This is a genomic window from Variovorax paradoxus EPS, assembly GCF_000184745.1.
Lineage (GTDB): Bacteria > Pseudomonadota > Gammaproteobacteria > Burkholderiales > Burkholderiaceae_C > Variovorax > Variovorax paradoxus_C.
Genome location: NC_014931.1, coordinates 5,130,777 through 5,185,609 on the forward strand (window position 1 = coordinate 5,130,777; position 54,833 = coordinate 5,185,609).

Consider the following 54,833-nt stretch of genomic DNA (forward strand, 5'->3'; position numbering starts at 1 on the left):
TGATCGCCTGGGGCGTCGGCGACGTCGCCAAGACGCTCGGCATTCCGAAGGACAAGGTGCGCCTGGTCTCGCCCTTTGTGGGCGGCGGCTTCGGCGGCAAGCTGTTCGTGCGGGCGGACGCGGTGCTCGCCGCGCTCGGTGCCCGCGCCGCCAAGCGGCCGGTGAAAGTGGCGCTTCAGCGGCCGCTGATGATGAACAACACCACGCACCGGCCGGCGACCATCCAGCGCATCCGCATCGGTGCCACACCGGACGGAAAGATCACGGCCATCGCGCACGAAGGCTGGTCGGGCGATCTGCCCGGCGGCCAGGCCGAGACGGCGGTCAACCAGACGCGGCTGCTCTACGCCGGCCCCAACCGCCTGACGACCACCCGGCTCGCCGTGCTCGACCTGCCCGAAGGCAATGCGATGCGCGCACCCGGCGAGGCCCCGGGACTGATGGCGCTGGAGATCGCCATGGACGAGATGGCGGAGAAGCTCAAGCTCGATCCGGTCGAGTTCCGCGTGCTCAACGACACGCAGGTCGATCCCGAGAAGCCCGAACGCCCGTTCTCCCAACGCAGGCTCAACGAGTGCCTCCGCATGGGCGCCGAGCGCTTCGGCTGGAACAAGCGCAGCGCAACGCCCGCGCAGCAGCGCGACGGACGCTGGCTCGTGGGTTTGGGCGTCGCCGCCGCGTTCCGCAACAACCTGCTGACGAAATCGGCCGCGCGCGTGCGGCTGGACAACCGCGGCATGGTCACGGTGGAGACCGACATGACCGACATCGGCACCGGGTCGTACACCATCATTGCGCAGACCGCCGCCGAAACGATGGGCGTGTCGCTCGACAAGGTGTCGGTGCGCCTGGGCGATTCGGCCTATCCGGTCTCGGCCGGCTCGGGCGGGCAATGGGGCGCCAACAACTCGACCTCGGGCGTTTTTGCGGCCTGCATGAAGCTGCGCGAGGCAGTAGCGGCGAAGCTGGGCATGGCCGCGGCCGAAGCCCAGTTCTCGGACGGCATGGTGCGCGCCGGCGGGCGTTCGGTGCCGCTTGCCGAAGCGGCGGGTGCGGAGGGCCTCGCGGCAGAAGACGGCATCGAGTACGGCGACCTCGACAAGAAGTACCAGCAGTCCACCTTCGGCGCGCATTTCGTCGAGGTCGGCGTCGATGCCGCCACCGGCGAGATCCGCGTGCGGCGCATGCTGGCGGTGTGCGCCGCCGGGCGCATCCTGAATCCCAAGTCCGCGCGCAGCCAGGTGATCGGTGCGATGACGATGGGTGTCGGCGGCGCGCTGATGGAAGAGCTGGCGCTGGACAAGCGGCATGGCTTCTTCGTCAACCACGACCTGGCCGGCTACGAGGTGCCGGTGCATGCCGACATTCCTCATCAGGACGTGATCTTCCTGGACGAGACCGACCCGATTTCTTCGCCGATGAAGGCAAAGGGCGTCGGCGAACTGGGCATGTGCGGCGTCGCGGCCGCGGTGGCCAACGCGGTCTACAACGCGACGGGCGTGCGGGTGCGCGAGTACCCGATCACGCTCGACAAGCTGCTCGCAGGACTGCCGCCGGTGGCGTGAACCGGATTCGAAGCGGTCTCGTCTCGGATCACGGCCGCACCAGCTCGCCGGGAAACCAGCGCGGCAGGTGCGCCGTGGCGTCGTTCAGCGACGCCAGCACGTGGAACGCCTGTTCGACGATCGATGCCGGCGGATGCTTGAGGTCCGGAACGATCACGACGCGGAGCCCCGCCGCCAGCGCGGCCTTGGCGCCGTTCTCGCTGTCTTCGAAAGCGATGCATTGCGCCGGGTCCACGCCCAGGCGCGAAGCTGCGAGCAGGTAGAGCGCCGGATCAGGCTTGGCGCGCACCACCTCGTCGCCGCCCGCGAAGGCCTCGAAGTGATGGAGCACGTCGAGGCTGCCGAGGCAGGCTTGGATCTGGACGCTTGTCGAAGACGAAGCCACCGCGCAGCGCGTGCCGCGCTGGCGCAATGCGGCAAGAAACTCGGCCGCACCGGGCTTGATGGGAAAGAGCGGCGTGCCGTCGGAGCGCTCGAGCTGCAGCAGCTTGCGGACATGCGCGATGGCATGGCGGTAGGCCTCCGGTCCGCCGAGCAGCGAACCGAGGATCACCTCGGACTCCACGGTGGCAAGGCCCACGACCTGCAGGTACTGCGTGTGAGAAAGCTCGATGTCGAGCGTGCGGGCCGCTTCGATCCAGGCGGCCATGACGGGCCGCTCCGAGTCGATGAGGAGCCCGTCCATGTCGAAGATGGCGGCGGAGAACATGGGCGAATCCTAAGCCAGCGTGCCTCGGCGTCGGAAAAGAAAAAGGGGCCGTGAGGCCCCTTCGTCGAGACGCGGCGCTCGCCGCTCAGTCGCGCACGAGTGCCCGGTTCAGGCCCAGCGCCGCCAGCGTGCCGGCCGCGCCGGAGAGCAGGTAGACGCTGACATACGCCAGACCGAAGTTCGCCGACAGCCCCAGCGCCACCAGCGGTGCGAACGCAGCGCCGATCAGCCAGGCCAGGTCGGCCGTGAGGGCCGCGCCGGTGTAGCGGTACTTGGGTTCGAAATTCGAAGTCACCGCGCCCGCGGCCTGGCCATACGAAAGGCCCAGCAGCACGAAGCCCAGCAGGATGAAGACGTCCTGCCCGATGCGGCCGCCGTCGAGCAGCGTGGGGGCAAAGCCACTGAACACCGCGATCAGCGCGGCCAGGCCGCCCAAGGTGAAACGGCGTCCCACGCGGTCGGCGATCAGGCCCGAGGCCACGATGCCGCCGGCGCAGAACACCGCGCCGATCATCTGCACGATCAGGAACTCGGTGATCGACTGGTCCGAGTACAGCGTGATCCAGGACAGCGGGAACACGGTGATGAGGTGGAACAGCGCATAGCTGGCCAGCGCGGCGAACGCGCCGATCAGCAGGTTGGCGCCCTGCGAGCGGGTCAGCTCGACCACGCTGGTGGGCTGCAGTTCGCGCTCTTCGAGCAGGCGCGAATATTCTTCGGTCGCCACGAGACGCAGGCGCGCGAAGAGCGCCACGACGTTGATCGCGAAGGCCACGTAGAAGGTGTAGCGCCAGCCCCAGTCGAGGAATTCCTTGATCGAGAGGCTTGCGTAGAGGTACGCGAACAGCGCGCTGGCAATGAAGAAGCCGATGGGCGCGCCCAGCTGGCCCAGCATGGCGTACCAGCCGCGGCGGTTCGGCGGCGCGTTCAGCGCCAGCAGCGAAGGCAGACCGTCCCACGAGCCGCCGAGCGCGAGGCCCTGGCAGAAGCGGAACACCGACAGCAGCACGATCGCGGTGAACCCGAGGCTTTCGTAGCCCGGCAGGAAGGCGATGCCGGCCGTGGACGTGCCCAGGAGGAACAGCGCGATGGTCAGCTTGGTCTCGCGCCCGAATCGTCGCTGGATCGCCATCGAAATGACAGTTCCGAACGGCCGGGCGATGAATGCGAACGAGAAGACCACGAACGCGTAGAGGATTCCCTCCAGGCGCTGCTCGAACGGGAAGAATACGTACGGAAAGACCAGCACCGAGGCGATGCCGTAGACGAAGAAGTCGAAATACTCGGAAGCGCGGCCGATGACCACGCCGACGGCGATTTCGCCCGGAGCGATGTGCGAGTGATCGGCGCCGCCACTCTGGCTCGGGCCGGCGCCGTTTCCGGACGTGTTCGGCACAGGCTGTGCGCCTTGCGGACTGATGCTGGACGTCGTCGTCATTGCGTTTTGTAATTCGGGTGTCACCGACAGTGACAAAGGTAGGCCATTAACAGGAATGCCCCGAGCGTCTCACCGAAAGCAGTTTCCCGCCATAGGACAAAACGTCCAATAGGCGCCAAGTCCCTTTGGTCGTAGATTGTGGAGTCTTAGCGCAGCCCACGCACTTCTTTCTTTCTCTTCGGCATGCCCACCCTCCACTCCCTTCGCCGATGGCTCGTCTTGCTCCCCCTCGCATTGCTGGCGGGCTGCAACACGGTGCTCATGAACCCCTCCGGGGACATCGCCAACCAGCAGGGCCGACTCATCGTCGTGTCCACGGTGCTGATGCTGATCATCATCATCCCGGTGATCGCGCTGACCATCTTCTTCGCCTGGCGCTATCGCCAGTCGAACAAGGAGGCCACCTACAGCCCCGACTGGGACCACTCCACCCAGCTCGAACTGGCGATCTGGGCCGCGCCGCTCCTGATCATCATCGCGCTGGGCGCGATCACCTGGATCAGCACACACACGCTCGACCCCTACCGCCCGCTCACGCGCCTGGACGCCAAGCGCCAGATCTCGCCCGAGACCAAGCCGCTGGTGGTCGAAGTGGTGGCGCTCGACTGGAAGTGGCTCTTCATCTACCCCGAGCAGGGCATCGCCACGGTCAATGAACTGGCCGCGCCGGTGGACGTGCCGATCAGCTTCAAGATCACCGCCTCCTCGGTGATGAACTCCTTCTTCATCCCCGCGCTGGCCGGCCAGATCTACGCCATGCCGGGCATGGAAACCAAGCTGCACGCGGTGATCAACAAGCCGGGCGAATTCGAAGGCTTCTCGGCCAACTACAGCGGCGCGGGCTTCTCGGGCATGCGCTTCAAGTTCCACGGCCTGAACAAGGACGACTTCGACCAGTGGGTTGCCAAGGTCAAGGCCGGCAAGGAAGGCGAGCTCACCCGCGAGGGCTACACGAAGCTCGAAGTGCCCAGCGAGCGCGAGCCCGTGCGTCACTACGCCAGCGTCGACGCCGACCTGTACAACGCCATCCTCAACCGCTGTGTCGACCGCAACAAGATGTGCATGAGCCAGATGATGGCCATCGACGCCGACGGCGGCCTGGGCAAGCCCGGCGCCTTCAACGTCGCCACCATGCAGAGCTGGCAACCCGACACCCTCAACTCGCCCAAGCGTAAATACGTCACGGCGATGTGCACCACCGAAGAATGACGATGCTTGCGAACCTTGACCTGACGAAGCTCGTCTTCGGCCGCCTCACGTGGGAGGCGATTCCCTACCACGAGCCCATCCTGCTCGCGACCTTCGCGGCCGTGGTGCTGGGCGGCCTGGCCCTCCTGGGCGCGCTCACCTACTTCAAGGTGTGGGGCGTGCTGTGGCGCGACTGGATCACCAGCATCGACCACAAGAAGATCGGCATCATGTACATCATCCTCGGGCTGGTGATGCTGCTGCGCGGCTTTGCCGACGCGATCATGATGCGGGCCCAGCAGGCCTTCGCCTTCGGCGACAACGCGGGCTTCCTGCCGCCGCACCACTACGACCAGATCTTCACCGCCCACGGCGTGATCATGATCTTCTTCGTGGCGATGCCGCTGGTCACGGGCCTCATGAACTTCGTGGTGCCGCTGCAGATCGGCGCGCGCGACGTGGCCTTCCCGTTCCTGAACAACTTCAGCTTCTGGATGACCACCTTCGGCGCCGGCCTCGTGATGGCGTCGCTGTTCGTCGGCGAGTTCGCCAAGACGGGCTGGCTCGCGTATCCGCCGCTGTCGGGCATTCTCTTCAGCCCCGACGTGGGGGTCGACTACTACATATGGTCGTTGCAGATAGCGGGGGTAGGTACCTTGCTATCCGGCGTGAACCTGCTGGCCACCATCGTGAAGATGCGCGCGCCCGGCATGACCATGATGAAGATGCCCGTCTTCACCTGGACCGCCCTGTGCACCAACGTGCTGATCGTGGCTGCCTTCCCGGTGCTGACCGCTGTGCTGGCCCTGCTGTCGCTCGACCGCTACGTCGGCACCAACTTCTTCACGAACGACCTGGGCGGCAACGCCATGATGTACGTGAACCTGATCTGGATCTGGGGCCACCCCGAGGTGTACATCCTGATCCTGCCGGCCTTCGGCATCTTCTCGGAAGTGGTCTCCACCTTCTCGGGCAAGCGCCTCTTCGGCTACGCCTCGATGGTGTATGCCACGGTCGTGATCACGATCCTCTCGTACCTCGTGTGGCTGCATCACTTCTTCACCATGGGCTCCGGCGCCAGCGTGAATTCGTTCTTCGGCATCACGACGATGATCATCTCGATCCCGACGGGCGCGAAGATCTTCAACTGGCTCTTCACCATGTACCGCGGCCGCATCCGCTACGAGCTGCCGATGATGTGGACCATCGGCTTCATGATCACCTTCGTGATCGGCGGCATGACGGGCGTGCTGCTGGCCGTTCCCCCGGCCGACTTCGTCCTGCACAACAGCCTGTTCCTCATTGCCCACTTCCACAACGTGATCATCGGCGGCGTGCTGTTCGGCATGCTGGCGGGCATCACCTACTGGTTCCCGAAGGCCTTCGGCTACAAGCTCGATCCGTTCTGGGGCAAGTGCTCGTTCTGGTTCTGGATCATCGGCTTCTGGTTCGCCTTCATGCCGCTGTACATCCTGGGCCTGATGGGCGTCACCCGCCGCATGAGCCACTTCCAGGACATGTCGCTGCAGATCTGGTTCCAGATCGCCGCCTTCGGCGCCGTGCTGATCGCGCTGGGCATCGCCTCCTTCATCATCCAGCTGGTGGTGAGCTACATCCGCCGCGATTCGCTCCGCGACACCACGGGCGACCCGTGGAACGGCCGCACGCTCGAATGGTCGACCTCCTCGCCGCCGCCGGCCTACAACTTCGCGTTCACGCCGCGCATCCATGACAACGATGCCTGGACCGACATGAAGCGCCGCGGCTACGAGCGTCCGCTCGAGGGCTTCACCCCGATCCACATGCCCAAGAACACCAGCGCCGGCTTCATCATCGCGGCCCTGGCAGCGGTCTGCGGCTTCGCGTTGATCTGGCAGATGTGGCTCGTGGCGGGCATCGGCTTCGTCGCCATGCTGGCCGCCGTGATCATCCATACCTTCAACTACAAGCGCGACTACTACATCCCCGCGGAAGACGTCGTTCGCACCGAGGGCGAACGCACGCGCCTCCTGGGCGTTTCGGGAGTCTCGGGAGCCGCCCATGTCTGATACCACCGCCCTGCATCACCCGGGGTCTTCGCACCCCCACAGCGACCAGACGGGCAAGCCGCCCGTGTTCGAGCTGTTCCACGTCGGCAACGACCATCACCCGGAAAACGGCACGCTGCTCGGCTTCTGGCTCTACCTGATGAGCGACTGCCTCATCTTCGCGTGCCTGTTCGCGGTGTACGGCGTGCTGGGCCGCAGCTACGCGGCCGGCCCCTCGGGCGCTGATTTGTTCGACCTGCCGCTGGTGGCGATCAACACCTCGCTGCTGTTGCTGTCGTCGATCACCTACGGCTTCGCGATGCTCGAGATGCAGAAGAAGCGCATGGGCGGCGTGCTCGTGTGGCTGGCCATCACGGGCCTCCTGGGCGCGGGCTTCATCGGCCTCGAACTCTACGAATTCGCGCACCTGTTGCACGAAGGCGCGGGCCCGCAGCGCAGCGCTTTCCTGTCGTCGTTCTTCGCACTGGTCGGCACCCACGGCCTGCACGTGAGCTTCGGCATCATCTGGCTCATCGTGCTGATGATCCAGCTGCCCAAGCACGGCTTCACCGCCGCGAACCGCCGCCGCCTGATGTGCCTGTCGATGTTCTGGCACTTCCTGGACGTCGTGTGGATCGGCGTCTTCACCTTTGTCTACCTGATGGGATCGATGGCATGAGCGCAGCAATAAGGCTCGCCCCCAGGCTCCGCGCACTTCGTGTCGCTTCTCCTACCCCCTACCGGGGGCAACACCAGTGGCCCGGCAAAGCCGGTTCCACGGTGTTCCTCGACAAGAGCATTGCCGACGTATCACACAGCAAGGTTGTTCAATGAGCGCCCACATCGACACCGCAGCGCACGGTCATGACGCGCACAGCGCCCACGACGACCATCACGACGATGGTCCCGTGAGCCACAGCACCTTCAAGGGCTACATGACCGGCTTCGTGCTGGCCGTGATCCTGACGGCGATTCCGTTCTGGCTCGTGATGGGCAAGGTGTTCGCGAACACCAACACCACGTCGCTCATCATCCTGGGCTTCGCCGCGGTGCAGATCGTGGTGCACATGATCTATTTCCTGCACATGGACGCCAAGTCCGAGAGCGGATGGAACATGCTGGCGCTGATCTTCACGATCGTGCTGGTGGTCATCACGCTGGCCGGATCGCTCTGGGTCATGTACCACATGAACACGAACATGATGCCGATGTCGGTCCACGACATGAAGAACATGCCTTGACGACACAGCCGCCAGACCTCCTTTCCAGCCACGACAAACCGGCAGGCCGCCCGCGCTCCGCGGCCGCCCGGGTGGCACTGGCGGTCTGTGCGGTGCTTGCCTTTGCCGGCTTCTTCGCGCTCGGCACCTGGCAGGTCGAGCGCAGGGCCTGGAAGCTCGATCTCATCGCCCGCGTCGACCAGCGCGTGCATGCCCCGGCCGCCGAGCCCCCCGCGCGCGCCGCCTGGCCGCAAGTGAACGCGGCCAACGACGAATACCGCCATGTGCGCGTCACCGGCACCTTCCTGCACGACAAGGAAACCCTGACCCAGGCCAGCACCCGGCTCGGCGCCGGATTCTGGGTGCTGACGCCATTGCAGACGGCCGATGGCACCGTGGTGCTGGTCAATCGCGGCTTCGTGCCGCCCGAAGCCCGCGAACGTGCGAGCCGAGCGGCCACCGAGGCGAAGGGCGAAGTCACTGTTGCCGGCCTCTTGCGCATCACCGAGCCCAAGGGCGGATTTCTTCGCAAGAACGACCCCGCCGCAGACCGCTGGTTCTCGCGCGATGTGCAGGCCATCGGCGCGGCACGCGGGTTGAATGACGTGGCGCCGTACTTCGTCGATGCGGAGGCCGATCCGTCGCTCTCTGCAGAAACGGCCGATTACCCCGTGCGTGGCTTGACGGTCATCGCCTTCCCCAACAGCCACCTCGTCTACGCCCTCACCTGGTACGGGCTGGCACTGATGGTGCTGGGCGCCGCCTGGTTCGTCTGGCGCGACGGCCGCAAGCGCGCCGGGCGTGCACCCGGCGGCACCGGCGAAAATGCGGCCCATGCCGACCCCAGCCCTCGCTCCGATGCGTACCGCGACTGAAGCGGTCGCGGGCGAGCTGCCCGCCCCCCGCGCCGGCGTCGCGAGCCTGGACAACGCCACCGGTCACAAGAACATGCAGCAGCTGATCCAGCTGCGCTGGTTCGCGGTGGTCGGGCAGGTCGCCACCATCCTGGTGGTGCACTACGGCTTCGGCATCCGGCTGCCGCTGGACAACATGCTGCAGGTGCTCACCTGCCTCGCGCTCTTCAACATGGTGAGCCTGCTGCGCTCGCGCACCCACCGCCGGGTGACCAATGGCGAGCTGTTCCTCGCGCTCCTGGTCGACGTGGCCACGCTCACGGCCCAGCTCTACCTGAGCGGCGGCGCGACCAACCCGTTCGTCTTTCTCTACCTGCTGCAGGTGATCCTGGGCGCGGTGCTGCTGAAGGCCTGGTCGACCTGGACCATCGTGGTCATCACCAGCCTGTGCTTCGCGGGCCTTGCGCTTTTCTCGCGCCCGCTCGCGCTGCCGCTGGACCACGACCGGGGCCTCTGGAGCCCGTACATCCAGGGCATGCTGGTGTGCTTTGCGCTCAATGCGGCGCTGCTCGTCATCTTCATCACCCGCATCAGCCGCAACCTGCGTGCCCGCGATGCACGGCTGGCCGACCTGCGCCAGCGCGCCTCGGAAGAAGAACACATCGTGCGCATGGGCCTGCTCGCCTCGGGCGCCGCCCACGAGCTGGGCACGCCGCTTGCCACGCTGGCGGTGATCCTCGGAGACTGGCGTCGCCTGCCGCACTTCAGCTCCGACCCCGAACTCCTGACCGAGGTGGCGGAAATGGAACTGCAGATCCAGCGCTGCAAGAGCATCGTGAGCGGCATCCTGCTGTCGGCCGGAGAGGCGCGCGGCGAATCGTCGGAAGAAACCACCGTGAGCACCTTCCTGGACAACCTCGTGGAAGAGTGGCGCACCACGCGCCCCGTCGAGGAGTTCGACTACGACAATCGCTTCGGGCAAGACCTGCCCATGGTTTCCGACTCGGCCTTGAAGCAGATGATCTGCAACGTGCTCGACAACGCCCTGGAGGCCTCGCCGCACTGGCTGCGCCTTGAAGCGACGCACGACGCGGACAACCTCACGATCACCGTCACCGACGCCGGCCCCGGCTTCCTGCCGGCGATCCTCAAGGAGTTCGGCAAGCCCTACCAGTCGAGCAAGGGCCGCCCGGGCGGCGGGCTCGGGCTGTTCCTCGTCGCCAACGTGGCGCGCACTTTGGGCGGCCGCGTCGCGGCACGCAACCGGCCCGAGGGCGGCGCCATCGTGACTGTCACGCTGCCGCTCGCGGCCGTCGTGCTGGAAGAGGAAGAAGCCGACGACGAAACGGTCTCGCCGGCCGAGCCCATCGCCAACGCCAAGCCATGACGGAAGAAACCGCCGAAGCCCCACGCCAGTTGCTGATCGTCGAGGACGACGAGGCCTTCGCGCGCACGCTCAGCCGCTCCTTCGAGCGCCGCGGCTATGCGGTGATGCACGCAAGCAATGCCGAAGAGGTCCAGGCGCTGCTGGAGACCCGCTCGCCCGACCAGTCGCCCGGCTACGCGGTGGTCGACCTCAAGCTCAACGGCGAAGCCTCGGGCCTGGCCTGCGTGCAGATGCTCCACCAGCACAACCCCACGATGCTGATCGTGGTGCTCACCGGCTTTGCCAGCATCGCCACGGCGGTGGAAGCCATCAAGCTGGGCGCCTGCCACTACCTGGCCAAGCCCTCGAACACCGACGACATCGAGGCCGCCTTCGGCCGCGCGAACGGCACCACCGAGGTGGAGCTGACCAATCGCTCGACCTCGATCAAGACGCTTGAATGGGAGCGCATCCACGAGATGCTGGCCGAGACCGGCTTCAACATCTCCGAGACCGCGCGGCGGCTCGGCATGCATCGGCGCACATTGGCACGCAAACTCGGCAAACAGCAGGTCAAGTAACATGATCTGCCGGTTTCGCGAATTCGCGCGGAACCAAAACCGATTTTCGAGGTTCTGTTCTTGATGACGAATAGCCCATCCGTGCAGCTGCAGCCCCTTCCCGCCGGTCCGAAGAAGCCGGCGCCCGTTGCTGCCCGCGACCAGACCGGGATGGAAGAACTCTTCAACGCCCTGAGCCACGGCCTCGGCCTGGTGCTGGCGATTGCCTCGCTGCCCATCCTGATCTACAGCGCCGCCCAGAAGGGCCAGGCCGCGAGCGTGGTCGGCGTCTCGCTCTTCGCGGGCACGGCCATCGTGCTGTATCTCATCTCCACGCTGTACCACGCGTTGCCCATCGGCCGCGCCAAGGCCTGGTTCAACCGGCTGGACCACGCGGCCATCTATCTCTTCATTGCGGGCAGCTACATGCCCTTTTTGTTCGGTGTGCTGCGCGGTCCGTGGGGCTGGACGCTGTTCGGGGCGATCTGCGCGGCGGCTGCGTTGGGCGTGGGCGCCAAGCTCTTCAACCGGCTGCAGCATCCGCTGTGGTCGACCGGGCTCTATGTGGCGATGGGCTGGATGGCGCTGATGGCGCGGTGCCGCTGTACGAGCGCATGTCACCGGCGGGGCTGGGTTGGCTCGTGGCCGGTGGCTTGTTCTACACGGCGGGCGCGGTGGTCTTCCTGTTCGACAACAAGATCCGCTTCGCGCATTCGGTGTGGCATCTGTTCGTGCTCGCCGGCAGCACCTGCCACTTCTTCGCCGTGCTCTGGCATTCGCACGGCTGAGCTTTTCTCATCAGCAATCAGTAGTGCGGCGGTAGTTCATCGCGAAGATTGCGCGCCGCCCCGTCCTGCCCCGCGTTCTGGCTCAATTGCCGCAGGTGCGCCACCTGCTGGATCAGGCTGTCGATCTGCTGCTGTTGCCGGTAGATCGTCATGTTCAGCTGCTCCAGCAGGTCGTCGGCGTAGCTCGACTTGATCTCGAGTTCGGTGAGGCGCTCGGTCACATCGTTCGGTAGGTGTTCCATGCCGCTATTGGACATGAAGACTTGCTTGTTCTTTGTGACGCCTTGCCTTGCTCCCTCCCCTTCCGGGGGAGGGCTGGGGTGGGGGCTGGCGGCGCATCAAGCACCAGCGGCGTTGCGAAGGCCGCGTGCCCCCATCCCAGCCTTCCCCCGGAAGGGGAAGGAGCAAGACGCGCGTTCAACAGGCTGATGATTCCAATGCCACCGTGCCCGCTTCGGCGTGCGTCTCTCCCCGCAGGAACACGAACACCACAAGCGCCGTCAACACCGTCACCCCAGCCAGCACGCACAGCAACGTGCCGAACGCCGCGCCATACGCATGCAGCAGCGCTGCGCGATCCACGCCTGGCAGCAATGCGAGGGCCTGCGACAGGTCGCCCGTCGTCACCCGCTGCGCCGCTTGCGATGTCCCACCGGGATGCGCCGGCAGGCGGCCCAGTTGCAGCGCGACCAGCGCCGTCAGCCCCGCCCCGACCAGCGCGAGCGCGATGCCCTCCCCCGCCACCCGCACCGTGTTGAAGATGCCCGACGCCATGCCCGCCCGCTCGCGCGGCACCACGCTCACCGCGAGACCGTCCATCAAACCCCACGGCAGGCCGATGCCCGCGCCGATCAGCAACAGCGGCCACACGATCGCCTGCAGCGGCGTGCCCGGCCCGCAGTAACTGAGCCAGAGCAACCCCACCGCGCACACCAGCAGCCCCACGGCCGAGATCACGCCCGCAGAGAACCGGTGCGCCAGCGACGCCGCGAGCGTCGGCACCACGAGGATCGGCCCCGAGAGCGCGAACATGAACACGCCCGCTTCCATCGCGCTGCGCCCTTCCAGCCCGATGAAGCGGATCGGCAGCAACACCAGCAGCACAACAAAACCGTAGGCCGGCGCCGCGGCCAGCAACTGCACGCCGACGAAGCGCGGAAAGCGGAACAGCGACAGGTCGAGCATCGGATGCGCAACGCGCCGCTCGATGGCGATGAAGGCCGCGCCCATCAGCGCCGCGCCCGCCAGCGCACCGATCACCCACGGGCTGCCCCAGCCGCTGTCGGGCGCCTGCAGCACGCCGAGCGTGAGCAATGTCAGCGCGGCCGTGAAGGTGAGCGTGCCCGGGACGTCGAGCCCCATCGCATGCGGGTTGCGCGACTCGCGCATGCTCAGCGAGGCGATGCACAGCGCCACGAGGCTGATCGCTCCCGGACTCAGCATCACCGACTGCCAGCCGAAGCTCTCGGCGAGCCAGCCCGAGAGGATCGACCCGCACGACAGCCCCACGCCGAACGAGGTGCCGATGAAGCTGAACGCCCGCGTGCGCGCTGGGCCGTCGAACACCTGCGCCAGCGCCGCCGTGCCCGATGCGAACGCGGCCGCCGAGCCCAGCCCCTGCAAGGCGCGCGCTAGATCGAAAGCGACGATGCCGGGCGCGAGCGTCAGCAGCGAACTGCTGAGCGCGACCACCGCAAGCCCCATCAGGAAGACGCGCTTGCGGCCATAGGCATCGGCGAGCGCGCCCGCCGCCATCAGCGTCGCGCCGAAGCTCAGCATGAAAGCGTTGGTCACCCAGTTGAGTTGCACCGGGCTGCCGCCCAGCGCGTCGCGGATCGCGGGCAGCACCACCGCCGGGCCGGTGAAGCTCAGCGGCATGCCAAGCGCCGCGAGGCAGACAGCGGCCAGCAGCCAGTTCTTGTTGCCGGAAAACGAGGAAGGCGAAGACATCGAGGGCTTTCACGCCGAAGGGAGGAAGGAGCACAGAAGATAGAAAGGAATCAATGGAATGAAAATGGCGCCATTGATCCTCACACTCCCAACCCAAGGTTGTTAATCCATGGACAGCTTCAGCGGACTCGAATCCTTCGTGCGGGCGGCCGACCTGCTGAGCTTTGCCAAGGCCGGGCGCTTGCTCGGCATTTCGGCCTCGGCCGTGGGCAAGAACGTCGCGCGGCTCGAGCAGCAGTTGGGCCTGCGGCTCTTCAACCGCACCACGCGGCATGTGCGGCTGACCGAGGAAGGCGCGATGTTCCATGAGCGCTGCCGGCGCATCCTCGATGAGCTCGACGATGCCCGGGCCATGATGCAGGACGCGGTCGCGGCCCCGCGCGGTCGCCTTCGCGTGAGCCTGCCGACCATCGGCTATCGCTTCCTGCTGCCGATCCTGCCGGCCTTCAAGGCACGCTTTCCCGAGATCGAACTCGACCTCGACTTCAACGACCGCCTGGTCGACGTGATCGCCGAAGGTGTGGACGTGGCGATCCGCAGCGGCGAGCTCGGCGACTCGCAGCTCGTGGCGCGCCGGCTCGGTCCGTTCAATTTCGTGCTCGTCGCCTCGCCTGCCTACCTGGCCGAGCACGGCGTGCCGCAGGTGCCGGCGGACCTCGCCGGGCACAGCTGCCTCCGCTACAAGTTCGTCACCGGCGGAAAGATCGAGGATTGGGACCTGCCCGGCCTGCCCACGCAACTGCCGCCCGGGCTTCTGTGCAACAACATGGAAGCCATGCTCGGCGCGGCCGTCGCCGGCTTGGGCGTGGCCTACATGCCCGACTTCCTCGCGCGCGATTCGCTCTGCCGCGGCGAACTGCAGCGCGTGCTCGAGACGCACCTCGTGCGCCAGGGGCAGTTCTCGGCGCTGTGGTCATCGAGCCGGCAGTTGTCGCCGAAGGTCAGGGCGTTTGTGGACTTTGCGGGGGAGCACATGTTCAGGGATGGTGACGCAGCGACGCGGCCAAACAAGACTGAATTCAGACCATAATCAGTCCGATCGATAACCACAGGGGTGAGCGCAATGAATTTCTCCACGCAGGTCAAGCCCATCAGCTATCTCAAGAGCCATGCTGCGGACATCGTGAAGACCCTCTCGGACACCCGCGAGCCCATGGTCATTACCCAGAACGGCGAGGCCAAGCTCGTGGTGATGGATGTGCGCTCCTACGAAGAACACGAAGCGACCCTCGCGCTCCTGAAAGTCCTGGCGCTCGGCAATCGCGAAATCGAGCAGGGCCAATTCAGGTCTGCGGACGACGTGTTCGCCGAGCTGGACAAAGAAGACTCCCCATGAAGGTTGTGTTTCTGCGGTCCGCCGAGGTCGACCTGAAGGATCTGAGGCGCTACCTCATCAAGAACTTCGGCACAGACACCTGGGCGGCGAGCTACGACAAGATCAAGCAATCCGTCGCTCTGATCGAAGCGCATCCCCAGGCGGGCCGAATTCCTGAGGAGTTGGAAAACCTGAACGCGGTCCAGTACCGGCAAGTTATCTCGGGCATGAACCGCATCATTTACGAAGTGCGGTTGGACAACGTTTATATCCACGTCCTCTGCGACACACGAAGAGATCTGAAAGGCCTGCTCATGCGGCGCATGGTTGGCGCCGTTTGAAATCGAGCGCATCCGCCGCCCGAGCGGTACGACTCAGACTTACGCCACGTACGCCAGCTGACTCTCTGCCTGCTCGCCGATGGTTCCGGATGGCGCTTCGACGGGCGCATCACTCCCCATCCGGCTCAGCGCAATCGCCGCCTGCAACGGATAAAGCGTCCGTGCATCCCCTTCCGCCTTGTTGCTCACCGTCGTCCCCGCAGCCTCGCTCATGCTGGCCGTGCGCACCGCGTCCAGCCGGTGCGTGGGCACCATGAACGGCGAGTGCGTGGTGTAGACGATCTGGTTGCCGAAGTCGTGTTCGAAGTGCGCGAGCAGGTCGGCCTGCGAATGCGCGTGCAGGTGCAGGCCGGGCTCGTCCAGCAGCAGGATGGCATCGCCCGCGCCGCGCGTATCCGCAAAGAACGTAATGTAGAACGAGAAGAACCACTGGAAGCCGCGGCTGCGTTCGTCGAGATTCACTTCGACCTCGTAGGCGCCGTTCGGGTCGGACACCAGCGTGTCCATGTACGGCCCGTCGAGGTTGAAGCGGACCTTGAGTTCGCGGTCTTTCCACACGCGGCGGATCTCCGACGTGACGACCGAGCCGGCGCGGTTCACGAGCTGGTTGCGCGTGGCCTGGTCGTTCTTCTCGAGCAGCTCCTGCAATTGCTGCGGATCGAGCCCCGCGACCTTGCAGAGCTTCTCGAAGCTGCGCTGCTCGGGCGTGGCCTGGCCCCAGCCCTTGCGCACGAGGTAGTCGGCGATGTTCTGGCGGCCAGGCAGCGCGGGGTATTCGTCCACGTACACAAAACGCGGCAGCTTTTCGAGCACCCATTGCTTCGCCGTAGCGAGCGCGGGCGTGTCGTTGGCGATCGCATGCGCCATGTCTTCGAGTTCGACCAGCATCTGCTCCTGCTTGTCGCTGAGTTCGGCATCGGCCGCAGCCATCGCCCTGCGCAAGGCCTGCAGCGCCTTCACCGCGCCTTCGGACCAACGGATGTAGTCGGGGCTCGGGATCATCGCGGCGTCGAAGGCATCGGCCTCCTGCTCCAGCGTGGCGCGGGCGGCTTCGGCGACCTTCTCGGCCGCGGCCTTCACGGCGGGCACGATCTTGCGGACCTTGCCCTTGATGTCGGACACGTCGAGCGAGAGTTCGCCGAGGCCTTCGAGGCCGGTCCAGCGCGTCGCTGCGTAGCCCCGGCCGGCTGTGACGTGGCGCACGTCGGAGGCGCGCGGAAGGATCGCCTTCAGCTCGGCGCGTTCGTTGTCGTCGAGCGCCCACCGCGTTGAAACGACGGGCGTGTCGCCCTGGCACTCTTCGAGACGGCGGTGCCGCGGAAAGTCCTTGATCGGGCTGAGTTCGACCAGGCCTTCGGCCGGGTTCAGGCTGTGGAGCGCGCGCAGCAGGTTCGATTTACCGCTGTCATTTCGACCGAGGATCGCCGTGATCTGTGTGGAGTCGATGGGGCCGCTGTCGTTGATCGAGCGAAAGTTGGTGATCTGGAATGACGCCAAGCGCATGCAGGAATTTCTCTTCTTGAAATGGATACGGGGCCGGGGAATGTATTGCATCCCCGGCCCCGTCCTGCCGATCGCGAAAGAAAAAAATGTGCGTCGCCGTCGACGCCTATTCCGCCGCGCGGCGCAGCGTATCAACGACCGGGCGGCGCAGCACGTCGCGCAGGCCCCACCACCCTGCCGCCAGTGCGAGCACCGCGCCGGCCAGCGCGCCCGCAACCGGCACGAGCGGCGACGCGGTCCAGGTGAACTCGAACACGTAGCGCGCGAGCCCCCAGCCGATCACCGAGGCCACGATGCTCGCGAGAAAGCCCGCGAGCAGGCCGACGCCGATCAGCTCGGCGCGCTGCACCTGCCGCAACAGGCTCGCGCGCGCGCCGACCGCACGCATCACCGCGAACTCGCGCGCCCGCTCCTCGCGCGTGGCCGTGACCGCGGCGAACAGCACCACGAGCCCCGCCGCGAGCGTGAAGCCGAACAGGAACTCGACCGCGCGGATCACCTGGTCGAGCACGCGCTGCACCTGGTTGATGGTCGCGCTCATGTCCACGTTGGTCACGTTCGGGTAGCTGCGCACGAGCGCGTTGTCGAAGCCGCGCGTCTCGGGCGCGCGGAAAGCGCCCATGTAGGTGACCGGCACGTCGGCGAGCGACGCCACCGTGTACATCACGAAGAAGTTGGCGTGCATCGAGCCCCAGTCGACCTTGCGCAGCGACGTGATGCGCGCGTCGTTCTGCATGCCGCCGATGTCGAAGCGCAGCGTGTCGCCGAGCTTGAGGCCCAGCGTGTCGGCCAAGCCTTCTTCGACGCTCACCTCGCCTGCCGCCCCGGGCTTCCATGCGCCTGCGGTGATGCTGTTGTGCGCGGGCGCCTCCATCGCGTTGCTGAGATTGAACTCGCGGTCCACCAGGCGCTTGGCGCGGTCTTCGACGTAGTCGTCGGGGGTCACCGGCTTGTCGTTGATCGCGACGAGGCGGCCGCGGATCATCGGATACCAGTCGAACTTGCCGACGCCCGCATCGCGCAGCGACTTCTGGAAGGCATCGCTCTGGTCCGGCATCACGTTGATGACGAAGCGGTTCGGTGCATCGGGCGGCGTGGCCTTGCGCCAGCTCGCGACGAGGTCGGTGCGCAGCAGCACAAGCAGCACCAGCGCCAGCAGACCCACCGCGAGCGCGCTGACCTGCACCACGGCATAGGCGGGCCGCGCCGATATCTGTCGCGTGGCGAGCACCAGCCAGCGCGGCGCGGTGGTCTCGTTGACGCTGCGGCGCAGCACCTTCACCGCGAGCCAGCTCAGGAGTGCGAACACGGCCACCGCACCCGCGAATCCGCCGACCGCGATCAGGCCGAGCTTGATGTCGCTGCTCGCCGCCATCAGCAATGCGGCGAAGCCCGCCACGCCGATGCCGAGCACCGCGAGCGATGCGGGCTTGAGCCCGCCCACGTCGCGCCGGATCACGCGCAGCGGCGGTACGCGCGCGAGCTGCAGCACGGGCGGCAGGCCGAAGGCGAACAAGAGGGTGAGCCCCATGCCGAGGCCGAAAGCCACCGGCCACAGCGTGGCGGCGGGCAGCGCAGTCTCGACCAGCCCGGCCAGCAGCAGCACGAACACGTAGTGCACCGCAAAGCCGATGGCCACGCCGAGCCCGCTCGCCACGAGGCCGATCACCGCGAACTCGAAGGCATAGGCCATCGCGATGGTGCGCTGGCTCTGGCCGAGCACGCGCAGCATCGCGCAGTCGTCCAGGTGGCTGGCCGCGAAGCCGCGCGCGGCGAGCGCCACGGCCACGGCCGAGAGCAACGCCGCGAGCAGCGCGACGAGGCTCAGGAATTTCTCGGCGCGCTCAAGCGTCTGGCGCATTTCGGGCCGGCCGCCTTCGAACGAGTCGAGCCGCACGCCGCGCAGCTCGCCCTTCTTGATGGTGGCCTCGGCCCATTCGGTGAAACGCTTGACCGCCGGATCGCTGCCCGCCACCGCATAGCGGTAGCCCACGCGGCTGGCCGGCTGCACGAGCCCGGTGCGCGCCACGTCGGCCTGGTTGAGCATCACGCGCGGCGAAAAGCTCATGAAGCCGGCGCCCCGGTCGGGCTCCAGCGTGATGATGCGGCCCACGCGCAGGCTGGTGTCGCCCAGGAGCAGCGGGTCGCCGATCTTCAGGCCGAGGGAATCGAGCAGCGAAGCATCGACCCACACCTCGCCGGCCGGCGGGATGTCGCGGGTGATCTCACCGGGGTCGGCAAAGGTGGTCGAGGTCTGCAGATTGCCCCGCAATGGATACCCCGCCGTCACCGCCTTCAGCGCCACCAGCTTGCTCGCACCGCCCTGCACGTCGTCGGCCCGCGCCATGGTGGGAAAGCCGTAGGTGGCGGTGCCTTCCAGGCCCAGCGACTTCGCCTGCGCCACGAAGGCATCGGGCGTCGGGTTGTCGCTCACGATCACTGCATCGCCGCCCAGCAGTTGCCGCGCATCACGCTTCAATCCACCCTGCAACCGGTCGGCGAAGAAGCCGACCGCCGTGAGTGCGGCCACGGCCAGCAACACGGCGACGATCAAGAGGCGCAGCTCGCCGGCGCGCAGGTCGCGCCAGAGGGTGCGCCAGCCAAGGCGGAGGGAATCGGTCATGGCGCGAACGATAGCCGACGGCTACTGCCGCAGGCGGGTTCAAGGGTTATTGCACCCTTTCGGGCGAGCCGGCGCGAAAAGCAGGGTCAGGGCAGGACGCGCAAGCCGGGGTTTCCGGCCTCGACGCGGCCGATGACGGCCGCCTGCGCAAAGCCTTCCTTGCGGAAGATCTCCAGCACCGCTTCGACGGCCCCGGGCGCGCAGCTCACGAGCAGGCCCCCGGAAGTCTGCGGATCGCTGAGCAGGTTCTGCGCGGTGGGCGGCAGGCCTGGGGCCAGTTCCACGTCGGCGCCATAACCTGCCCAGTTGCGGCCCGAGGCGCCGGTGACGAAGCCTTCGGCCGCCATGGCTTCCACGTTGTCGAGCAACGGCACCTTCGACCATTCGACGACAGCGGCGAGCTTCGCGCCACGGGCCAGTTCGAGGGCATGACCGGCGAGGCCGAACCCCGTCACATCGGTCAGCGCATGCACGCCATCGAGCGCGGCCAGCGCGATACCGGGGGTGTTGAGCTTGGTGGTGTTCTCGATCAGCTGCCGATAGCCGGCTTCGGACAGCTGCTCCTTCTTGAGCGCCGCCGACAGCACGCCCACCCCCAGCGGCTTGCCCAGCACCAGCACGTCGCCCGCCTTCGCATCGGCATTGCGGCGCACGCGGTCGGGGTGCACCAACCCCATCGCGACGAGGCCGTAGATCGGCTCGACCGAATCGATGGTGTGGCCGCCCGCAATCGGGATGCCGGCCGCGCGGCACACGTCCTGCCCGCCGCGCACGATCTCGGCGATCACTTCCACCGGCAACTGGTTGATCGGCATGGCCACGAGCGCCAGCGCCATGATCGGCCGGCCGCCCATCGCGTACACGTCGCTGATGGCATTGGTGGCCGCGATGCGCCCGAACTCGTAGGGGTCGTCCACGATGGGCATGAAGAAGTCGGTGGTCGCGATCAGCGCCTGCTGGTCGTTGAGCCTGTAGACTGCCGCGTCGTCGGCGGTCTCGATGCCCACCATGAGCTCGGGCGGGATCATTCCCCCCGCGTGGTTCTTCAAGATCTGCGACAGCACGCCGGGCGCGATCTTGCAGCCGCAGCCGCCACCGTGCGAGAAGCTGGTGAGCCTCAGCGGCGCCAGCGGATTCAGGAGCTTGGAGGATGCGGCATCGGTCATGGAAGCGGTTCGGTCGGATGAGACAAGCCGCAATTATCGAAGCCCTGTCCGCGCTGCGCCCGTCACTGCCGATACGCCCCTTTTTACCGTCCACATCACAGGCCATTCCCATGAACAAGCTCTCCCGGATCGCGCTCGCGCTGACCGTCTCCCTCGCCAGCTTCGGCGCGCTCGCGCAAGGCGTGCTGCGCGTCTCCGCCATCCCCGACGAGGCGCCGACCGAGTTGCAGCGCAAGTTCACCCCGCTGGGCGACTACCTCAAGAAGGAAACCGGCATGGACGTGCAGTTCACGCCCGTGACCGACTACGCCGCCGTGGTCGAAGGCCTGGCGACGAACAAGATCGACATGGCCTGGCTCGGCGGCTTCACCTTCGTGCAGGCCCGCATCCGCACCAACGGCGGCGCGGTGCCGATCGTTCAGCGCGCGGAAGACGAGGTGTTCACCAGCAAGTTCATCGTGCCGGTGGACAGCACCGCCAAGACCTTGGCTGACCTGAAGGGCAAGACCTTCGCGTTCGGCGCGCCCTCCTCCACCTCGGGCAGCCTGATGCCGCGCTACTTTTTGCTGCAGGCCGGCATCAACCCCGAGAAGGACTTCAAGACGGTCGCGTTCTCGGGCGCGCACGACGCCACCGTGGCCTTCGTGGCGGCCTCGCGCGCCGAAGCCGGTGTGCTCAATGCATCGGTGTGGGACAAGCTGGTCGAATCCAAGAACCCGAACGCCGCCAAGGTGCGGGTGCTCGCGACCACGCCGACCTACTACGACTACAACTGGACGGTGCGCCCGGGCATGGAGCCGGCGCTGCAGAAGAAGCTGACGGATGCGTTCCTGAAGCTCGACCCGGCCAACCCGGCGCACAAGGAAATCATGGCGCTGCAGCGCGCGAGCAAGTTCATCCCGACGAAGTCGTCGAACTACGACGGCATCGAGACGGCGGGCAAGTCGGCCGGTCTGATCAAGTGAGACTGAGCGCGCTGGAGTCACCCTCACCCCAGCCCTCTCCCGCAAGCGGGAGAGGGAGCAATTCGGGGACCGGCTGTTGGCCCCCTCTCCCGCTTGCGGGAGAGGGTTGGGGTGAGGGTGCGGCACAGAAAAGTCCCGCAACGTGAGCTTCTTCCTCGATGCCATCGGCGTAGTCCACCCCAACGGCCAGCGCGCGCTGGCCGGGGTGACGCTGGCTGCGCGCGATGGCGAACGCATCGCCGTCATCGGACCTTCGGGCGCGGGCAAGACGACGCTGCTGCGTGTGCTCGGCGCTGCATTGCGCCCCGTTGAAGGCGAGGTGCAGGCGCTCGGTGCGAAGCCTTGGCAACTGCCCGCCGGCGCGCTGAAAAAGCTGCGCGCACGCATCGGTACCGTGCACCAGGCGCCGCCGATCGCGCCGCGGCTGCGCGTGGTCACCGCGGTGCTCGCGGGCCGGCTCGGCGAGTGGTCTGTGCTGCGCGCGCTGGGGTCGCTCTTCCATCCTTCCGATATCGCGGGCGCGCACGAAGTGCTGTCGCGCCTCTCGCTCGAAGATCGCCTCTTCGACCGCTGCGACCGCCTCTCGGGCGGGCAGCTGCAGCGCGTGGGCATCGCACGCGTGCTCTACCAGCGGCCGGCCCTGCTGTTGGCCGACGAGCCCGTCTCCGCGCTCGACCCGACGCTCGCCGACGCCGCCATCGGCCAGCTCGTCGCGCAGAGCGAATCCACGGGCGCCACGCTGGTCGCCTCGCTGCATGCGGTGGACCTCGCGCTGCGCTGGTTTCCGCGCGTCGTCGGCATGCGCAACGGGCAGGTGATGTTCGACCTGCCGACCGCCGAGGTCACGCCCGCGATGCTCGATGCGCTCTATGCGAGCGAAGGCGGCGTGGCGGCGCAGCGGGCGCCGCAGCCCGTCGCTGCCGAGATGGCCTTCCAGCGGCCGGACTGCCCGTGAATACCGCCGTCGCCCATCGCGATCCCCAGGCGATGCGGCGGCTGGCCGGCTGGCTCGCCGCGCTCGTCATCGCCTGGCCGCTGCTGGCGCTCTCGGAGTTCAAGCCGTGGGCGCTGTTCGGCAGCGGCAACCTCGCGGTGATCGGCGGGTTTCTCGCGGGCTTCTTTCCGCCCGATGGCTCGCCCGCCTTCCTGGCATTGCTCGCCAAGGCCACGCTCGAAACGCTGGCCATGGCCACGGCCGGCACCGCGCTCGCGTTGCTCATCGGCGCGCCGCTCGCGTTCGTGACGACGCGGGCCCTCTCCATCTCGCGCATCGGACCGGGACCGGGCCGCGTGCAGGCCGGCATCGTGCGTCAGGCCGCGCGCTGGCTGCTGATGGTGCTGCGCGCCATTCCCGAAATCGTCTGGGCGCTGCTCTTCGTGCGCGCGCTCGGACTCGGCCCTGCCGCCGGCGTGCTGGCGCTGGCCATCACCTACGGCGGCATGCTGGGCAAGGTCTACGCAGAGATCCTCGAATCGACCGACACGCGCCCTGCACGCGCGCTGCTCGAAGGCGGCAGCGGCCGGCTCGCGGCGCTGTGCTATGGCCTCTTGCCCCACACCGCGCAGGAGCTGGCCTCGTACACCGTCTACCGCTGGGAATGCGCGGTACGCGCCTCGGTGGTGATGGGCTTCGTCGGCGCGGGCGGCCTCGGCCAGTTGATGGACCAGTCGATGAAGATGCTCAACGGTGGCGAGGCGAGCAGCATCCTGCTCGTGTTTCTCGTGCTCGTGCTGCTGGCCGACATGCTGAGCAATGCGCTGCGGAGGCTGCTCGCATGAACAGGCTCCCGCCGCGTCCGCCGCCGTGCCTTCGCTGCTGGTTCGCCGTGGGGCTGATCGCGGTGGCAGTGGTCGCCAGCTTCGTCTACCTCGGCATCGACTACCGCGCGCTGGGCTCGGGCGAATCGCTGCGGCTCATGGGCAAGTTCATCGCCGAGTTCTTCCCGCCCGACGTGTCGCCGGACTTCCTCGCGAAGGTCGGCAACGGCGCGCTGCAGACGCTGGCGGTGTCTGCCCTCGGGACGGTGCTGGCCGCCATCGCGGGCGCCGTGCTCGCGCTGCCCGCCTCGGGCCGCGCCGGCTGGTTGCCGCGGCATGTCGCGCGCTTCGTCCTCAACTTCTTGCGCAGCGTGCCCGAGCTGGTCTGGGCCGCGCTGATGGTGCTGGCCGCGGGCATCGGCCCGTTCGCGGGCGCGCTGGCCTTGTCGCTGCACACCACCGGCGTACTCGGCCGCCTGTTTGCCGAGGCGCTGGAAAACGCGCCGCGCGAACCCGAACACGCACTCACGCTTTCCGGCGCCGGCCCGGTCGCCGCCTTCAGCTACGCGAGCCTGCCGATCGTGCTGCCGCAGTGGGTGGCCTACACGCTCTACCGCTGGGAGATGAACATCCGCATGGCCGCGGTGCTCGGCTTCGTGGGCGGCGGCGGGCTGGGGCAGCTGCTGTACTTCCACCTGTCGATCTTCCAGCAGCAGCAGGCGATGACGGTGCTGATCGCGATGTTCGTGCTGGTGACGCTGGTGGACTTTGCGAGCGCTCGCTTGCGCAGAGGTTTAGGTCCCGCCTACGCCTGAAGCCTCCGGCGACAATCGGGGCATGAGGTTCCTGCCATGAGTCATCGCCAGCCAGTACGGGTCGGCGACCGCCACGCCTTCGACACGATCATCGACGCCCGCTCGCCGGCCGAGTTCGCGCTCGACCACATTCCCGGTGCCATCAACTGCCCGGTGCTCGACGACGAGGAGCGCCACATCGTGGGCACCGTCTACGTGCAGACCGGCGCCTTCGAGGCGCGGCGCATCGGCGGCGCGATGGTCGCGGCCAACATCGCCAAGCATCTGCGCGACACGCTGGCCGACCGGCCCGAGAAATGGAAGCCGCTGGTCTATTGCTGGCGCGGCGGCATGCGCAGCGGCTCGATGGTGACGTGGCTCCGGCTTGTCGGCTGGGACGCGCAGCAACTCGCGGGCGGCTACAAGAGCTTTCGCCGCCATGTCATCACGCAGATCGACTCGCTGACGCCGCAGCTCGACCTGCGCGTGATCTGCGGTGCCACGGGCAGCGCCAAGACACGCGTGTTGCATGCGCTGGCCGAGCGCGGCGAGCAGGTGCTCGACCTCGAAGATTTCGCGAGCCACAAAGGCTCGCTGCTCGGTTCGCTGCCCGGCGTGCCGCAGCCTTCGCAAAAGCACTTCGAGACGCGCATCGCGACGGTGCTTGAAGCCATCGACCTCAAGCGCCCGTTGTACGTCGAAGGCGAGAGCATCCGCATCGGCCGGCTCTCGCTGCCGCTGTCGCTGGTGGCGCAGATGCGTGCTGCGCCCTGCATCGAAGTGGCGGCCACGCCCGAGGCCCGGCTCGATTACCTGCTGCGCGACTACGCCTACCTCGGCGACGACCGCGATGCCCTGGCCGACAAGCTGGGCGTGCTCAAGGAATTGCAGGGCAAGGAAACGGTGGCGCGCTGGCAGCAGTGGGCGCACGAAGCCAACCTGCCGAAGCTCTTCGCCGAGCTGATGGCGCTGCACTACGACCCGCATTACCAGAAGTCGCAGGAGCTGCACTTCAAGGCCTGGGAGCGCCGCCGCAGCGTGGCGGCGAGAGACCTGAGCGATCAGGGCATCGAGGCGGTGGCCGATGCGGTGCGCGCGTTCGAAGGCGGCGGCAGCCCGTCCGCATAGAGCACGCCGCGCGGCGCGCGGCACAGGCCCCAGAAGCGCAGGCCGCTGAGCTCGGCCATGCGCACGCCCATGGCGGTGGGCGCCGAGATGGTCGCCATCGCCGCGATACCCAGGCGCCCGCACTTGCGCACCAGTTCATGGCTGCCGCGACTGGACATCAGCACGAAACCCGGTTCTTCGAGACGCCCCGCTCGCGCGAGCCGGCCGAGTAGCTTGTCGAGCGCGTTGTGGCGGCCCACGTCTTCCATCACGTCGGTGAGATCGCCGTCCACCGTGGCCCAGCCCGCAGCATGGATGGCACCGGCTTCCGCGTTCAGCACCTGGCGCGCGGGCAGCGCGGCGAAGGCGCGCAGCACAGTGGCGAGGTCGATGCGTTCGATCCAGTCGCGCGGTGGCACCGGCTGCGGTGTGATGTCGAGCCCCGCGAAACTTTCGACGCCGCACACGCCGCAGCCCGTGCGGCCTGCGAGGCTGCGGCGGCGGCCCTTCAGGCGTTCGAAGCTGCGAGTGGAAATATCGAGCTGCACCTCGATGCCGGGCATGCCTTCGGGAAGGCCCGCCGAAATCGCATTGATGGTCTGAACCTCGATGCCGCGGCAGTCAGCGGCGCTGTCGAGGATGCCTTCGCTCAGCGCGAAGCCGAGCGCGAAGTCTTCGAGGTCGAGTGGCGTGGCCATCATCACCGCGTGCGAGACGCCGTTGAAGACCAGCGCGACCGGCACCTCGGCCGCCAGCGTGTCATCGCGCAATGCGCCTTCGGGCCCCATGCCGCGTTCGCCGAACACATGCACGGCGTGTCGTGAAAGCGATGGCAGGGTGTCTTCGGAATCGGCGGGGTCGGGCTGGGACATGGTGGCTCCGGATAGGCCGGCCATTGTCCGCTCAGCCCGCGGTTTCGTCAGCCGGAGGCAGCGTTTGAACCTGGGCCCGGCCGGGGGCTTCGAGGTGCGCGACCCAGCGGTCGTCGTGCTGCTCCACGCGCACCCAGCCGGGGCCGCGCACGCCGCCGATGGCGGCATCGCCCATCAGCGTGAGCCGGCGCATCAGCACGCTCGCGCCCTGGCCCAGCCGCTTGCCGAGACGTGGCAGCGAGACACCACTGCCTGCCGGCTCCTGCGCGAGCATGCGCAGGATGGCTATCGAGAGACTGTCTTCGAGCAATGCGCTCATGCCGTTGCAACCATGCCGTCCGCCGCGTCCTCCACCAGCTTCTGGATCGGCAGTTCATGCGGCACCAGCACCACGGGAATCGACTTGGACGTCGGCGTGCCCGCGTTCTCCGCCACCGCCGACAGCGGCACCAGCGGATTGGTCTCGGGGTAGTAGGCCGCGATGTTGCCGCGCGGAATGTCGTAGGCCACCAGCTTGAAGCGGTCGGCGCGGCGTTCCTGCCCATCGTTCCACACGGTCTGCAGGTCGACCCAGTCGCCGTCCTTCATGCCCAGCGCGCGGATGTCCTCGGCGTGGATGAAGACCACGCGGCGCTGGCCGAACACGCCGCGGTAGCGGTCGTCCATGCCGTAGATGGTGGTGTTGTACTGGTCGTGCGAACGCGTGGTGAAGAGCGTGAAGACCTGCGTGTCGCGGATGCGCGCGCGCGCTCGGTGCGAAGGCGTGTCGCGCGGCACGGCGTGCGTGAAGAACACGGCCTTCTTCGATTCGGTGGCCCACACGCGTTCGCTCGCGGTGTTGCGAAGACGAAAACCGCCGGGCTTGGCGACGCGGATGTTGAAGTCCTTGAACTCGTCGAACACCGCTTCGATCTTGTCGCGGATGCGTGCGTAGTCCTCGATGAGCCAGAGCCACGGCGTCTTGCTGCGCGCGCCGATGGTCGCGGCCGCGAGCCGCGCCACGATCGCCGGCTCCGACAGCAGATGCTCCGACGCGGGCGGGTTGATGCCCATCGAGATGTGCACCATGCTCATCGAATCTTCCACCGTCACGCCCTGCGGGCCGGCGGCCTGCATGTCGATCTCGGTGCGGCCCAGGCACGGCAGGATCAGCGCCTCGCGCCCGTGCACGATGTGGCTGCGGTTGAGCTTGGTGGTCACGTGCACCGTGAGGTCGCACTGCCGCAGGCCCTTCCAGGTCTGGTAGGTATCGGGCGTTGCGGCCGCGAAGTTGCCGCCGAGCGCGAAGAACACGCGGCCCTTGCCATCGAGCATCGCCTGGATCGCCTCGACCGTATCGAGCCCGTTCTGGCGCGGTGGCTCGAAGCCGAACACCTCTTGCAGCCGGTCGAGCAGCGCCACCGGCGGCTTCTCCCAGATGCCCATGGTGCGATCGCCCTGCACATTGCTGTGGCCGCGCACCGGGCAGGCGCCCGCGCCTTCGCGGCCCATGTGGCCGCACAGCATGAGCCAGTTGACGATCATCTGGATCGTCGCCACCGAGTGCTGGTGCTGCGTGATGCCCATGCCCCAGCAGGCGATGACCTTCTTCGCACCGAGGTACACCTCGGCCGCGGCGCGCAATTGCTCCTGCGTGAGACCCGACTCCTGCACCAGCACGTCCCACGACTCGGCGCGCAAGTCGTCGGCGAGCGATTCGAAGCCGGTGGTGTGCGTGGCGATGAAGGCGTGGTCGAGCACCGAGGCTTCGCCGCGCGCGACGAGCGCGTCTTCGCGCTCGATGACGTGCTTCATCATCCCCTTCACAGCAGCGAAGTCGCCGCCCACGCGCAGCTGGAAGTAGTGCGTGCTGATGGGCGTGGAGCCCATGGTGGCCATCTCCAGCTTGTCCTGCGGATCGGCAAAGCGCTCCAGGCCGCGCTCGCGCAGCGGGTTGAAGCTCACGATGCGCGCGCCGCGCTTCGATGCCGCGCGCAGCTCGCCGAGCATGCGCGGATGGTTGGTGCCGGGGTTCTGGCCGAAGATGAAGATGGCGTCGGCCTTCTCGAAATCTTCGAGCGTGACCGTGCCCTTGCCCACGCCGATCTGCGGGCGCATGCCGCTGCCGCTGGGCTCGTGGCACATGTTCGAGCAGTCGGGAAAATTGTTGGTGCCGTACTCGCGCACGAAGAGTTGGTACAGGAACGCAGCCTCGTTGCTAGCGCGGCCCGAGGTGTAGAAGATGGCCTGGTTCGGATCGGGCAGCGCGTTGAGGTGGCGCGCGATCAATGCGAAGGCCTCGTCCCAGCCGATGGGCAGGTACTTGTCGCTCGCTGCGTCGTAGGCCATGGGGTGCGTGAGGCGGCCCTGGTCTTCGAGCCAGAAATCGCTCTGTTCGGCCAGTTGCGCCACGGTGTGCTTGGCGAAGAGATCCGGGCCAGCACGGCGCGCGGTGGCCTCGGCAGCCACGGCCTTCACGCCGTTCTCGCAAAACTCGAAAGTGGATGCGTGGTTGCGGTCGGGCCAGGCGCAGCCGGGGCAGTCGAAACCGTCGGGCTGGTTGGCCGAGAGCAGCGTCTTGGCGCCCTTGAGGGGAATGTCCTGCCGCAGCAGCGCGTTCGTCACGCTGCGAAGTGCGCCCCAGCCGCCTGCGGGGCCTTTGTAAAACTCGATCTTCTGCTCACTGCTCATGCGGGCGAGTGTTCGCCGTGGGCATGAGGAGCGTCAAATTGAATCGGGACATGCGGCGATTCAAAAAGGAAATGAAGAGGCGGCGCCAACCGGGCAGCAGCCTGTCGTCGCAAAGAACTGCGAAAGGCTCAGTTCCGTTTCGCCGACTCCAGTTTCGCTTTGAGACGGCGCATTACTTCGCTCGCATTTACGTACTCGCCGCTGCGTCGCGCGCTGGCCAGGGACTTCATGCCACGGGCAACAAACTCGGCTTCACCCTTGCGCAGCAGAACGCAGTTGCGAACGGCCGCTTCGACGGAATGAGACAAGGACTTCTCCTCACCGACAACCTGTTCGGCTTTCTCCCGGAGTTTGAACTCTGATTGCACGGAAGGAATGGCGTAGGTTTTCATCATCGAACTGTATCGGTCCGGCGATACACGAGCATTAATCCCGCACATCCTGCATCAGCAGCCCGCGCAGCTTGCTGCGCAGCGGAGTCTCCTCGACCACCGGCACGCCGGCCACTTCGCGCAGCGCAATGTCGCGACTCTCGGCGGTGTGCAGGTCGATCTCGCGCACCACCTGACCGTCCTTGTAGACGAAGGCGACGTCGGCGAGCGCGAGGACGTCTTCGATGTCGTGCGTGATCATCAGCACCGGAATGCCCCACTGGCGGCGCACCTGCGCGAGCTCGTTGCGCAGTTCGCTGCGCAGCATCGGGTTGAGCGCGGCGAAGGGCTCGTCGAGCAGCAGCACCTGCGGCTGGCAAGCCAGTGCACGCGCGAGCGCCACGCGCTGTTGCTGGCCGCCCGAGAGCTTCTGCGGCCGGCTGTCGGCCAGCGCGGCGAGGCCGAAGCCTTCGAGCAGCGCCTGCACCGTCTCCGCCTCCTTCTGCGGCAAGCGGCGGCGGCGCCACGAGGTGAGGCCGAAGGACACGTTCTCGCGCACCGTGAGGTGCGGGAACAGCGCGTAGTTCTGGAACAGGTAACCGATGCGCCGCTCGGGCGCCGGCACATCGATGCGCTGCGCCGAGTCATACAGCGTGCGGCCGTCGAGCCGCACATGGCCCGACGAAGGATGCAGCAGCCCCGCGATGGCCTGCAGCGTGAGCGACTTGCCCGCACCCGACGGGCCGTAGAGCGCGGCAAAGGGAACGTCGGTCTGAAAGCGCGCGGCCAGGTCGAAGCGGCGCGCCCCGTCCTTGACCGTGAGCTTCAGATCGACGTCGATCATGGCTTGCCGAATCCGTAGCGGGTCAGCACTTCCTGTGCGGCGTCGGTCGCAAGGAAGTTGAGGAAATCGCCGGCGAGCGCCTTCTGCTTGCTCTCGGCCACGACCGCGATCGGATAAGTCACGGGGCTGCTGCCCGAAGGCGAGAGCACGACCTTGACCTTGTCGCCCGCCACCGCCGCATCGGTGCGATAGACGAAACCGGCCTCGACCTCGCCGCGGCTCACGTAGTCGAGCACCTGGCGCACGCTGTCGGCCTGCACGAACTTGGGTTCGAGCACGGTCCAGAGATTGGCGCTGTCCAGCACCTGCTTGGTGTAGCGGCCGACCGGCACGGTGGCGGTCTTGCCGACGGCGATCTTCTTCACGCTGGCGCCGGTCAGGTCCTGCAGCGACTTGACGCCCACGCCGTCTTTCGCGGGCTCGATCAAGACGAGGCTGTTGCTCACGAAGTTCTTGCGGGTGGCGGTGTCGATGAGCTTCTGCTCGGCGCCACGGTTCATCGTCTCTTGATCGGCGCTCGCGAACACATCCACCGGCGCGCCCTGCCCGATCTGCTGCAGCAGCACGCCCGAGGCGGCGAAGTTGAAGCGCACCGTGGCGCCAGGCTTGGCGGCCTCGAACTTGGGACCGATTTCCTTGAACGCATCGGTCAGGCTCGCGGCCGCGGACACGGTGATCTGCTGCGCGGCGGCGGCCAGCGGCAGGGCCAGCGCAAGAACAATGGACAAGAGACGGAACGGACGCATGGGCAACTCCTGGGAATGACGAAAAGCGAAATCAGCGAAGCGAAAAAAACCGGTTCGACAGCACGAGCACGGCGATCGACAGCACCGAGGTCACGATCACCAACAGCAGCGCGAGGTCGTCGTGCCCGGCCTGCACCGCGTCGTAGATGGCCATCGAGAGCGTCTGCGTCTGCTTGGGAATGGAGCCCGCCACCATCAGCGAGGCACCGAATTCGCCCATCGCCCGCGCGAACGCGAGCAGCGTGCCGGCCAGGATGCCGGGCCAGGCGAGCGGCAGTGTCACGCGCAGGAACACCGAGAACGGCGACTGGCGCAGCGTGCTGGCCGCGGCTTCGAGCGAGCGGTCGACGTTCTCGAAGGCGGCGCTCGCCGACTTGAGCACCAGCGGCAGCGCGACCACGGCCGAAGCCACCACGGCGCCGTGCCAGCTGAAGATGATGGTGTAGTCGAGGTGCTCGCGCAGCCACGCGCCCAGCGGGCTGCGACGCCCGGCCGCCACAAGGATCGCGTAGCCGATCACCGTGGGCGGCAGCACCAGCGGCAGCATGAACACGGCTTCCAGCACGGTGCGGCCGAAGAAGCGCTTGCGCGCGAACACCCAGCCCAGCGCCACGCCCACGACGAGCGCGAGCACCGTCGCCACCGCCGCGACCTTGAGCGACAGGACCAGGGGCGACCAGTCGGTCGAGGCGATGAGTGAGCTCGTCGTGTTCATTTGAATACGGCGGGATTGTTGCACGGCGGGCGAATTTCCTCTTGCAGCAGGTGCGCAAAATGCCCGGCCTCCATATACTGGCCGACATAGCGTTGCCCCGACCGCCAAGTCCCATGCGCCCACCCGTCCACGACACCGTCGTCCGATCGATCTCCGGAAGGCCGGAGCTTCGCCATGTGACACAGGTGCAGGAGTGGCGCATCGAGCGGGCCATCGATTCCGACAGCCTCGTGATTTCCATCGTCGCTCCCGGCGGCGAGAGCCAGTCTTTTCTGGTGGCGCAGGCCGATGCGCATGACATCGGCGAGGTCCTGCGCCGCAGGGCGGCGTGGGCAGAACCCGGCGAGCGTTAGCGCGTGTGCCGGGCTACGGCGCCAGCAGCCGCGTCAGCGCGCGAATGTCGGCAGAGGTGGCCAGCTTCGCGGCGTTCTCGATGGCACGGTAGTGCTTGACGATTTCCTCGCCCACCGGCGTGAGCGCCGTGCCGCCGCCGCGCGAGCCGCCGGCTGCGGTGTTCACCGCGGGCGAGACCAGGGCCTTGTTCATTTCGTCGACCAGCATCCAGGCCCGGCGGTAAGACATGCCGAGCAAACGGGCCGCCGCGGAAATCGACCCCGTCTCGGCCACGGCTTCGAGCACGGCGATCTTGCCGGGGCCGATGGCGATGGCGTCGTCCCTGTAGACGCGCAGACGGAACTGGACTTTGGATTTCATCTTGGCGCGAAGGGTAAACCATACGCGGCCACCGGCGTTATGTCGCGCCGGAAACGGCGATGCGGCCGGCGGGTGTGGACCCGGCCGGCCGCATCGTCATCCGAAACGCCGTGCGTCGGCGACTCGGTAGAAGCTCAGTGGAAGAACTTCGCCGCGCTGCCCAGCGTCTTGTAGACACCCCAGGCCAGCGGAATGCCCACCGCGGCCCAGGCCAGCACCACGACCGCCGGGTTCACCGTGTCGGCGCGGCCCGAGCCGCTGCCCACTTCGGCCGCCGAGGCTTTTTCGTGCGCGAGCTTCTTCTCGACGGCCAGTTCGGCCTCGGTCATGAAGTGCTTGTCGGCCACCGGGCGCACCAAGAGATTGGCGATGAAGCCGATCGCCAGCATGCCCACGAGGATGTACATGGTCTGGTTGTAGACCTGCTCGCGCGGGAGGCCCAGGCCCAGCTGGTATTCGCGCATGTAGTTCACCACCACCGGGCCGAGGATGCCGGCCGTGGCCCACGCGGTGAGCAGGCGGCCATGGATGGCGCCCACGAACTGCGTGCCGAACAGGTCGGCCAGATAGGCCGGCACCGTGGCGAAGCCGCCGCCGTACATCGACACGATGATGCAGCAAGCGCCCACGAACAGGAGCTTGCTGCCCGCGCCCGCCGACGACGGAATGCTCGCGTACAGGATCGCGCCGAGCACGAAGAACACCGTGTAGGTGAGCTTGCGGCCGAGCTTGTCCGACAAGCTGGCCCACACGAAGCGCCCGCCGATGTTGAACAGCGACAGCAGCGCCGTGAAGCCGCCGGCCACCACGGCAATCGCAGCGAGCTGCGCCTTGTCGAGCCCACCGAATTTCTGCGACACGCCGATCAGCGCGCCGCCGAACACTTCCTGCAGCATCGGCGAGGCCATGCCGATCACGCCGATGCCTGCGCTCACGTTCATGCACAGCACCAGCCACACGAGCCAGAACTGCGGAATGCCCCAGACCTTCTTCACGTGCACATGGCGCTGCGTGATCATGGCGTTGCTGGTCTGCGCCGGGGGCGGAGTCCAGCCTTCGGGCTTCCAGCCGGAAGGCGGCACGCGGTAGCCGAGCGCGCCGGCCATCATGAAGACGAAGTAGCCCAGCGCCATCACGACGAAGGTCTGCATCACGCCGACGTCGGTGGCGGTGGAGAAGCGCTTCATCAGGTCGACCGCGAGCGGCGAGCCGATCATCGCGCCGCCGCCGAAGCCCATGATGGCCATGCCGGTCGCCATGCCGCGGCGATCGGGGAACCACTTGATGAGCGTGCTCACCGGCGAGATGTAGCCGAGGCCAAGGCCGATGCCGCCGATCACGCCAGAGCCGAGGATCATCAGCCAGAACTGGTGCAGGTGAATGCCCAGCGCCGAGAGCAGCATGCCGCCGCACCAGCACACGGCCGACACCACGCCGGCCTTGCGCGGGCCCGCGCGTTCGAGCCAGCCGCCCCACAGGGCCGCCGAGCAGCCGAGGAAGACGAAGAACAGCGTGTACATCCAGCCGAGCGTGGCCACGCGCCAGTCGCAGTGGGTGGCGAAGAGCTCGGCGAAGAAGCTCATCTCCTTCGCGCAGGCCTGCGCGCCAGTGCCAGCGGTGCCCAGCGCCTTCGACAGAGGCAGCCAGAACACCGAGAAGCCATAGGCCATGCCGATGCACAGGTGAATGGCCAGGGCGGCCGGGGGAACCAGCCAGCGGTTGAAAGCGTAGCCCGCGATGATGCGTTCTTTATCGAGGAAACCGGGCTGCGCTTGCACCCCTTCTCCAGCCAGGCGTTCTCCATCGAGAACGCCCGCAGTTGAGCCTGCCATATTTCTCCTAATTGACCGGACGAGTAACTTTTGTGTTGAATCCGGGCCGCGGAGTGTGTCTGAACGTTTTACACGCCGTCAAATTCGATCGGCGCATGGGCCGATTCAATAATTAAATGCCCGGCTCCGGGGGCTGGCCGCTCAATCGCTGCCGAGCGTCCCGCTGTGCAGGCGCACCTGCTCGGCCCATTCGGGCGTCTGCAGGAAGGCCAGTGCCGCATCGAGCGCGCGCGAAGCGCGCACGCCGTCCTGCGTCATGAAGCCGATCGGCGTGCGCACCTCGGGCGCCACCAGCGGCAGCGCTTCCAGTTCGCGGTGCGTGCGCACGGCAGCGACCATCGCCCCCGGCAGCACGCTGCTGACGGTGCCGGCGCTCACCGCGAGGGTGAGCGTGAGCACCGAGTTGGTCTCGATGGCCGGCGACACCGGCACGCCGGCCTCGCGCAGGGACTGGTCCATGATGGCCCGGTTGTGCATGTCAGTGGTGAGCAGGCACAGCGGCAGCTTGCCGGCCTCGGCCCAGGTGATGGGCTGGCCGATGCGCAATTCGTCTTCCGAAGGCGTCTCGGCGCGCCGCAGCAGGAAGTAGTGCTCGATGCTTTGCGGCCAGGCCTTGAGCTTGATGCCGGGCATGTGCATGCGTTCGGTGTAGCCGAGGGCGAGGTCGATCGAGAGGCTCTCGAGCCCGGTCTCCAGGTCCTGCGAACTCATGGAGAGCACGGCCGGCAGGATGCCCGGGTGGCGCTGGTGCAGCATGGCCGCGAAGCGCGAGAGTATCGGGATGGCGGTGGGCACCGCGGCCATGCGCAGCCGGCCGTGGGGGTTGTCGACGTCGCTGCGCAGCTCCTGCAGCAGCACCTCGTTGTCGCGCAGCATGCGCTGGGCCGTGGCCAGCACGCGCTCGCCCTCGTGGGTGAGGCCGACGTAGACGCGGGCGCGCTTGACGATGACGACGCCGAACTCGGTTTCAAGCGCGCGCAGCGCATTCGACAGCGCGGGCTGGGTGATGTGGCAGGCCTGCGCCGCGCGGCCGAAATGCTTGTGCTCGCTCAGCGCGACCAGATATCGCATCGAAGCGAGCAGGTTCATCTTCAGGTGTTCTTGCTGATCGAGATGGTGGGGAATTTCGACGAGAAATCCTTCGCCTTTTCCGAGATGCCCACGGCCACCTGGCGCGCGACCGCCTTGTAGATGCCCGCCACCTCACCCTCGGGGTCGGCCACCACGGTGGGCGAGCCGCTGTCGGCCTGCAGGCGGATCTTGATGTCCAGCGGCAGCGCGCCGAGGTATTCCATCTGGTACTCGGCCGCCATCTTCTTGCCGCCTTCGGCGCCGAAGATGTGCTCGACGTGGCCGCAGTTCGAGCAGATGTGCACGGCCATGTTCTCCACGATGCCCAGGATCGGCACGCCGACCTTCTCGAACATCTTGATGCCCTTCTTGGCGTCGAGCAGCGCGATGTCCTGCGGCGTGGTGACGATCACCGCACCGGTCATCGGCACGCGCTGGCTCAGCGTGAGCTGGATGTCGCCGGTGCCGGGGGGCATGTCGACGATCAGGTAGTCGAGGTCTTTCCAATTGGTCTGGCGCAGCAGCTGCTCCAGCGCCTGCGTGGCCATCGGGCCGCGCCAGATCATGGCCTGGTCTGCATCGACCAGGAAACCGATGGACATCACCTGCACGCCGTGGCGCTCCAGGGGCTCCATGGTCTTGCCGTCGTCGCTCTCGGGCCGGCCCTCGATGCCCATCATCATGGGCTGGCTCGGGCCGTAGATGTCGGCGTCGAGCAGGCCCACCGTGGCGCCTTCGGCCGCCAGTGCGAGCGCCAGGTTGGCCGCCGTGGTGCTCTTGCCCACGCCGCCCTTGCCCGAGGCCACCGCGATGATGTTCTTGACGTTGGGCATCAGCTGCACGCCGCGCTGCACCGCGTGGCTGATGACCTTGGTGACGATGTTGACCGACACGTTCTCCACGCCCGGCACGGTCTTGGCAGCCGCCACCAGCGCCTTGCGGATGGCCGGGTGCTGGCTCTTGGCGGGGTAGCCGAGTTCGAGGTCGAACGACACGTCGCCGTCGGCAACCTGGAGGTTCTTGAGCGAGCGGGTCGCCGCGAATTCCTTGTGGGTGTTGGGGTCCGTGACGCTCTTGAGGGCGCCCATGATCGCGTCTTGGGTGATGGCCATTGATCAAACTCCTGAATGGCGGGTAGTCTAGTTGTGATGTCTCAATAGGTTGTTCACCCGAATGGGTCTGGGAAACTGGAGTTACCACGCTTCAGGATCTCAGAGGAATCCCACCGGATGAACAGCCATAAGAATGCCAGATTGACATTGGAAGGTCGCAAGTTGCTTGTCCAACGCATTGCAGGAATGGGGCTGATGCCTGCCGCCGAGGCGGCAGGCATCAGCCCGCGCACCGCGCGCAAGTGGCTCAAGCGCTTCCAGGAGGACGGCGTGCAGGGCCTGCACGATCGCAGCTCGCGCCCGGCCAGGACGCGCACGAGCCTGGACGCTGCGCTGCACGAGCGCATCGAGCAATTGCGCCGCTCGCGCATGCCCATGCGCCGCATCGCCACCATCGTGGGGCGCAGCGTGTCCACGGTCAGCCGCCTGCTCGCACGCCTGGGGCTGTCCAGCCTGAAGGCCCTGGAACCCATTGCACCAATCGTTCGCTACGAGCGAGAAGCGCCGGGCGAGCTGCTGCATATCGACACCAAGAAGCTGGGGCGCATCGTGCAGCCCAGCCACCGTGTGACGGGCGATCGTCGCGATGCCACGCGAGGCGCAGGCTGGGAGTTCGCTCACGTGGCCATTGACGATCACTCGCGAGCGGGCTTCGTGCAGATGCGCGACGACGAGCGCAAGGGCTCGGCCGTGGCGTTCCTGCAGGCGGCCGTGGCTCACTACGCGGCCTTAGGCGTGACCATCAAGCGCCTGATCACCGACAACGGCTCGGCCTATCGCTCGCGGCTGTTCGCCAAGACTTGCCAGGCACTGGGCATCAAACATACCTTCACCAAGCCCTATCGCCCACAGACCAACGGCAAGGCCGAGCGATTCATCCAGACCTGTCTGCGCGAATGGGCCTATGGCCGCATCTGGGCCAACAGCAAAGAACGCACGACATGGCTGCCTGCGTTTCTGAGCTACTACAACGCCAGGAGGCCGCACTCCGCATTGGGCTACAGGCCCCCAGCTTCCCGACTCAGCGGGAATAACCTATTGCAACTCGACAAACCAAAAAATGACAGAGACAAGCCCCGCCACCGGCCTCCTGCTCACCGGAGGCGGCGCACGGGCGGCCTACCAGGTCGGCGTGCTCGAAGCCATTGCCGAAATGCGCCGCGCCGCCGGGCCGGTCGCCGGTACGGGCAACCCCTTTCCCGTCATCACCGGCACCTCGGCCGGCGCCATCAATGCCGCGGCGCTGGCCTGCGGCGCGGACGACTTCGACCATGTGGTGGCGCACATCGCCGAGGTGTGGAGCAGCTTTCGCGCCGAGCAGGTGTACCGCGCCGATTCGCTCTCGGTCATCGGCAGCGGCGCGCGCTGGCGCATGCTGCTGGGGTTCGGGCGCTTCGCGGCCAACTGGATGCGCGTCAAACCCAAGTCGCTGCTGGACAACGCCCCACTGGCCGACCTGCTGCAGCGCATGGTGCCGCTGGACCGACTGCCGATGCTCATGCAAGAAGGCCATGTGAAAGCGCTGGCAGTGACCGCATCGAGCTACAGCTCGGGCGAGCACGTCACCTTTTTCGAGGCCGCGGTGCCGATGGAGCCCTGGGTGCGCTCGCAGCGCCTGTCGGTGCGCGACCGCATCACGCACCACCACCTGCTCGCGTCGTCGGCGATTCCCTTCGTCTTTCCTGCGACCGCGCTGCCGATGCAGGGGCACACCGAGTATTTCGGCGACGGCTCGATGCGCCAGTCGGCGCCCATCGCGGCGGCGATCCACCTGGGCGCCGAGCGCATCCTGGTGATCGGCGCGGGCCGCATGCACGAGCCGCGCGAGACCGACGCGCCCAATACGCACAGCGGCTATCCGACGATGGCGCAGATCGCGGGCCATGCGCTCTCCAGCATCTTTCTCGATGCGCTGGCGGTGGACATCGAGCGGCTGCGCCGCATCAACCACACGCTGGGGCTGATTCCCGAGGAAGTGCGCGCGTCGAGCTCGCTGCGCCCGCTCGACCTGCTGGTGATCTCGCCCTCGGAGCGTCTGGACGTGATCGCGGCGCGCCATGCGGATTCTTTGCCCGGCGCTGTACGACACCTGCTGGGCGGCTCGAAGGCCGCGGCCGACGTGAAGGGCGGCGCGCTTGCGAGTTATCTGCTGTTCGAGTCGGGCTACACGCGCGAGCTGATGGCGCTCGGGCGGGCCGATGCGATGAAGCAGCGCGACGAGGTGCTGCGGTTCTTCGGCTGGAACGCAGTCTGAGCTAGAACCGCACCGGCGCACGCTGCCTGCGCAGGACGTCGTCCGCGTCGATACCGACGAGATCGCGGTACACCGAGGGTGCGGTCGCGCCTTCGGTGCTGATCAGCAGGATCTTAGAGCGAACATCGAGGCGCACCTTTCGCCACAGGTCGTCCGAGAGCGTGAGCACGCGCAATGCCGCAATGCCCGCCGCGCCCGATTCGCCGCTCACGATGGGGCTGTCGTGCGCCGAGCCCCGGGCCAGCAGGCGCATCGCCTCGACCGCGTCGCCGTCCTCGATGGTGAGGAAGGCATCGACCGACGGCGCCAGAAAACGCCAGGCCAGCGGCGACGTTTCCCCGCAGGCCAGGCCGGCCATCACCGAATCGACGCTGCCGGTGGCATTCGACGCATGGCCGTTGATCGCGCTCTGCAGCAAGCAATCGGCCTGGCGCGGCTCCACGACGATGAGGGTCGGCCGCTTCTCGCCGTACTGCTCCCACAGGTAGCTCGCCACCCCCGCGGCCAGCCCGCCGACGCCGCCCTGCAGGATCACGTGCGAGAACATCGCCGTGCCCTCCTGCTGCTCCATCACCTCGTCGGCCAGGATGCCGTAGCCCTGCATCACGTCGCGCGGAATGTCTTCGTAGCCGGCATAGGAGGTGTCGGAAACCACCTGCCAGCCGTTCTCCTGCGCCAGTGCAGCCGCGTGCGCGACCGAGGCGTCGTAGTTGCCCTCGATGCGCACGATTTCCGCGCCGAAGGCCGCGATGGCGGCTTCGCGCTCCACGCTCACATGCTTGTGCAGCACGATCACGCAGCGCGCGCCGATGCTTTGCGCCGCGGCCGCGAGCGCACGCCCGTGGTTGCCGTCGGTGGCGCTGACGACGACCAGCGACTGCAGTTGCGCCGCGTGCGCGCCGCGCAACACGGCCACCGGGTCCCATACGGGATGGGCCCGCAGGACGAGCCGCACCAGCGCGACGGGCGCGCCGAGTGCCTTGAAGCTGCCGAGCGGCGAGCGCTTCGATTCGTCCTTCACGAAGATGCCGGCCACGCCCAGTTCCTCCGCCATGTCGGGCAGTTGCCAGAGCGGCGTCGGTTCGGGCGCGAGTTGCGACCAGCGCGAGAGCCAGCCGCGCGTGCGCTTCGCCTCGGCGATGCTGAGGATGTCGCGAAGCTCGCCGGGGTAGGCGCCGCGGGCGGCGTTCTTGTTGATGACCAGCATGGGGAGAAAAGAAAAGGGTTGTGCGTTGTCGGTCAGCGCGGAAGGCGCAGGCGCACGATTTCCGCGAAGTAACGGGCGCCCGTCGCGAGCACCTCGTCGTTGAAGTCGTAGCTGCCGTTGTGCAGCGGCGTGCTGCCGGGCGCGCCCTCGGCGCCGTTGCCCAGGAACACGAAGGCGCCCGGCACCACCTTGAGGAAGGCGCCGAAGTCCTCGGAAATCATCATCGGCGCCACGTTGGCATCGACGTTCTCCGTCCCCACCACGGCCGTGGCTGCCGCCACAGCGATGGGCACGCATTCGGCCCAGTTCACGGTGGGCGCGAATTCGTGCGTGTAGCTGAAGTCGCACGCGGCGCCGTGCATGCGGCAGATGCCTTCGCTGATCTCCCGCATGCGAGCGGCCAGCATCTTCTGCACCTCGGGGTCGTAGCTGCGGGTGTCGCCCTTGATGACCACGTTCGACGGAATCGCATTGCGGATGCCGTCGGTGATGAACTCGGTGCACGAGACCACCGCCTGGGCGCCCGGGTCGAGCGTGCGCGAAACGATGGTCTGCAGCGCGAGCACGATCTGCGCGCCGATGACGATGGGGTCGATTCCCATGTGCGGCCGCGCGGCATGCGTGCCGCGGCCCTTCACATGGATGACGAAATTGTCCTCGCTCGCCATGAGGCCACCCGTGCGCGTGGCGATGGTGCCCGCGCGCATGCCGGGCATGTTGTGCAGGCCGTAGATCTCGTCGACCGGAAAGCGCGCGAAGAGGCCGTCGTCCATCATGGCTTTCGCGCCGCGGCCATGCTCCTCGGCAGGCTGGAAGATGAAGCGCACGGTGCCGTCGAAATCCTGCCGCTCCCGCAAGAGGCGCGCCGCGCCGAGCACGATCGACATGTGGCCGTCATGGCCGCAGGCGTGCATCTTTCCGGGGGTTGCCGAGGCGTAGGGGCGGTCGGTCGGCATCTCGGTGATGTTGAGCGCGTCCATCTCGGCGCGCAGGCCGATCACGCCCTTGCCGTCACCGACCTTCAGGTTCGCGACGAGCCCGGTGCCGCCGATGCCGGTGTGTACCTCCAGGCCCAGCGCCCTCAGCACGTCGACGACGAAGGCCGAGGTCTTCGCTTCGTCGAAGCCGGTCTCGGGCATCGCATGCAATTGGCGGCGCCAGCCGGCGAGTTGGTCGCGCAGGGGTTCCTCGGGGAATTTCATGACGCGATGCTATTGACAATGCAACGATACGGGCACGCAAAATCGGGCCCTTCGACGCAACGTTTTTGCGTATACGGCCCGCATGACCTCTTCTCCCCTCGATGCCCTCGACCTCCGCCTGCTGGAGCTGATCCAGATCGACAGCCGCATGTCGCAAAGCGAGCTGGGCGAGCGCGTCCACCTGTCGACGGCCGCTGTGAACCGGCGGCTCAAGCGCATGCGCGACGACGGCGTGATCCGGCGCTACGGCGCGGTGCTGGCACCTGCGGCGCTGGGCCACCCGTTGTCCATCGTGGCCGAGGTGGAAGTCGAGAGCGAGCGCATCGACCTGCTCGATGCGATGAAACAGAGCTTCAGGGCCTGCCCGCAGGTGCAGCAGTGCTACTACGTGACGGGCGAATGGGACTTCATCCTCATCCTCGTCGTGCAGGACATGGCGCAGTACACGGCACTGAGCCGGCAGCTTTTCTTCCAGAGCAACAACGTGAAGCGCTTTCGCACGCTGGTCACGATGGACCCGGTGAAGGTCAGCCTGGATGTGCCGGCGCGGCCGGAGCCGGCGGGGTAGGCAGCCCGCGGGCTGCGCGGGCGGTGGGTGCGCCTCAGGAAAGCCCGAGGAGCACCGCGATGCCCGTGACGAACCAGTTCGCGGTCGTCGCACTGGCCGCGCTTTCCCTGGAAATCGGCCACAGCTTCGCGCGCTTCCATGCCCATAGGTTGCAGGTCACGGCCAGCACCAGTCCGCTGGGCACAAACAAGGGGGAATGCAGACCGACAGCGGCGATCAGCGACACCAGGACGATCAGGACGCCTGCCGCCCAGATACCGCTGGATGTGCTTGCGAGCACATGGCAAAGACCGCCGCAGGCTTTGCACGTCGCAGGAGAACCGCGGCTGGACCAGCGCTTCGCGAGGCCGTCGATGCCCGGCTTCTGGCAACGTGGACAGGCGTGCTTCACAGGAAGAGCCACGCCACGATCACAGTCAGGATGATGGCCAGCGGGATGAGCCCACTCAGCCGCGTGAGGCCGCCGAGCATGAACAGCGGCACCCGTCCTGCAAATTCCCGGAGGTGGTCGGCCACGCGGTTCCCCCGGGGCAGCACGGAAGCAACGACCAACGACATCACGATGAGCCCGATGCCCATGGCCAGGAAAGCCGCGACGCAGGTGAGGATGAGCGAGACCGGAGGTTTCATGTGCCGCGCAAGATAACGCAGGTCCGCCGCAACGCGAAATCAGTGCGATCAGCCCGCCTCGGAAATCCCGAGCTCCGAGCACACCCGCCCCACCAGCGCCTTCAGCGATGCCAACTCGGCTTCGAGCCGCGCCACATTGGCCTTGAGCGCCGCGACTTCGCCGAGCGATGCGTCGTGCGAGGCATAGGCTCCGTCGCCCGAAGCGCCGGCCGGGCCCGCCACTTCTTCCGCGGGCTGCCCGCTCAGCAGATGCGCCCAGCGGCTCTCGCGCGCGCCGGGCAGCCGCGCCAGCTTCACCACCAGCGCGCCGGCCGGTCGCTCGGCGAGTTCATCGAGAAAGCCTTCGACCGAGGAGATGTCCGCGAAGTTGTGCATGCGGTCGCAGGCGATGCGCAGCTCGCCGGCCGTTTGCGGCCCGCGCAGCATCAGCACCGTGAGCAGGATCACCGACTGCGAGGGAATGCGCAGCACGCGGTCGATGTTGTGCTCGTAGCGGAACGCGCGGCCGCCGCTGCTTTCCGCGACGAGGCTGTAGCCCTTCAGGCTGTCGATGGCGGACTGGATCTGCGATTCGGTCAGTTCGAGCACCGGGTTGCGGCTGGTCTTCTGGTTGCAGCCCGACACCAGCGAATTGAGCGTGAGCGGGTAGCTGTCGGGCACGGTGCGCTGCTTTTCGGCGAGCACGCCGAGCACGCGGGTTTCGAGGAGGGACAGGATGGGCAGCGGTGTGGACATGGCTCAGAGGCAGGATTCGAAAGTGAAAACACAAGGGGCCGCCAGCAGGTTCATGGCGACACCACGCCGAGTATCGGCCCCAGGTCGCGCACGAAGTCGCTGCGCCCCGCTGCCTTCGAGTACAGCGCCGATACGGTGCCGTCCAGGTACAGGGCATCGCGGCAGTGCAGCACGTCGCGGAAATAGACCGCGAAGTCGTGGAAGTTCACCGGCGTCTCGCTCATCACGAAGATCGCCGTGTGGCCGATCGCGCAGACGCCGTTGCGGATCTTGCGCGAGTCCGAATTCGGAATGAGCGCCGGGTGCAACGCGCCGTGGCGCAGCAGCAGCGGGCCGGATTGCGTGGCGAGGTGCACGCCGCCGCGCTTCGCGAACGCCGGGTACTCCGACGACTCGATCACGCGGGGGCCGTCGTCGGTGACGAGGAACACGCCGTTCGGCTTCAGGAAGAAGTTGCCGGTGCCGCTCGCGAGGTTGAGCGGCACCTCTTCGCGGCCATCGCGCACGAAGAGCCCGACCGGCGAAAAATCCGCGTGGTACATGCCGGCGTTGACCGCGAAGACAAGCTGCCGGCCTTGCGCCTTCAGCCAGGCATCGAGGCGGTCGAAGCGCTTGAACGCGACGCCGGTGTCGTCATTCAGGAACAACGCGAGCTTCTCGGTACGAAGGTCGACCTTCACGACCGTGTAGCGCGGGTCCGCCGCAACCGACGCGCAGCTCGCGAGGACGACGGCCAGCAGAAGCAGAAGCTTTCTCATGGCCGCGCCCTTCGCCTGCGTTCCGATCAACCGCCGTTGATGCGGCTGACCAGCGCCTTGGTGAACGCGGCGGTGTTCGCGGTGCCGCCGAGGTCACCGGTGCGCACGTTGTCGATGTTCAGCGTCTGGTCGATCGCCGTGCGCAGGCGCGTGGCCAGCTCGGGCATCTTGGTGTGGTCGAGCATCATCGCGGCGGCCAGCAGCAGCGCGGTGGGATTGGCGATGCCCTTGCCGGCGATGTCGGGCGCCGAGCCGTGCACCGCTTCGAAGATTGCCGCATCGGTGCCGATGTTGGCGCCGGGCGCCATGCCCAGGCCGCCGACGAGGCCGGCCACGAGGTCCGAGAGGATGTCGCCGAACAGGTTGGTCGTCACTAGCATGTCGAACTGCCAGGGGTTGAGCACCAGCTTCATCGCGCAGGCGTCCACGATGATCGAGTCGAGCTCGAACTTGCCCTTGTACTTTTCCGCGTAGAGCTGCTCGCCCGTCTCCAGAAACAGGCCGGTCAGCACCTTCATGATGTTGGCCTTGTGCACCAGCGTGACCTTCTTGCGGCCGGTGGCGATGGCGGTCTCGAACGCGTACTCGAGCACCCGACGGCAGCCCTGCCGCGTGTTGATGCCGGTGGCCATGCCCACGGCGTGCGGGTCGCCGTCGATGCGCACGTAGTGCTCGTGGCCGATGTAGAGACCCTCGAGGTTCTCTCGCACGATCATCAGATCGATCTTGTCGAAGCGCCCGCCCGGGATGATGGTGCGCGCGGGGCGCAGGTTGGCGTAGAGCTGGAATTCCTCCCGCAGCCGCACGTTCGACGAGCGATAGCCGCCGCCCGATGGTGTTTCGAGCGGGCCCTTGAGCGCGAGGCGGGTGGTGCGGATGCTGTCGAGCGTGGCCTTCGGCAGCGGATCGCCCGAGGCCTTGACGCCGCCGAGGCCGGCGATCTGGGTGTCCCAGGTGAAAGGGGCCTTCAGCGCATCGAGCGCGGCCAGCGTGGCGTCGACGATTTCGGGGCCGATGCCATCGCCGGGGATGAGGGTTGCGGGAATGGAAGTGGTCATCGGCTGCGGCTCGCTTTCTGGCGTTCTGTATCGGGGGCCGAAGCATACGTCGCGCGCGAGACACCCCGCGGTTTCGTGGGTCACTCGCGCCCTCAAACACGGGGTCGGGCACAGGCTGCACGCGCCCACCTAAAATGCCCGGTTCCCGGATGCGCGGCGCTCGCCGCCTCCGATGCCAGTCCGTCACTCCCCGAAAGCGCCCTCCCCGATGTCCGCCCCGCGCAAGCTCTTCGTCACCACCGCCCTGCCGTATGCCAACGGCAAGTTCCACATCGGCCACATGATGGAATACATCCAGGCCGACATCTGGGTGCGGAACCAGCGAATGAACGGCGCCGAGGTCAACTTCGTCTGCGCCGACGACGCGCACGGCGCGGCCATCACCATCGCGGCCGACAAGGCCGGCGTGACGCCGCAGGCCTTCGTGGCGGAGATCGCGGCGGGCCGCAAGCCCTACCTCGACGGCTACTACATCTCGTTCGACAACTGGCACTCGACCGACGCGCCGGAGAACCACCAGCTCGCGCAGGACATCTACCGCGACCTGCGCGCCAACGGCCTCATCGAGACCAAGAGCGTCGAGCAGTTCTACGACCCCGAAAAGGGCATGTTCCTGGCCGACCGCTTCATCAAGGGCGAGTGCCCGAACTGCCATTCGAAGGACCAGTACGGCGACAACTGCGAGGTGTGCGGCGCCGTGTACGCGCCCACCGAGCTGATCAACCCCTACTCGGCCCTCTCGGGCGCCAAGCCCGAGCTGCGCAGCTCGGACCACTTCTTCTTCAAGCTCTCGGACCCGCGCTGCGAGGCCTACCTGAAGGAATGGACCGCCGCGCCCGGTCATGTGCAGTCCGAAGTGCAGAACAAGATCCGCGAATGGCTCTACAAGGACGACGAAGGCAAGGGAGGCCTGGGCGACTGGGACATCAGCCGCGACGCGCCCTACTTCGGCATCGAGATCCCCGATGCGCCGGGCAAGTACTTCTACGTGTGGCTCGACGCGCCCGTGGGCTACCTCGCCTCGCTCAAGAACCTGCTGGACAAGCGCTGCATCGAACTGGGCGGCGACGGCATCTCGTACACCGAGTACATGGCCGACCCGGACCTGGAGCAGGTGCACTTCATCGGCAAGGACATCATCACCTTCCACACGCTCTTCTGGCCTGCGATGCTGCACTTCAGCGGCCGCAAGGCGCCCGACGCGGTGTACGTGCACGGCCACCTGACGGTAAGCGGCGAGAAGATGAGCAAGAGCCGCGGCACCGGCATCGATCCGCTCAAGTACCTGTCGATCGGCCTGGACCCCGAGTGGCTGCGCTACTACATCGCGGCCAAGCTCAACGGCCGCAACGAGGACATCGACTTCAACCCCGAGGACTTCGTTGCGCGCGTCAACAGCGACCTCGTGGGCAAGTACATCAACATCGCAAGCCGCGCGGCGGGCTTCATCGGCAAGCGCTTCGGCGGCAAGCTGGGCGAAGTGTCGGCCGATGGCGACGCGCTGCTGTTCGCGCTGCGCGAGGCGGCCGGCCAGATCCATTCGCTCTACGACGGCCGCGACTACGCCCGTGCGCTGCGCGAGGTGATGGCGCTGGCCGACAAGGTGAACGAATACGTCGACCAGAACAAGCCCTGGGAACTGGCCAAGAAAGAAGGCGCCGAGGCGCGCTTGCACGACGTGTGCACGGTGTGCATCGAGGCCTTCCGCCTGCTCACGCTGTACCTGAAGCCGGTGCTGCCGGCACTTGCGGTGAACGTCGAGGCCTTCCTGAAGATCTCACCGCTGGTGTGGTCCGACGCCGCGCAGCCTCTGCCCGCGGGCCATGCGATCGGCGAATACAAGCACCTGATGCAGCGCGCCGATGCCAAGGTGGTCGACAAGCTGTTCGATGCACCCGAGCCGGTGGCAGCCGTTGCTGCTGCCGCGGAAGCCGCGACGGATTCGCTGCCCGGCGGCGAAGCCATCGCGCCGACGATCACCATCGACGACTTCGTGAAGATCGACCTGCGCATCGCCAAGATCGTGGCCTGCGAGAAGGTCGAGGGCTCGACCAAGCTGCTGCGCCTGACGCTCGACGCGGGCGAAGGCAAGACCCGCAACGTCTTCAGCGGCATCGCCTCGGCCTATCAGCCCGAGCAGCTCGTGGGCAAGCTCACGGTGCTGGTCGCGAACCTCGCGCCGCGCAAGATGAAGTTCGGCATCAGCGAAGGCATGGTGCTGGCCGCAAGCCACGGCGACGAAAAAGCCAACCCGGGCATCCACGTGCTCGAACCGTGGCCGGGCGCAACGCCGGGCATGCGGGTTCGCTGACCTGTCCGATCGAGGAGATCACACCATGCTGCTGCGCACCCTTCTGCTGTCGTCGCTCGTCGCCGCGCTGAGCGGCTGCGCGGTGGTCACCGTCGCAGGCACCGCCGTGAGCGTGGGCGCCAGCGCGGTGGGCCTGGCGGCCGACGCCGCCATCGGCACCGTGCGCATCACCGGCAAGGCCGTGGGCGCCGCGGCCGACGCGGTCATTCCGGACAGCAAGTAGGGCACTGCAAAGCTCAGCGCGGCAGGCTCCGACCGCGCGATGTGCACGGTCGCGAAGGCCCTCAGGCCACAATCGGCCACACATGCAGAGTCCGCTGAACCTCACCCGCTTTCGCCCCCGCCTGCTGGACGCAATGGCGGACTACAACCGGGAGCGTTTCTTCAAGGACCTGGGCGCGGGCGCGACGGTCGGCATCGTGGCGCTGCCGCTGGCCATGGCTTTCGCCATCGCGTCGGGGCTCAAGCCCGAAGCCGGCATCTGGACGGCGATCATCGCGGGCTTCTTGATCTCGCTCCTGGGCGGCTCGGCGGTGCAGATCGGCGGGCCGGCCGGCGCCTTCATCGTGATCGTCTACGGCATCGTCGAGCGCTACGGCGTGGCGAACCTGCTGATCGCCACCGCCTGCGCCGGCGTGCTGCTGTTCGCGGCGGGGCTCTTCGGGCTCGGGCGGCTGGTGCGCTTCGTTCCGCTGTCGATCGTGGTGGGCTTCACCAACGGCATCGCGGTGCTGATCCTGCTGTCGCAACTGAAAGATCTGCTCGGGCTCTCGGTCGAGAAGATGCCGGCCGACGTGTTCTCGCAACTGCATGCGATGGCGCTGCGGATCGGCACCTTCAATCCGTATGCCTTCGCGCTCGGCGTCGTCTGCGTGGCCGGGCTGGTGCTGTGGCGGCGGCTGCCTCGCCTGCCGTTGCATGTCGTGCAGACGCGGGCTGTGCAGATGGCCTCCCGCGTGCCGGGGCCGATCGTCGCGCTGGTCACGCTCACGCTGGTGTCATGGGGTTTCGCGCTGCCGGTGGAGACCATCGGCACGCGCTTCGGCGGCATTCCCGAGGGCGTTCCGGGCTTCGCGCTGCCTGATTTCTCGTGGGAGACGGTCAAGCAACTGGTCACGCCGACGCTGACCATCGCGCTGCTCGGCGCCATCGAATCGCTGCTGTGCGCGCGCGTGGCCGACCAACTGAGCGGCCAGCCGCGCCACGATCCGAACCAGGAGCTGATGGCGCAGGGCATCGCGAACATCGTCACGCCTTTCTTCGGCGGCATGCCGGCCACCGGCACCATCGCGCGCACGGTGACGAACATCCGTTCGGGCGGCAATTCGCCGGTCGCGGGCATCGTGCATGCGGTGACGCTGATGGTCGTGGTGCTGTTGGCCGCGCCGCTCGCGCGCCATGTGCCGCTTGCGGTGCTGGCGGGCATCCTGGTGTTTGTGGGGCTGAACATGGGCGAATGGCGCGAGTTCACGCCGGGCCAGTTGCGGCACTTCAGCCGGCATTACCGACTGCTGATGCTCGGCACTTTTTTCCTGACCGTCGTGTTCGACCTGACGGTGGCGGTGCAGGTGGGCATCGTGCTGGCGTGCGCGCTTTTCATCCGGCGCATGAGCGGGCTCTTCAGCGTCGAGCTCGAGACGCTGCAGCCGCCGGTGCTCACCTATCGCATCTATGGCGCGCTGTTCTTCGGCGCGGCGGCCAAGCTCGACGAGGCGGTGAACGCGGCGGAACGCGCGCCGCGCGGCATGACGGTGGTGCTGGACGCCACGCACCTGATCTACCTGGACGCCACCGGCATCGACGCGCTGCGGCAACTGCATCGCGCGGTGCTGGCGCGCGACGGGGTGCTGCGGCTCGAATCCTTGCAGCCGCAACCGCGCGAGGTGATCGAGCGTTCGGGCTTTGCGGAAGAGCTGGCGACCGGAAGGCCGCACGCGGCGGAAGGCTGATCAGTTGGCTTCGGTCGCCCGGTCCAGTGACGAGCCGCTGCGCACCACGCGCTGGTCGTCGTTGAGCGTTGCGGTGAACACCATCGGCGAATTCGGCGGCTGCACCCAGCGCCATTCCCATTCGGTCTCGCGCTTGAGCGCATAGGGCGTGACCTTGGCGGGCTTGCCGAGCAGTTTGCGCAGGTCTTCCATCATCATCCCGGGCTGCACCTTGGCGAAGTTCTCGGGCGTGAGCACCTGGCGCAGCGCGCTCATCTTGCCGTCGCGGCCGATGGTGATCATGTAGTTCTTCTGGCCCTGGGGCTGGCGGTTGTATTCGAAGACGCGGCCGCCGTCGGGGGCGTCCCAGATGTTCTCCGGCTGGCCGAATTTGGTGCGCACGTCGGCTTCTGTGGCAACGCCTTCTTCGAGTTCGGCGATGCGCTGGTTGTCGCAGCCCGCAAGCCCGATCACCACCGCCAGCAACGCCGTTGCCATGCCGATCTGCCACTGTTGCCGATGTCCCATGCCGTCCCCGGTAAAATTCAGGCTACAAAGGTCCAGTCTATGTCCATCTTCCGCCGCCCCCACTACTCTTCCGAGATCACCAATTTCATCGAGGAGATGAAAGAAAAGAAGCCGACGCTGGAAGCCGAACAGCGCGCCGGCCGCGCCCTCCTCTGGGACAAGCACCTCGACCGCAGCCTGCTCGAGGAGTACAGCGAAGCCCGCGTGCCGATGCAGCCGTACGTCTACCAGACCCAATCCAAGTAAATGGTGCCGGTTCGGCATCCAGCCCTCGTCCGCATTGCGCCGATAGCTATTGAATTGATAGCGATCGCCCGATGAGCAGCAGAGACGAGGACAACGACACGCCGGTGATGGCCATGCCCGAGGTGGTCGACCAGGTCGCGCTCGCCAGGCTCTATGGCGAGCCGCTGTTCGCGATGCCGAAGGACCTGTACATCCCGCCCGAGGCGCTGCAGGTCTTTCTCGAAGCCTTCGAAGGTCCACTCGACCTGCTGCTTTACCTGATCAGGAAGCAGAACTTCAACATCCTCGACATCCCGATGGCGGGCCTCACGCGGCAGTACCTGAGCTACGTCGACGAGATCCGCCAGACGAACCTCGAACTCGCGGCCGAGTATTTGCTGATGGCCGCGATGCTGATCGAGATCAAGTCGCGCATGCTGCTGCCGCCCAAGAAGGTAGCCGACGGCGAAGAGGCCGAAGACCCGCGCGCCGAGCTCGTGCGCCGGCTGCTCGAGTACGAGCAGACCAAGCTGCAGGCCGCCGCCATCAGCGCGATGCCGACCTACGGGCGCGACTTCTGGAAGGGGCAGGTCTACATCGAGCAATCGCTCAAGCCGCGCTTTCCGGACGTGAACGTGATTGACCTGCGCGATGCGTGGGCCGACATCATGAAGCGCGCCAAGCTCGTGCAGCACCACAAGATCTCGCGCGAAGAACTCAACGTGCGCGAGCACATGAGCATCGTGCTGCGCCACCTGCAGGGGCAGCGCTTCGTGGAGTTCGAGAAACTTTTTGACGTGTCGCGCGGCGCGCCCGTGCTGATCGTCACCTTCATCGCGATGCTCGAGCTCGCGAAGGAAACGCTGATCGACATCACGCAGGCGGAAGCCTTCGCGCCGATCTACGTTCGCCTGGCGTATTCGCCGGCCTGACCCCCGCCCCGCCGCACTTACCACCGAGGATTCCGCCGTGCTCGATTTCGACGTACTCATCGTCGGCAGCGGCCTCGCAGGCCTTTCCGCCGCGCTGCACCTGGCGCCCACGCAGCGCGTAGCCGTGCTCACCAAGCGCGCGCTGAACGACGGCTCCAGCGCCTGGGCGCAGGGCGGCATCGCCGCGGTGCTGGCCGCGGGCGACAGCTTCGACGCGCATGTGGAAGACACGCTGGTCGCCGGCGCGGGCCTCTGCGATCCCGAGGCGACGCGCTTCGTCGTCGAACACGCGCCCGAAGCCATCGGCTGGCTGCGCGAACTGGGCGTGCCGTTTTCGGAAGAAGGCGGCGATCTGCACCTGACACGCGAAGGCGGCCACAGCCAGCGCCGCATCGTTCACGTGACCGACGCCACCGGCGCGGCCGTGCAGCAGGTGCTGATCGAGCGGGTGCGCCGCACGCCGAACATCACGCTCTTCGAGCACCACACGCTGGTCGACCTGGTGACCGGCACCAAGCTCGGGCTGAAAGACCCGGCCTGCGTTGGCCTCTACGCGCTGGACGATGCCACCGACGAGGTGCTCGCCTTCCGCGCGCCGCACACCATCCTCGCGACGGGCGGCGCGGGCAAGGTCTATCTCTACACGACGAACCCAGACACGGCCACGGGTGACGGCATCGCCGCCGCGTGGCGCGCGGGTTGCCGGGTGTCGAACATGGAGTTCATCCAGTTCCACCCGACCTGCCTGTACCACCCGCACGCCAAGTCGTTCCTGATCAGCGAGGCGGTGCGCGGCGAAGGCGGCTCGCTGAAGTTGCCCGACGGCACGCGCTTCATGCCGAAACACGACGAGCGCGCCGAACTCGCCCCCCGCGACGTGGTGGCCCGCGCCATCGACTTCGAGATGAAGAAGCACGGGCTCGATTGCGTCTACCTCGACATCTCGCACCAGCCCGCCGCGTTCCTGAAAGAACACTTCCCCAACATCCTCGCGCGCTGCGCGGAGCTGGGTATCGACATCACGCGCGAACCGATCCCCGTGGTGCCGGCCGCGCACTACACCTGCGGCGGCGTGCTCAGCGATCTCGCCGGCCGCACCGACGTGCCGGGCCTCTACGCCATCGGCGAGACCGCCTGCACGGGCCTGCACGGCGCCAACCGCCTCGCCAGCAACTCACTGGTCGAGTGCATGGTGTTCGCGCGCGCCGCGGCGGGCGCCATCGCCGGCTCGCCTGCGCACGACAGCGCCGACCTCCCCGCATGGGACGAAAGCCGCGTCACCGACGCCGACGAGGCCGTCGTCATCTCGCACAACTGGGACGAGCTGCGCCGCTTCATGTGGGACTACGTGGGCATCGTGCGCACCAACAAGCGCCTGGAGCGCGCGAGCCACCGCATCGCGCTGCTGCAGGCCGAGATCCAGGAGTTCTATGCGAACTTCCACGTCACGCGCGACCTGCTGGAGCTGCGCAACCTGGTCCAGGTGGCCGAGCTGATCGTGCGATCGGCCCAGGCCCGCCACGAGAGCCGCGGGCTGCATTTCAGCCGCGACTATCCATCGCTCGCCGAACCGACGGCCCCCACCGTGCTGATCCCACGGGCGGACTGACGACCCACCCATCTCGCGTTTGTCTTCACTCAAGGATGCCCGGCCACCGACGCCCGCAGGGAGAAACCCAACCATGTCGAACACCACCACTCCATCGCCAGAAACCACGACAGCGTCCCCCTACGGCACGCTGCCTCCGGCCTCGACGCCCGCTTCCCGCAAGCCCGTGAGCCTGCCGCGCCTGGCCGACATGCATGCGCGCGGCGAAAAAATCTCGATGCTCACCGCCTACGACGCCACCTTCGCGGCCATGGCCGATGCGGCGGGCATCGATTGCCTCCTGGTCGGCGATTCGCTCGGCATGGTCTGCCAGGGCTTGAACAGCACCGTCGGCGTGAGCCTGGAGACCATGCGCTATCACACCGACAGCGTCTCGCGGGGCCTGCGCCGCGTGCAGGGCACGGCCTGGCTGATCGCCGATCTGCCCTTCGGCAGCTACCAGGAATCGCGCGAGCAGGCGCTGCGCAGCGCGACGGTGCTGATGCAGGCGGGTGCGCACATGGTCAAGCTCGAAGGCGGCGGCTGGACGACCGAGACGGTGCGCTTCCTGGTCGAGCGCGGCATTCCGGTGTGCGCGCACCTGGGCCTCACGCCGCAGACCGTGCATGCGCTCGGCGGCTACCGCGTGCAAGGCAAGGGCGATGCGGGCGCGCTGCTCAAGCAACATGCGCATGCGCTGCAGGATGCGGGCGCCGCGATGCTGGTGCTGGAAATGGTGCCGGCCGCGCTCGCCGCCGAACTCACCGCCGAGCTGAAGCACTGCGCCACCATCGGCATCGGCGCGGGCAAGGCCACCGCCGGCCAGGTGCTGGTGTTGCACGACATGCTGGGCATCAACCTCGGGAAGATGCCGAAGTTCGTGCGCAACTTCATGGCCGACGCGCCGGGCGTGTTGCCCGCGCTCAAGGCCTATGTGCAGGCCGTCAAGGACGGCAGCTTTCCCGACGATCAACTCCACGCCTGGTAAAGAAAAAAGGGGACCGACTCCATGTACATCGCACACACCATCGCCGAACTGCGCGAGCACCTTTCGGCTTTCAAGCGCCCCGCGTTCGTTCCGACGATGGGCAACCTGCACGACGGCCACATCGCGCTCATCACGCAGGCCAAGCCGCTGGGCGACGTGACGGTGGCGAGCATCTTCGTGAACCGCCTGCAGTTCCTGCCGCACGAGGACTTCGACACCTATCCGCGCACCTGGGAGAGCGATTGCGCCAAGCTGCGCGACGCCGGCTGCGACGTGCTGTTCGCGCCCGACGAGAAAGCGCTCTACCCCGAACCGCAGACCTGCAAGGTGCATCCCGATCCGGCGCTGGCGGACCTCCTCGAAGGGCATTTCCGCCCTGGCTTCTTCATCGGCGTGTGCACCGTGGTGATGAAGCTCTTCACCTGCGTGCAGCCGCGCGTGGCCGTGTTCGGCAAGAAGGACTACCAGCAGCTGATGATGATCCGCCACATGGTGCGGCAGTTCGCGCTGCCGATCGAGATCGTGGGCAGCGAGACCTTTCGCGCCGACGATGGGCTCGCGCTGTCGTCGCGCAATGGCTACCTGAGCGAGACCGAGCGTGCGGAGGCGGTGCAGCTGTCGAAGGCGCTGAAGGCGATGGCCGCCGCGGTGCAATCGGGCGAGCGCGATCTGGCCGCGATCGAGGCGAAGGCCATGCAGACGCTGGTGCAGCGCGGCTGGCAACCCGATTACCTGGTGCTGCGTCGGCGCACCGACCTTCAGGCACCCTCCTTCGGCCTGCACGGCGAACCGCTGGTGGCGCTGGCAGCGGCACGGCTGGGAAGCACGCGACTGATCGACAACCTCGAGATCGAGGCGCTGGCCGCATGACCTACAGCGTCAAGGAAATCTTCTACACACTGCAGGGCGAAGGAGGTCAGGCGGGCATGCCGGCCGTGTTCTGCCGCTTTGCCGGGTGCAACCTCTGGACGGGCCGCGAGGAAGACCGCGCCAGTGCCGTCTGCCGTTTCTGCGACACCGATTTCGTCGGCACCGACGGCACGCTGGGCGGCAAGTTCAAGACCGCCGACCAGCTCGCCGACACCATCGCCGCGCAGTGGCCCGCCAACGATGCCGAGCACCGGCTGGTGGTGTTGACCGGCGGCGAACCGCTGCTGCAGGTGGATGCCGCGCTGGTCGATGCGCTGCATGCGCGGCGCTTTCGCATCGCAGTCGAAAGCAACGGCACGGTCGCAGCGCCCGAAGGCATCGACTGGCTCTGCATCAGCCCCAAGGCCGGCGCGCCATGGGTGCAGCAGCGCGGGCAGGAGCTCAAGCTGGTGTGGCCGCAGACCGCGTTCGACCTCGATGCGATGGCGCGCACCGGCGACTTCACGCATCGCTTTCTGCAACCGATGGACGGCCCCGACCGCGTGGCCAATACCGAACTCTGCATCGCCGAATGCATGCGTCAGCCGGCCTGGCGCCTCAGCGTGCAGACCCACAAGATCACCGGAATCAGGTAGCTCGCCCCCAGGCTCCGCGCACTTCGTGTCGCTCCTCCTACCCCCTACCGGGGGCAACACCGGTGGCCCGGCAAAGCCGGTCCCACGTGTTTCCCGAAAAGTCACGTCAATCCGAACCGTCATGCGCTTCACCATCAGTCAACGCTTTTTCTTCGACGCCGCTCATACGCTGAAACGCGAAATCGAAGTGGAAGGCAGCCGCCGCATCCACGGCCATACGTACCACGCCGAA

The 54,833-nt window shown here is 67.1% G+C and carries 55 protein-coding genes and 2 pseudogenes (2 of these 57 cut by a window edge); 31 read left to right on the top strand and 26 right to left on the bottom strand.

The genetic code is table 11. The annotated features are described in order from the left end of the window. A protein-coding gene (gene paoC / locus VARPA_RS23475) for an aldehyde oxidoreductase molybdenum-binding subunit PaoC (protein ID WP_013543080.1) crosses the window boundary here: on the top strand, positions 1-1,565 show its 3' portion. 646 nt of this gene lie to the left of the window's left edge; the window shows 1,565 of its 2,211 coding nt (coding positions 647-2,211); its start codon lies off the left edge, out of view; its stop codon occupies positions 1,563-1,565. A gap of 28 nt (positions 1,566-1,593) precedes the next feature. Here the strand turns inward: paoC and VARPA_RS23480 are convergent, their stop codons facing one another. Both VARPA_RS23480 and VARPA_RS23485 read right to left on the bottom strand, forming a co-directional pair. Beyond that, on the bottom strand, positions 1,594-2,274 hold the full coding sequence (locus tag VARPA_RS23480; protein WP_013543081.1) for an HAD family hydrolase: 681 nt from the start codon (positions 2,272-2,274) through the stop codon (positions 1,594-1,596). 85 nt (positions 2,275-2,359) lie between these two features. Continuing rightward, positions 2,360-3,712 (bottom strand): MFS transporter, encoded by a 1,353-nt coding sequence (locus tag VARPA_RS23485; protein ID WP_013543082.1) that lies wholly within the window; start codon positions 3,710-3,712, stop codon positions 2,360-2,362. A 183-nt stretch (positions 3,713-3,895) separates the two neighbouring features. Here VARPA_RS23485 and cyoA point away from each other — a divergent pair, with 183 nt between their 5' ends. The 8 genes and pseudogenes from cyoA (at position 3,896) to trhA (ending at position 11,715) form a co-directional block, all read left to right on the top strand. Next, positions 3,896-4,921, top strand: a complete 1,026-nt coding sequence (cyoA, locus tag VARPA_RS23490) for a ubiquinol oxidase subunit II (RefSeq protein WP_013543083.1) — start codon at positions 3,896-3,898, stop codon at positions 4,919-4,921. Further along, entirely contained in the window at positions 4,918-6,948 is a 2,031-nt protein-coding gene (cyoB, locus tag VARPA_RS23495) for a cytochrome o ubiquinol oxidase subunit I (RefSeq protein WP_013543084.1), read from the top strand. Before cyoA ends, cyoB begins: the two co-directional genes overlap by 4 nt. Beyond that, positions 6,941-7,606 carry a cytochrome o ubiquinol oxidase subunit III gene (gene cyoC, locus VARPA_RS23500; protein ID WP_013543085.1) on the top strand — a complete coding sequence of 222 codons (666 nt, stop codon included), beginning with the start codon at positions 6,941-6,943 and terminating at the stop codon, positions 7,604-7,606. Before cyoB ends, cyoC begins: the two co-directional genes overlap by 8 nt. A gap of 151 nt (positions 7,607-7,757) precedes the next feature. Beyond that, entirely contained in the window at positions 7,758-8,168 is a 411-nt protein-coding gene (gene cyoD / locus VARPA_RS23505) for a cytochrome o ubiquinol oxidase subunit IV (protein ID WP_013543086.1), read from the top strand. Continuing rightward, positions 8,165-9,022, top strand: a complete 858-nt coding sequence (locus tag VARPA_RS23510; RefSeq protein WP_013543087.1) for an SURF1 family protein — start codon at positions 8,165-8,167, stop codon at positions 9,020-9,022. Before cyoD ends, VARPA_RS23510 begins: the two co-directional genes overlap by 4 nt. Next, positions 9,006-10,388 carry an ATP-binding protein gene (locus VARPA_RS23515; RefSeq protein WP_013543088.1) on the top strand — a complete coding sequence of 461 codons (1,383 nt, stop codon included), beginning with the start codon at positions 9,006-9,008 and terminating at the stop codon, positions 10,386-10,388. Before VARPA_RS23510 ends, VARPA_RS23515 begins: the two co-directional genes overlap by 17 nt. Then, positions 10,385-10,948, top strand: a complete 564-nt coding sequence (locus VARPA_RS23520) for a response regulator transcription factor (RefSeq protein WP_013543089.1) — start codon at positions 10,385-10,387, stop codon at positions 10,946-10,948. Before VARPA_RS23515 ends, VARPA_RS23520 begins: the two co-directional genes overlap by 4 nt. Positions 10,949-11,140: 192 nt before the next feature. Further along, positions 11,141-11,715, top strand: a pseudogene (gene trhA, locus VARPA_RS23525) (PAQR family membrane homeostasis protein TrhA). 17 nt (positions 11,716-11,732) lie between these two features. Here the strand turns inward: trhA and VARPA_RS23530 are convergent. Together VARPA_RS23530 and VARPA_RS23535 are read right to left on the bottom strand one after the other, a co-directional pair. Further along, on the bottom strand, positions 11,733-11,957 hold the full coding sequence (locus tag VARPA_RS23530; RefSeq protein ID WP_041943021.1) for a SlyX family protein: 225 nt from the start codon (positions 11,955-11,957) through the stop codon (positions 11,733-11,735). Between the two features lie 175 nt (positions 11,958-12,132). Beyond that, positions 12,133-13,665 (bottom strand): MFS transporter, encoded by a 1,533-nt coding sequence (locus VARPA_RS23535; protein ID WP_013543091.1) that lies wholly within the window; start codon positions 13,663-13,665, stop codon positions 12,133-12,135. Between the two features lie 109 nt (positions 13,666-13,774). On the opposite strand from VARPA_RS23535, the gene VARPA_RS23540 reads away from it, so the two are divergent. Genes VARPA_RS23540 through VARPA_RS23550 form a run of 3 tightly spaced genes read left to right on the top strand, consistent with a single transcriptional unit; the run spans position 13,775 to position 15,321 of the window. Then, a complete protein-coding gene (locus VARPA_RS23540) occupies positions 13,775-14,695 on the top strand; it encodes a LysR family transcriptional regulator (protein WP_013543092.1) in 921 nt (306 codons plus the stop codon). 33 nt (positions 14,696-14,728) lie between these two features. Further along, complete coding sequence (locus VARPA_RS23545) at positions 14,729-15,001, top strand: type II toxin-antitoxin system Phd/YefM family antitoxin (RefSeq protein ID WP_013543093.1); 273 nt, start codon at positions 14,729-14,731, stop codon at positions 14,999-15,001. Next, entirely contained in the window at positions 14,998-15,321 is a 324-nt protein-coding gene (locus VARPA_RS23550; protein WP_013543094.1) for a type II toxin-antitoxin system RelE/ParE family toxin, read from the top strand. Before VARPA_RS23545 ends, VARPA_RS23550 begins: the two co-directional genes overlap by 4 nt. Positions 15,322-15,360: 39 nt before the next feature. Here the strand turns inward: VARPA_RS23550 and VARPA_RS23555 are convergent, their stop codons facing one another. The 3 genes from VARPA_RS23555 to selD form a co-directional block, all read right to left on the bottom strand. Continuing rightward, the gene (locus VARPA_RS23555) at positions 15,361-16,824 is read right to left on the bottom strand and encodes an AAA family ATPase (RefSeq protein WP_013543095.1); all 1,464 of its coding nucleotides are present in this window, start codon (positions 16,822-16,824) and stop codon (positions 15,361-15,363) included. A 106-nt stretch (positions 16,825-16,930) separates the two neighbouring features. After that, on the bottom strand, positions 16,931-19,447 hold the full coding sequence (locus tag VARPA_RS23560) for an ABC transporter permease (protein WP_013543096.1): 2,517 nt from the start codon (positions 19,445-19,447) through the stop codon (positions 16,931-16,933). Between the two features lie 86 nt (positions 19,448-19,533). Beyond that, positions 19,534-20,613: a selenide, water dikinase SelD gene (gene selD / locus VARPA_RS23565; protein WP_013543097.1), complete on the bottom strand. Its 1,080-nt coding sequence runs from the start codon at positions 20,611-20,613 to the stop codon at positions 19,534-19,536. A 110-nt stretch (positions 20,614-20,723) separates the two neighbouring features. On the opposite strand from selD, the gene VARPA_RS23570 reads away from it, so the two are divergent. The 5 genes from VARPA_RS23570 to mnmH all read left to right on the top strand — a co-directional run bounded on the left by VARPA_RS23570 (position 20,724) and on the right by mnmH (position 25,258). Beyond that, on the top strand, positions 20,724-21,578 hold the full coding sequence (locus VARPA_RS23570; RefSeq protein WP_013543098.1) for a putative selenate ABC transporter substrate-binding protein: 855 nt from the start codon (positions 20,724-20,726) through the stop codon (positions 21,576-21,578). 142 nt (positions 21,579-21,720) lie between these two features. Continuing rightward, complete coding sequence (locus VARPA_RS23575; RefSeq protein ID WP_013543099.1) at positions 21,721-22,533, top strand: phosphonate ABC transporter ATP-binding protein; 813 nt, start codon at positions 21,721-21,723, stop codon at positions 22,531-22,533. 32 nt (positions 22,534-22,565) lie between these two features. Next, positions 22,566-23,357 (top strand): PhnE/PtxC family ABC transporter permease, encoded by a 792-nt coding sequence (locus VARPA_RS23580; RefSeq protein ID WP_049794462.1) that lies wholly within the window; start codon positions 22,566-22,568, stop codon positions 23,355-23,357. Next, complete coding sequence (gene phnE / locus VARPA_RS23585; protein WP_013543101.1) at positions 23,354-24,151, top strand: phosphonate ABC transporter, permease protein PhnE; 798 nt, start codon at positions 23,354-23,356, stop codon at positions 24,149-24,151. The genes VARPA_RS23580 and phnE overlap by 4 nt, the downstream gene beginning before the upstream one ends. A 36-nt stretch (positions 24,152-24,187) precedes the next feature. Further along, entirely contained in the window at positions 24,188-25,258 is a 1,071-nt protein-coding gene (gene mnmH / locus VARPA_RS23590; protein WP_013543102.1) for a tRNA 2-selenouridine(34) synthase MnmH, read from the top strand. Here mnmH and fdhD read toward each other — a convergent pair. The 7 genes from fdhD to modB form a co-directional block, all read right to left on the bottom strand. Beyond that, positions 25,192-26,109 carry a formate dehydrogenase accessory sulfurtransferase FdhD gene (gene fdhD, locus VARPA_RS23595; RefSeq protein ID WP_013543103.1) on the bottom strand — a complete coding sequence of 306 codons (918 nt, stop codon included), beginning with the start codon at positions 26,107-26,109 and terminating at the stop codon, positions 25,192-25,194. The genes mnmH and fdhD overlap by 67 nt on opposite strands. Positions 26,110-26,140: 31 nt before the next feature. Further along, the gene (locus tag VARPA_RS23600) at positions 26,141-26,428 is read right to left on the bottom strand and encodes a hypothetical protein (RefSeq protein ID WP_013543104.1); all 288 of its coding nucleotides are present in this window, start codon (positions 26,426-26,428) and stop codon (positions 26,141-26,143) included. After that, positions 26,425-28,779: an FdhF/YdeP family oxidoreductase gene (locus tag VARPA_RS23605; RefSeq protein WP_013543105.1), complete on the bottom strand. Its 2,355-nt coding sequence runs from the start codon at positions 28,777-28,779 to the stop codon at positions 26,425-26,427. The genes VARPA_RS23600 and VARPA_RS23605 overlap by 4 nt, the downstream gene beginning before the upstream one ends. 128 nt (positions 28,780-28,907) lie before the next feature. Then, positions 28,908-29,174, bottom strand: a complete 267-nt coding sequence (locus VARPA_RS30790) for a hypothetical protein (RefSeq protein ID WP_013543106.1) — start codon at positions 29,172-29,174, stop codon at positions 28,908-28,910. 31 nt (positions 29,175-29,205) lie between these two features. Beyond that, complete coding sequence (locus VARPA_RS23615) at positions 29,206-29,994, bottom strand: ABC transporter ATP-binding protein (protein WP_013543107.1); 789 nt, start codon at positions 29,992-29,994, stop codon at positions 29,206-29,208. Further along, positions 29,991-30,740, bottom strand: coding sequence for a molybdate ABC transporter substrate-binding protein (gene modA / locus VARPA_RS23620; RefSeq protein WP_013543108.1), 750 nt, complete (start codon positions 30,738-30,740; stop codon positions 29,991-29,993). The genes VARPA_RS23615 and modA overlap by 4 nt, the downstream gene beginning before the upstream one ends. A 31-nt stretch (positions 30,741-30,771) precedes the next feature. After that, complete coding sequence (gene modB, locus VARPA_RS23625; RefSeq protein WP_013543109.1) at positions 30,772-31,455, bottom strand: molybdate ABC transporter permease subunit; 684 nt, start codon at positions 31,453-31,455, stop codon at positions 30,772-30,774. Positions 31,456-31,568: 113 nt separating this feature from the next. Between modB and VARPA_RS23630 the strand changes: the two genes are divergently transcribed. Next, entirely contained in the window at positions 31,569-31,808 is a 240-nt protein-coding gene (locus VARPA_RS23630; RefSeq protein WP_013543110.1) for a hypothetical protein, read from the top strand. Positions 31,809-31,821: 13 nt separating this feature from the next. Here the strand turns inward: VARPA_RS23630 and VARPA_RS23635 are convergent, their stop codons facing one another. From VARPA_RS23635 to apbC, 4 genes are all read right to left on the bottom strand, one after another. Next, positions 31,822-32,169 (bottom strand): winged helix-turn-helix domain-containing protein, encoded by a 348-nt coding sequence (locus VARPA_RS23635; protein WP_013543111.1) that lies wholly within the window; start codon positions 32,167-32,169, stop codon positions 31,822-31,824. A 134-nt stretch (positions 32,170-32,303) separates the two neighbouring features. Beyond that, positions 32,304-34,001, bottom strand: a complete 1,698-nt coding sequence (locus tag VARPA_RS23640) for an OFA family MFS transporter (RefSeq protein ID WP_013543112.1) — start codon at positions 33,999-34,001, stop codon at positions 32,304-32,306. 141 nt (positions 34,002-34,142) lie between these two features. Next, positions 34,143-35,090, bottom strand: a complete 948-nt coding sequence (locus VARPA_RS23645; protein ID WP_013543113.1) for a LysR family transcriptional regulator — start codon at positions 35,088-35,090, stop codon at positions 34,143-34,145. Positions 35,091-35,092: 2 nt separating this feature from the next. After that, a complete protein-coding gene (apbC, locus tag VARPA_RS23650) occupies positions 35,093-36,184 on the bottom strand; it encodes an iron-sulfur cluster carrier protein ApbC (RefSeq protein ID WP_013543114.1) in 1,092 nt (363 codons plus the stop codon). Between the two features lie 117 nt (positions 36,185-36,301). On the opposite strand from apbC, the pseudogene VARPA_RS30795 reads away from it, so the two are divergent. Next, positions 36,302-37,234, top strand: a pseudogene (locus tag VARPA_RS30795) (IS481-like element ISCte4 family transposase); the annotation flags it as partial. Positions 37,235-37,244: 10 nt separating this feature from the next. Next, positions 37,245-38,438, top strand: coding sequence for a patatin-like phospholipase family protein (locus VARPA_RS23660; protein WP_013543115.1), 1,194 nt, complete (start codon positions 37,245-37,247; stop codon positions 38,436-38,438). Position 38,439: 1 nt separating this feature from the next. On the opposite strand, the gene VARPA_RS23665 is transcribed toward VARPA_RS23660, so the two are convergent. Then, entirely contained in the window at positions 38,440-39,645 is a 1,206-nt protein-coding gene (locus VARPA_RS23665; protein WP_013543116.1) for a diaminopropionate ammonia-lyase, read from the bottom strand. Positions 39,646-39,677: 32 nt separating this feature from the next. Next, entirely contained in the window at positions 39,678-40,847 is a 1,170-nt protein-coding gene (locus VARPA_RS23670) for a M20 aminoacylase family protein (protein ID WP_013543117.1), read from the bottom strand. Positions 40,848-40,929: 82 nt separating this feature from the next. On the opposite strand from VARPA_RS23670, the gene VARPA_RS23675 reads away from it, so the two are divergent. Then, the gene (locus VARPA_RS23675) at positions 40,930-41,415 is read left to right on the top strand and encodes an Lrp/AsnC family transcriptional regulator (protein ID WP_013543118.1); all 486 of its coding nucleotides are present in this window, start codon (positions 40,930-40,932) and stop codon (positions 41,413-41,415) included. Between the two features lie 34 nt (positions 41,416-41,449). On the opposite strand, the gene VARPA_RS23680 is transcribed toward VARPA_RS23675, so the two are convergent. The 5 genes from VARPA_RS23680 to VARPA_RS23700 are packed head-to-tail and all read right to left on the bottom strand — an operon-like array spanning position 41,450 to position 44,596. After that, positions 41,450-41,818, bottom strand: a complete 369-nt coding sequence (locus tag VARPA_RS23680; protein ID WP_144299030.1) for a hypothetical protein — start codon at positions 41,816-41,818, stop codon at positions 41,450-41,452. Then, positions 41,803-42,045 (bottom strand): hypothetical protein, encoded by a 243-nt coding sequence (locus tag VARPA_RS23685; RefSeq protein WP_013543119.1) that lies wholly within the window; start codon positions 42,043-42,045, stop codon positions 41,803-41,805. Before VARPA_RS23685 ends, VARPA_RS23680 begins: the two co-directional genes overlap by 16 nt. A gap of 48 nt (positions 42,046-42,093) precedes the next feature. Further along, positions 42,094-42,780, bottom strand: coding sequence for a YceH family protein (locus tag VARPA_RS23690; protein ID WP_013543120.1), 687 nt, complete (start codon positions 42,778-42,780; stop codon positions 42,094-42,096). A gap of 50 nt (positions 42,781-42,830) precedes the next feature. Beyond that, positions 42,831-43,538, bottom strand: coding sequence for a phosphodiester glycosidase family protein (locus VARPA_RS23695; protein ID WP_013543121.1), 708 nt, complete (start codon positions 43,536-43,538; stop codon positions 42,831-42,833). Positions 43,539-43,564: 26 nt separating this feature from the next. Continuing rightward, positions 43,565-44,596, bottom strand: a complete 1,032-nt coding sequence (locus VARPA_RS23700) for an isocitrate/isopropylmalate dehydrogenase family protein (protein WP_013543122.1) — start codon at positions 44,594-44,596, stop codon at positions 43,565-43,567. Positions 44,597-44,804: 208 nt separating this feature from the next. On the opposite strand from VARPA_RS23700, the gene metG reads away from it, so the two are divergent. The 3 genes from metG to VARPA_RS23715 all read left to right on the top strand — a co-directional run bounded on the left by metG (position 44,805) and on the right by VARPA_RS23715 (position 48,856). After that, positions 44,805-46,907: a methionine--tRNA ligase gene (metG, locus tag VARPA_RS23705; RefSeq protein ID WP_013543123.1), complete on the top strand. Its 2,103-nt coding sequence runs from the start codon at positions 44,805-44,807 to the stop codon at positions 46,905-46,907. Positions 46,908-46,932: 25 nt separating this feature from the next. Next, complete coding sequence (locus VARPA_RS23710; RefSeq protein ID WP_013543124.1) at positions 46,933-47,130, top strand: hypothetical protein; 198 nt, start codon at positions 46,933-46,935, stop codon at positions 47,128-47,130. Between the two features lie 82 nt (positions 47,131-47,212). Further along, positions 47,213-48,856, top strand: coding sequence for a SulP family inorganic anion transporter (locus tag VARPA_RS23715; RefSeq protein ID WP_013543125.1), 1,644 nt, complete (start codon positions 47,213-47,215; stop codon positions 48,854-48,856). Here the strand turns inward: VARPA_RS23715 and VARPA_RS23720 are convergent, their stop codons facing one another. Then, positions 48,857-49,333, bottom strand: coding sequence for a hypothetical protein (locus VARPA_RS23720; protein ID WP_041943960.1), 477 nt, complete (start codon positions 49,331-49,333; stop codon positions 48,857-48,859). Positions 49,334-49,402: 69 nt separating this feature from the next. Between VARPA_RS23720 and VARPA_RS23725 the strand changes: the two genes are divergently transcribed. From VARPA_RS23725 to VARPA_RS23755, 7 genes are all read left to right on the top strand, one after another. Next, entirely contained in the window at positions 49,403-49,609 is a 207-nt protein-coding gene (locus VARPA_RS23725; protein WP_013543127.1) for a DUF3460 family protein, read from the top strand. Positions 49,610-49,680: 71 nt separating this feature from the next. After that, on the top strand, positions 49,681-50,520 hold the full coding sequence (locus tag VARPA_RS23730) for a segregation and condensation protein A (protein ID WP_013543128.1): 840 nt from the start codon (positions 49,681-49,683) through the stop codon (positions 50,518-50,520). 37 nt (positions 50,521-50,557) lie between these two features. Continuing rightward, a complete protein-coding gene (nadB, locus tag VARPA_RS23735; RefSeq protein ID WP_013543129.1) occupies positions 50,558-52,129 on the top strand; it encodes an L-aspartate oxidase in 1,572 nt (523 codons plus the stop codon). 73 nt (positions 52,130-52,202) lie between these two features. Continuing rightward, positions 52,203-53,096 carry a 3-methyl-2-oxobutanoate hydroxymethyltransferase gene (gene panB / locus VARPA_RS23740; protein WP_013543130.1) on the top strand — a complete coding sequence of 298 codons (894 nt, stop codon included), beginning with the start codon at positions 52,203-52,205 and terminating at the stop codon, positions 53,094-53,096. A 21-nt stretch (positions 53,097-53,117) separates the two neighbouring features. Continuing rightward, positions 53,118-53,966: a pantoate--beta-alanine ligase gene (gene panC, locus VARPA_RS23745; RefSeq protein ID WP_013543131.1), complete on the top strand. Its 849-nt coding sequence runs from the start codon at positions 53,118-53,120 to the stop codon at positions 53,964-53,966. Beyond that, entirely contained in the window at positions 53,963-54,601 is a 639-nt protein-coding gene (queE, locus tag VARPA_RS23750; protein ID WP_013543132.1) for a 7-carboxy-7-deazaguanine synthase, read from the top strand. The genes panC and queE overlap by 4 nt, the downstream gene beginning before the upstream one ends. A 121-nt stretch (positions 54,602-54,722) precedes the next feature. Continuing rightward, positions 54,723-54,833: the beginning of a 6-carboxytetrahydropterin synthase gene (locus VARPA_RS23755; protein WP_013543133.1), read on the top strand. The gene runs 252 nt beyond the window's last position; 111 of the gene's 363 nt are visible here — the first part of the coding sequence; the start codon lies at positions 54,723-54,725; its stop codon lies off the right edge, out of view.

Coding starts and splice junctions, on each gene's coding strand:
- VARPA_RS23540 (WP_013543092.1), top strand. CDS start 13,775: ATGGACAGCTTCAGCGGACTCGAATCCTTCGTGCGGGCGGCCGACCTG.
- VARPA_RS23580 (WP_049794462.1), top strand. CDS start 22,566: ATGCGGCGGCTGGCCGGCTGGCTCGCCGCGCTCGTCATCGCCTGGCCG.
- VARPA_RS23600 (WP_013543104.1), bottom strand. CDS start 26,428: ATGAGCGCATTGCTCGAAGACAGTCTCTCGATAGCCATCCTGCGCATG.
- VARPA_RS30790 (WP_013543106.1), bottom strand. CDS start 29,174: ATGATGAAAACCTACGCCATTCCTTCCGTGCAATCAGAGTTCAAACTC.
- cyoC (WP_013543085.1), top strand. CDS start 6,941: ATGTCTGATACCACCGCCCTGCATCACCCGGGGTCTTCGCACCCCCAC.
- VARPA_RS23530 (WP_041943021.1), bottom strand. CDS start 11,957: ATGGAACACCTACCGAACGATGTGACCGAGCGCCTCACCGAACTCGAG.
- VARPA_RS23675 (WP_013543118.1), top strand. CDS start 40,930: ATGACCTCTTCTCCCCTCGATGCCCTCGACCTCCGCCTGCTGGAGCTG.
- fdhD (WP_013543103.1), bottom strand. CDS start 26,109: ATGTCCCAGCCCGACCCCGCCGATTCCGAAGACACCCTGCCATCGCTT.
- VARPA_RS23560 (WP_013543096.1), bottom strand. CDS start 19,447: ATGACCGATTCCCTCCGCCTTGGCTGGCGCACCCTCTGGCGCGACCTG.
- modB (WP_013543109.1), bottom strand. CDS start 31,455: ATGAACACGACGAGCTCACTCATCGCCTCGACCGACTGGTCGCCCCTG.
- queE (WP_013543132.1), top strand. CDS start 53,963: ATGACCTACAGCGTCAAGGAAATCTTCTACACACTGCAGGGCGAAGGA.
- modA (WP_013543108.1), bottom strand. CDS start 30,740: ATGCGTCCGTTCCGTCTCTTGTCCATTGTTCTTGCGCTGGCCCTGCCG.
- VARPA_RS23535 (WP_013543091.1), bottom strand. CDS start 13,665: ATGTCTTCGCCTTCCTCGTTTTCCGGCAACAAGAACTGGCTGCTGGCC.
- VARPA_RS23670 (WP_013543117.1), bottom strand. CDS start 40,847: ATGAAATTCCCCGAGGAACCCCTGCGCGACCAACTCGCCGGCTGGCGC.
- VARPA_RS23615 (WP_013543107.1), bottom strand. CDS start 29,994: ATGATCGACGTCGATCTGAAGCTCACGGTCAAGGACGGGGCGCGCCGC.
- VARPA_RS23710 (WP_013543124.1), top strand. CDS start 46,933: ATGCTGCTGCGCACCCTTCTGCTGTCGTCGCTCGTCGCCGCGCTGAGC.
- cyoD (WP_013543086.1), top strand. CDS start 7,758: ATGAGCGCCCACATCGACACCGCAGCGCACGGTCATGACGCGCACAGC.
- cyoA (WP_013543083.1), top strand. CDS start 3,896: ATGCCCACCCTCCACTCCCTTCGCCGATGGCTCGTCTTGCTCCCCCTC.
- VARPA_RS23480 (WP_013543081.1), bottom strand. CDS start 2,274: ATGTTCTCCGCCGCCATCTTCGACATGGACGGGCTCCTCATCGACTCG.
- VARPA_RS23700 (WP_013543122.1), bottom strand. CDS start 44,596: ATGACCACTTCCATTCCCGCAACCCTCATCCCCGGCGATGGCATCGGC.
- VARPA_RS23545 (WP_013543093.1), top strand. CDS start 14,729: ATGAATTTCTCCACGCAGGTCAAGCCCATCAGCTATCTCAAGAGCCAT.
- VARPA_RS23660 (WP_013543115.1), top strand. CDS start 37,245: ATGACAGAGACAAGCCCCGCCACCGGCCTCCTGCTCACCGGAGGCGGC.
- VARPA_RS23695 (WP_013543121.1), bottom strand. CDS start 43,538: ATGAGAAAGCTTCTGCTTCTGCTGGCCGTCGTCCTCGCGAGCTGCGCG.
- VARPA_RS23555 (WP_013543095.1), bottom strand. CDS start 16,824: ATGCGCTTGGCGTCATTCCAGATCACCAACTTTCGCTCGATCAACGAC.
- VARPA_RS23515 (WP_013543088.1), top strand. CDS start 9,006: ATGCGTACCGCGACTGAAGCGGTCGCGGGCGAGCTGCCCGCCCCCCGC.
- selD (WP_013543097.1), bottom strand. CDS start 20,613: ATGACCGATGCCGCATCCTCCAAGCTCCTGAATCCGCTGGCGCCGCTG.
- panC (WP_013543131.1), top strand. CDS start 53,118: ATGTACATCGCACACACCATCGCCGAACTGCGCGAGCACCTTTCGGCT.
- VARPA_RS23690 (WP_013543120.1), bottom strand. CDS start 42,780: ATGTCCACACCGCTGCCCATCCTGTCCCTCCTCGAAACCCGCGTGCTC.
- VARPA_RS23720 (WP_041943960.1), bottom strand. CDS start 49,333: ATGGCAACGGCGTTGCTGGCGGTGGTGATCGGGCTTGCGGGCTGCGAC.
- VARPA_RS23730 (WP_013543128.1), top strand. CDS start 49,681: ATGAGCAGCAGAGACGAGGACAACGACACGCCGGTGATGGCCATGCCC.
- VARPA_RS23665 (WP_013543116.1), bottom strand. CDS start 39,645: ATGCTGGTCATCAACAAGAACGCCGCCCGCGGCGCCTACCCCGGCGAG.
- VARPA_RS23605 (WP_013543105.1), bottom strand. CDS start 28,779: ATGAGCAGTGAGCAGAAGATCGAGTTTTACAAAGGCCCCGCAGGCGGC.
- VARPA_RS23645 (WP_013543113.1), bottom strand. CDS start 35,090: ATGAACCTGCTCGCTTCGATGCGATATCTGGTCGCGCTGAGCGAGCAC.
- VARPA_RS23485 (WP_013543082.1), bottom strand. CDS start 3,712: ATGACGACGACGTCCAGCATCAGTCCGCAAGGCGCACAGCCTGTGCCG.
- apbC (WP_013543114.1), bottom strand. CDS start 36,184: ATGGCCATCACCCAAGACGCGATCATGGGCGCCCTCAAGAGCGTCACG.
- metG (WP_013543123.1), top strand. CDS start 44,805: ATGTCCGCCCCGCGCAAGCTCTTCGTCACCACCGCCCTGCCGTATGCC.
- VARPA_RS23640 (WP_013543112.1), bottom strand. CDS start 34,001: ATGGCAGGCTCAACTGCGGGCGTTCTCGATGGAGAACGCCTGGCTGGA.
- VARPA_RS23550 (WP_013543094.1), top strand. CDS start 14,998: ATGAAGGTTGTGTTTCTGCGGTCCGCCGAGGTCGACCTGAAGGATCTG.
- mnmH (WP_013543102.1), top strand. CDS start 24,188: ATGAGTCATCGCCAGCCAGTACGGGTCGGCGACCGCCACGCCTTCGAC.
- VARPA_RS23630 (WP_013543110.1), top strand. CDS start 31,569: ATGCGCCCACCCGTCCACGACACCGTCGTCCGATCGATCTCCGGAAGG.
- VARPA_RS23520 (WP_013543089.1), top strand. CDS start 10,385: ATGACGGAAGAAACCGCCGAAGCCCCACGCCAGTTGCTGATCGTCGAG.
- VARPA_RS23635 (WP_013543111.1), bottom strand. CDS start 32,169: ATGAAATCCAAAGTCCAGTTCCGTCTGCGCGTCTACAGGGACGACGCC.
- VARPA_RS23715 (WP_013543125.1), top strand. CDS start 47,213: ATGCAGAGTCCGCTGAACCTCACCCGCTTTCGCCCCCGCCTGCTGGAC.
- cyoB (WP_013543084.1), top strand. CDS start 4,918: ATGACGATGCTTGCGAACCTTGACCTGACGAAGCTCGTCTTCGGCCGC.
- VARPA_RS23725 (WP_013543127.1), top strand. CDS start 49,403: ATGTCCATCTTCCGCCGCCCCCACTACTCTTCCGAGATCACCAATTTC.
- panB (WP_013543130.1), top strand. CDS start 52,203: ATGTCGAACACCACCACTCCATCGCCAGAAACCACGACAGCGTCCCCC.
- phnE (WP_013543101.1), top strand. CDS start 23,354: ATGAACAGGCTCCCGCCGCGTCCGCCGCCGTGCCTTCGCTGCTGGTTC.
- VARPA_RS23570 (WP_013543098.1), top strand. CDS start 20,724: ATGAACAAGCTCTCCCGGATCGCGCTCGCGCTGACCGTCTCCCTCGCC.
- VARPA_RS23685 (WP_013543119.1), bottom strand. CDS start 42,045: ATGAAACCTCCGGTCTCGCTCATCCTCACCTGCGTCGCGGCTTTCCTG.